The 53,814-nt window shown below is 72.0% G+C and carries 55 protein-coding genes and 4 pseudogenes (1 of these 59 only partly in view); 33 read left to right on the top strand and 26 right to left on the bottom strand.

Annotated elements, in window-relative coordinates; translation table 11 throughout:
• From ACIHIX_RS41335 to ACIHIX_RS41325, 3 genes and pseudogenes are all read left to right on the top strand, one after another.
• Positions 1-52 (top strand): annotated as a pseudogene (locus tag ACIHIX_RS41335) (ABC transporter ATP-binding protein) (its annotated part extends 77 nt beyond the left edge of the window); the annotation flags it as partial.
• A gap of 158 nt (positions 53-210) precedes the next feature.
• Positions 211-1,446 carry a glycosyltransferase gene (locus ACIHIX_RS41330; RefSeq protein ID WP_399965704.1) on the top strand — a complete coding sequence of 412 codons (1,236 nt, stop codon included), beginning with the start codon at positions 211-213 and terminating at the stop codon, positions 1,444-1,446.
• Between the two features lie 55 nt (positions 1,447-1,501).
• Positions 1,502-1,933, top strand: coding sequence for a DUF3224 domain-containing protein (locus ACIHIX_RS41325; RefSeq protein WP_399965703.1), 432 nt, complete (start codon positions 1,502-1,504; stop codon positions 1,931-1,933).
• Between the two features lie 13 nt (positions 1,934-1,946).
• Here the strand turns inward: ACIHIX_RS41325 and ACIHIX_RS41320 are convergent, their stop codons facing one another.
• A complete protein-coding gene (locus ACIHIX_RS41320; protein ID WP_399965702.1) occupies positions 1,947-2,516 on the bottom strand; it encodes a hypothetical protein in 570 nt (189 codons plus the stop codon).
• Here ACIHIX_RS41320 and ACIHIX_RS41315 point away from each other — a divergent pair.
• From ACIHIX_RS41315 to ACIHIX_RS41295, 5 genes are all read left to right on the top strand, one after another.
• Entirely contained in the window at positions 2,515-2,676 is a 162-nt protein-coding gene (locus tag ACIHIX_RS41315) for a hypothetical protein (RefSeq protein WP_399965701.1), read from the top strand. The two genes, ACIHIX_RS41320 and ACIHIX_RS41315, sit on opposite strands and share 2 nt — an antisense overlap.
• A 131-nt stretch (positions 2,677-2,807) precedes the next feature.
• The gene (locus tag ACIHIX_RS41310; protein WP_399965700.1) at positions 2,808-3,593 is read left to right on the top strand and encodes an ABC transporter ATP-binding protein; all 786 of its coding nucleotides are present in this window, start codon (positions 2,808-2,810) and stop codon (positions 3,591-3,593) included.
• A gap of 3 nt (positions 3,594-3,596) precedes the next feature.
• Positions 3,597-4,907: an FtsX-like permease family protein gene (locus ACIHIX_RS41305; protein ID WP_399965699.1), complete on the top strand. Its 1,311-nt coding sequence runs from the start codon at positions 3,597-3,599 to the stop codon at positions 4,905-4,907.
• Between the two features lie 159 nt (positions 4,908-5,066).
• The gene (locus ACIHIX_RS41300; RefSeq protein ID WP_399965801.1) at positions 5,067-5,924 is read left to right on the top strand and encodes an AAA family ATPase; all 858 of its coding nucleotides are present in this window, start codon (positions 5,067-5,069) and stop codon (positions 5,922-5,924) included.
• Positions 5,921-7,270: a VWA domain-containing protein gene (locus tag ACIHIX_RS41295; RefSeq protein ID WP_399965698.1), complete on the top strand. Its 1,350-nt coding sequence runs from the start codon at positions 5,921-5,923 to the stop codon at positions 7,268-7,270. Before ACIHIX_RS41300 ends, ACIHIX_RS41295 begins: the two co-directional genes overlap by 4 nt.
• Before the next feature lie 30 nt (positions 7,271-7,300).
• Here the strand turns inward: ACIHIX_RS41295 and ACIHIX_RS41290 are convergent, their stop codons facing one another.
• From ACIHIX_RS41290 to ACIHIX_RS41280, 3 genes are all read right to left on the bottom strand, one after another.
• Positions 7,301-7,666, bottom strand: coding sequence for a cupin domain-containing protein (locus ACIHIX_RS41290; protein ID WP_399965697.1), 366 nt, complete (start codon positions 7,664-7,666; stop codon positions 7,301-7,303).
• A 100-nt stretch (positions 7,667-7,766) separates the two neighbouring features.
• Positions 7,767-8,753: a threo-3-hydroxy-L-aspartate ammonia-lyase gene (locus ACIHIX_RS41285; RefSeq protein ID WP_399965696.1), complete on the bottom strand. Its 987-nt coding sequence runs from the start codon at positions 8,751-8,753 to the stop codon at positions 7,767-7,769.
• A complete protein-coding gene (locus ACIHIX_RS41280) occupies positions 8,750-9,427 on the bottom strand; it encodes a transcriptional regulator (protein WP_399965695.1) in 678 nt (225 codons plus the stop codon). The genes ACIHIX_RS41285 and ACIHIX_RS41280 overlap by 4 nt, the downstream gene beginning before the upstream one ends.
• A gap of 300 nt (positions 9,428-9,727) precedes the next feature.
• Here ACIHIX_RS41280 and ACIHIX_RS41275 point away from each other — a divergent pair.
• A pseudogene (locus ACIHIX_RS41275) lies at positions 9,728-9,898 on the top strand (cytochrome P450); the annotation flags it as partial.
• 4 nt (positions 9,899-9,902) lie between these two features.
• Here the strand turns inward: ACIHIX_RS41275 and ACIHIX_RS41270 are convergent.
• The 3 genes from ACIHIX_RS41270 to ACIHIX_RS41260 form a co-directional block, all read right to left on the bottom strand.
• The gene (locus ACIHIX_RS41270) at positions 9,903-11,798 is read right to left on the bottom strand and encodes a M6 family metalloprotease domain-containing protein (protein WP_399965694.1); all 1,896 of its coding nucleotides are present in this window, start codon (positions 11,796-11,798) and stop codon (positions 9,903-9,905) included.
• Positions 11,799-11,929: 131 nt separating this feature from the next.
• Positions 11,930-12,553 (bottom strand): LuxR C-terminal-related transcriptional regulator, encoded by a 624-nt coding sequence (locus ACIHIX_RS41265; protein WP_399965693.1) that lies wholly within the window; start codon positions 12,551-12,553, stop codon positions 11,930-11,932.
• A 113-nt stretch (positions 12,554-12,666) separates the two neighbouring features.
• Positions 12,667-13,632: a pirin family protein gene (locus ACIHIX_RS41260; RefSeq protein WP_399965692.1), complete on the bottom strand. Its 966-nt coding sequence runs from the start codon at positions 13,630-13,632 to the stop codon at positions 12,667-12,669.
• Positions 13,633-13,733: 101 nt separating this feature from the next.
• Here ACIHIX_RS41260 and ACIHIX_RS41255 point away from each other — a divergent pair, with 101 nt between their 5' ends.
• From ACIHIX_RS41255 to ACIHIX_RS41245, 3 genes are read left to right on the top strand one after another with little or no spacing between them, the layout of a single operon-like run.
• Entirely contained in the window at positions 13,734-14,225 is a 492-nt protein-coding gene (locus tag ACIHIX_RS41255) for a MarR family winged helix-turn-helix transcriptional regulator (RefSeq protein WP_399965691.1), read from the top strand.
• Positions 14,222-14,671 carry a MarR family transcriptional regulator gene (locus ACIHIX_RS41250; RefSeq protein ID WP_399965690.1) on the top strand — a complete coding sequence of 150 codons (450 nt, stop codon included), beginning with the start codon at positions 14,222-14,224 and terminating at the stop codon, positions 14,669-14,671. The genes ACIHIX_RS41255 and ACIHIX_RS41250 overlap by 4 nt, the downstream gene beginning before the upstream one ends.
• Positions 14,672-14,720: 49 nt before the next feature.
• The gene (locus ACIHIX_RS41245) at positions 14,721-15,068 is read left to right on the top strand and encodes a tetratricopeptide repeat protein (protein ID WP_399965689.1); all 348 of its coding nucleotides are present in this window, start codon (positions 14,721-14,723) and stop codon (positions 15,066-15,068) included.
• A gap of 73 nt (positions 15,069-15,141) precedes the next feature.
• On the opposite strand, the gene ACIHIX_RS41240 is transcribed toward ACIHIX_RS41245, so the two are convergent.
• Complete coding sequence (locus ACIHIX_RS41240; RefSeq protein ID WP_399965688.1) at positions 15,142-16,527, bottom strand: PepSY-associated TM helix domain-containing protein; 1,386 nt, start codon at positions 16,525-16,527, stop codon at positions 15,142-15,144.
• A 134-nt stretch (positions 16,528-16,661) separates the two neighbouring features.
• Between ACIHIX_RS41240 and ACIHIX_RS41235 the strand changes: the two genes are divergently transcribed.
• Positions 16,662-17,309 (top strand): peptide deformylase, encoded by a 648-nt coding sequence (locus tag ACIHIX_RS41235; RefSeq protein ID WP_399965687.1) that lies wholly within the window; start codon positions 16,662-16,664, stop codon positions 17,307-17,309.
• Between the two features lie 26 nt (positions 17,310-17,335).
• Here ACIHIX_RS41235 and ACIHIX_RS41230 read toward each other — a convergent pair whose 3' ends face one another.
• Complete coding sequence (locus ACIHIX_RS41230; protein WP_399965686.1) at positions 17,336-18,760, bottom strand: dihydrolipoyl dehydrogenase family protein; 1,425 nt, start codon at positions 18,758-18,760, stop codon at positions 17,336-17,338.
• 121 nt (positions 18,761-18,881) lie between these two features.
• On the opposite strand from ACIHIX_RS41230, the gene trxA reads away from it, so the two are divergent.
• Positions 18,882-19,268: a thioredoxin gene (trxA, locus tag ACIHIX_RS41225; protein ID WP_399965685.1), complete on the top strand. Its 387-nt coding sequence runs from the start codon at positions 18,882-18,884 to the stop codon at positions 19,266-19,268.
• A 25-nt stretch (positions 19,269-19,293) separates the two neighbouring features.
• Here the strand turns inward: trxA and ACIHIX_RS41220 are convergent, their stop codons facing one another.
• From ACIHIX_RS41220 to ACIHIX_RS41210, 3 genes are read right to left on the bottom strand one after another with little or no spacing between them, the layout of a single operon-like run.
• Positions 19,294-20,472 (bottom strand): 4-hydroxybenzoate 3-monooxygenase, encoded by a 1,179-nt coding sequence (locus ACIHIX_RS41220; protein WP_399965684.1) that lies wholly within the window; start codon positions 20,470-20,472, stop codon positions 19,294-19,296.
• A 32-nt stretch (positions 20,473-20,504) separates the two neighbouring features.
• Positions 20,505-21,551 carry a LacI family DNA-binding transcriptional regulator gene (locus ACIHIX_RS41215; protein WP_399965683.1) on the bottom strand — a complete coding sequence of 349 codons (1,047 nt, stop codon included), beginning with the start codon at positions 21,549-21,551 and terminating at the stop codon, positions 20,505-20,507.
• A 38-nt stretch (positions 21,552-21,589) separates the two neighbouring features.
• Positions 21,590-22,270: a TetR/AcrR family transcriptional regulator gene (locus ACIHIX_RS41210; RefSeq protein ID WP_399965682.1), complete on the bottom strand. Its 681-nt coding sequence runs from the start codon at positions 22,268-22,270 to the stop codon at positions 21,590-21,592.
• 100 nt (positions 22,271-22,370) lie between these two features.
• Between ACIHIX_RS41210 and ACIHIX_RS41205 the strand changes: the two genes are divergently transcribed.
• Entirely contained in the window at positions 22,371-22,934 is a 564-nt protein-coding gene (locus tag ACIHIX_RS41205; protein WP_399965681.1) for an NAD(P)H-dependent oxidoreductase, read from the top strand.
• Positions 22,935-23,000: 66 nt separating this feature from the next.
• Here ACIHIX_RS41205 and ACIHIX_RS41200 read toward each other — a convergent pair whose 3' ends face one another.
• On the bottom strand, positions 23,001-23,906 hold the full coding sequence (locus ACIHIX_RS41200; RefSeq protein WP_399965680.1) for a LysR family transcriptional regulator: 906 nt from the start codon (positions 23,904-23,906) through the stop codon (positions 23,001-23,003).
• Between the two features lie 132 nt (positions 23,907-24,038).
• Here ACIHIX_RS41200 and ACIHIX_RS41195 point away from each other — a divergent pair, with 132 nt between their 5' ends.
• Positions 24,039-24,233, top strand: a complete 195-nt coding sequence (locus ACIHIX_RS41195) for a hypothetical protein (RefSeq protein ID WP_329342296.1) — start codon at positions 24,039-24,041, stop codon at positions 24,231-24,233.
• A 44-nt stretch (positions 24,234-24,277) separates the two neighbouring features.
• Here the strand turns inward: ACIHIX_RS41195 and ACIHIX_RS41190 are convergent, their stop codons facing one another.
• Both ACIHIX_RS41190 and ACIHIX_RS41185 read right to left on the bottom strand, forming a co-directional pair.
• The gene (locus ACIHIX_RS41190; RefSeq protein WP_399965679.1) at positions 24,278-25,159 is read right to left on the bottom strand and encodes an LLM class F420-dependent oxidoreductase; all 882 of its coding nucleotides are present in this window, start codon (positions 25,157-25,159) and stop codon (positions 24,278-24,280) included.
• A 91-nt stretch (positions 25,160-25,250) separates the two neighbouring features.
• Complete coding sequence (locus ACIHIX_RS41185; protein WP_399965678.1) at positions 25,251-26,339, bottom strand: Lrp/AsnC family transcriptional regulator; 1,089 nt, start codon at positions 26,337-26,339, stop codon at positions 25,251-25,253.
• A gap of 112 nt (positions 26,340-26,451) precedes the next feature.
• Here ACIHIX_RS41185 and ACIHIX_RS41180 point away from each other — a divergent pair, with 112 nt between their 5' ends.
• Positions 26,452-27,708, top strand: a complete 1,257-nt coding sequence (locus ACIHIX_RS41180; protein ID WP_399965677.1) for a M20 family metallopeptidase — start codon at positions 26,452-26,454, stop codon at positions 27,706-27,708.
• Positions 27,705-29,129 (top strand): MFS transporter, encoded by a 1,425-nt coding sequence (locus tag ACIHIX_RS41175; protein WP_399965676.1) that lies wholly within the window; start codon positions 27,705-27,707, stop codon positions 29,127-29,129. Before ACIHIX_RS41180 ends, ACIHIX_RS41175 begins: the two co-directional genes overlap by 4 nt.
• Before the next feature lie 15 nt (positions 29,130-29,144).
• Here ACIHIX_RS41175 and ACIHIX_RS41170 read toward each other — a convergent pair whose 3' ends face one another.
• Positions 29,145-30,119 carry a TerC family protein gene (locus ACIHIX_RS41170; RefSeq protein WP_399965675.1) on the bottom strand — a complete coding sequence of 325 codons (975 nt, stop codon included), beginning with the start codon at positions 30,117-30,119 and terminating at the stop codon, positions 29,145-29,147.
• A gap of 241 nt (positions 30,120-30,360) precedes the next feature.
• Between ACIHIX_RS41170 and ACIHIX_RS41165 the strand changes: the two genes are divergently transcribed.
• The 3 genes and pseudogenes from ACIHIX_RS41165 (at position 30,361) to ACIHIX_RS41155 (ending at position 33,194) form a co-directional block, all read left to right on the top strand.
• Entirely contained in the window at positions 30,361-31,335 is a 975-nt protein-coding gene (locus tag ACIHIX_RS41165) for an alpha/beta hydrolase (RefSeq protein WP_399965674.1), read from the top strand.
• Between the two features lie 86 nt (positions 31,336-31,421).
• Positions 31,422-32,048: pseudogene (locus ACIHIX_RS41160) on the top strand (PucR family transcriptional regulator); the annotation flags it as partial.
• Positions 32,049-32,807: 759 nt separating this feature from the next.
• Positions 32,808-33,194, top strand: coding sequence for a helix-turn-helix domain-containing protein (locus tag ACIHIX_RS41155; protein ID WP_399965800.1), 387 nt, complete (start codon positions 32,808-32,810; stop codon positions 33,192-33,194).
• Positions 33,195-33,202: 8 nt separating this feature from the next.
• Here ACIHIX_RS41155 and ACIHIX_RS41150 read toward each other — a convergent pair whose 3' ends face one another.
• Complete coding sequence (locus tag ACIHIX_RS41150) at positions 33,203-33,556, bottom strand: hypothetical protein (RefSeq protein ID WP_399965673.1); 354 nt, start codon at positions 33,554-33,556, stop codon at positions 33,203-33,205.
• Positions 33,557-33,686: 130 nt separating this feature from the next.
• On the opposite strand from ACIHIX_RS41150, the gene ACIHIX_RS41145 reads away from it, so the two are divergent.
• Entirely contained in the window at positions 33,687-34,514 is an 828-nt protein-coding gene (locus ACIHIX_RS41145; RefSeq protein ID WP_399965672.1) for an aldo/keto reductase, read from the top strand.
• A gap of 17 nt (positions 34,515-34,531) precedes the next feature.
• Here ACIHIX_RS41145 and ACIHIX_RS41140 read toward each other — a convergent pair whose 3' ends face one another.
• Genes ACIHIX_RS41140 through ACIHIX_RS41105 form a run of 8 tightly spaced genes read right to left on the bottom strand, consistent with a single transcriptional unit; the run spans position 34,532 to position 41,744 of the window.
• Complete coding sequence (locus ACIHIX_RS41140) at positions 34,532-35,350, bottom strand: NAD(P)-dependent oxidoreductase (RefSeq protein ID WP_399965670.1); 819 nt, start codon at positions 35,348-35,350, stop codon at positions 34,532-34,534.
• A 31-nt stretch (positions 35,351-35,381) separates the two neighbouring features.
• The gene (locus ACIHIX_RS41135) at positions 35,382-35,885 is read right to left on the bottom strand and encodes a DoxX family protein (RefSeq protein WP_399965799.1); all 504 of its coding nucleotides are present in this window, start codon (positions 35,883-35,885) and stop codon (positions 35,382-35,384) included.
• 5 nt (positions 35,886-35,890) lie between these two features.
• Entirely contained in the window at positions 35,891-36,781 is an 891-nt protein-coding gene (locus ACIHIX_RS41130; RefSeq protein WP_399965668.1) for an alpha/beta hydrolase, read from the bottom strand.
• Positions 36,778-38,421, bottom strand: a complete 1,644-nt coding sequence (locus tag ACIHIX_RS41125) for a thiolase C-terminal domain-containing protein (RefSeq protein WP_399965667.1) — start codon at positions 38,419-38,421, stop codon at positions 36,778-36,780. Before ACIHIX_RS41125 ends, ACIHIX_RS41130 begins: the two co-directional genes overlap by 4 nt.
• Positions 38,422-38,437: 16 nt before the next feature.
• Positions 38,438-39,796, bottom strand: a complete 1,359-nt coding sequence (locus tag ACIHIX_RS41120) for a cytochrome P450 (RefSeq protein WP_399965666.1) — start codon at positions 39,794-39,796, stop codon at positions 38,438-38,440.
• Between the two features lie 36 nt (positions 39,797-39,832).
• Complete coding sequence (locus ACIHIX_RS41115) at positions 39,833-40,024, bottom strand: ferredoxin (RefSeq protein ID WP_399965665.1); 192 nt, start codon at positions 40,022-40,024, stop codon at positions 39,833-39,835.
• Positions 40,025-40,049: 25 nt separating this feature from the next.
• Positions 40,050-40,910: a mycofactocin-coupled SDR family oxidoreductase gene (locus ACIHIX_RS41110; protein WP_399965664.1), complete on the bottom strand. Its 861-nt coding sequence runs from the start codon at positions 40,908-40,910 to the stop codon at positions 40,050-40,052.
• 36 nt (positions 40,911-40,946) lie between these two features.
• Positions 40,947-41,744 carry an NAD(P)-dependent oxidoreductase gene (locus tag ACIHIX_RS41105; protein WP_399965663.1) on the bottom strand — a complete coding sequence of 266 codons (798 nt, stop codon included), beginning with the start codon at positions 41,742-41,744 and terminating at the stop codon, positions 40,947-40,949.
• A gap of 219 nt (positions 41,745-41,963) precedes the next feature.
• Here ACIHIX_RS41105 and ACIHIX_RS41100 point away from each other — a divergent pair, with 219 nt between their 5' ends.
• The 4 genes from ACIHIX_RS41100 to ACIHIX_RS41085 are packed head-to-tail and all read left to right on the top strand — an operon-like array spanning position 41,964 to position 46,237.
• Positions 41,964-43,412, top strand: a complete 1,449-nt coding sequence (locus ACIHIX_RS41100) for an aldehyde dehydrogenase family protein (protein ID WP_399965662.1) — start codon at positions 41,964-41,966, stop codon at positions 43,410-43,412.
• Positions 43,409-44,620, top strand: coding sequence for a CaiB/BaiF CoA transferase family protein (locus tag ACIHIX_RS41095; protein ID WP_399965661.1), 1,212 nt, complete (start codon positions 43,409-43,411; stop codon positions 44,618-44,620). The genes ACIHIX_RS41100 and ACIHIX_RS41095 overlap by 4 nt, the downstream gene beginning before the upstream one ends.
• Before the next feature lie 25 nt (positions 44,621-44,645).
• A complete protein-coding gene (locus ACIHIX_RS41090) occupies positions 44,646-45,482 on the top strand; it encodes a TauD/TfdA dioxygenase family protein (RefSeq protein WP_399965660.1) in 837 nt (278 codons plus the stop codon).
• The gene (locus tag ACIHIX_RS41085; protein WP_399965659.1) at positions 45,479-46,237 is read left to right on the top strand and encodes an SDR family NAD(P)-dependent oxidoreductase; all 759 of its coding nucleotides are present in this window, start codon (positions 45,479-45,481) and stop codon (positions 46,235-46,237) included. Before ACIHIX_RS41090 ends, ACIHIX_RS41085 begins: the two co-directional genes overlap by 4 nt.
• Positions 46,238-46,272: 35 nt before the next feature.
• Here the strand turns inward: ACIHIX_RS41085 and ACIHIX_RS41080 are convergent, their stop codons facing one another.
• Positions 46,273-46,992 (bottom strand): enoyl-CoA hydratase/isomerase family protein, encoded by a 720-nt coding sequence (locus ACIHIX_RS41080; RefSeq protein WP_399965658.1) that lies wholly within the window; start codon positions 46,990-46,992, stop codon positions 46,273-46,275.
• A 98-nt stretch (positions 46,993-47,090) separates the two neighbouring features.
• Between ACIHIX_RS41080 and ACIHIX_RS41075 the strand changes: the two genes are divergently transcribed.
• The 7 genes and pseudogenes from ACIHIX_RS41075 to ACIHIX_RS41045 form a co-directional block, all read left to right on the top strand.
• Complete coding sequence (locus ACIHIX_RS41075; RefSeq protein WP_399965657.1) at positions 47,091-48,623, top strand: AMP-binding protein; 1,533 nt, start codon at positions 47,091-47,093, stop codon at positions 48,621-48,623.
• A gap of 38 nt (positions 48,624-48,661) precedes the next feature.
• Positions 48,662-49,840, top strand: coding sequence for an amidohydrolase family protein (locus ACIHIX_RS41070; protein WP_399965656.1), 1,179 nt, complete (start codon positions 48,662-48,664; stop codon positions 49,838-49,840).
• Positions 49,837-51,270, top strand: a complete 1,434-nt coding sequence (locus tag ACIHIX_RS41065) for a FadD3 family acyl-CoA ligase (RefSeq protein ID WP_399965655.1) — start codon at positions 49,837-49,839, stop codon at positions 51,268-51,270. Before ACIHIX_RS41070 ends, ACIHIX_RS41065 begins: the two co-directional genes overlap by 4 nt.
• Positions 51,271-51,328: 58 nt before the next feature.
• On the top strand, positions 51,329-51,595 hold the full coding sequence (locus ACIHIX_RS41060) for a hypothetical protein (protein WP_399965654.1): 267 nt from the start codon (positions 51,329-51,331) through the stop codon (positions 51,593-51,595).
• 132 nt (positions 51,596-51,727) lie between these two features.
• A complete protein-coding gene (locus tag ACIHIX_RS41055; RefSeq protein WP_399965653.1) occupies positions 51,728-52,918 on the top strand; it encodes a CaiB/BaiF CoA transferase family protein in 1,191 nt (396 codons plus the stop codon).
• A 16-nt stretch (positions 52,919-52,934) separates the two neighbouring features.
• Positions 52,935-53,681 carry a GntR family transcriptional regulator gene (locus ACIHIX_RS41050; protein WP_399965652.1) on the top strand — a complete coding sequence of 249 codons (747 nt, stop codon included), beginning with the start codon at positions 52,935-52,937 and terminating at the stop codon, positions 53,679-53,681.
• A gap of 17 nt (positions 53,682-53,698) precedes the next feature.
• Positions 53,699-53,814: pseudogene (locus ACIHIX_RS41045) on the top strand (electron transfer flavoprotein subunit beta); the annotation flags it as partial.

Here is a 53,814-nt window from a genome sequence, read left to right as displayed (position 1 = left end):
CCTGGGGGTGGTGCGGGATCAGGTGCGGTTCGATTCGGTGGCCGACGCGTAGGCGGCCTGCCGGGAGAGTCGGCATACGAAGGGCGAAGAGTTCTTCAACTCCCCGCCACTATCAACCTATAGCGCACCGGGGGGCTTGTGGCAAGGCCCCCCTCATGCCGCAGAATCTCCGACCTGACCGCCTGGACCAGCGGAAACGGGAGTCTTGAAGTGCGTGTGTTGCTGATGTCGTACGGATCGCGCGGGGACGTGGAACCGCTTGCGGGGCTGGCCGCGGCTCTGCGGGAGCTCGGGGTGGAGGTGCGGGCGTGTGTGCCGCCGGACGAGGAGCTCGCGGCGCTGCTGACCCGCGTCGGGGCGGAGGTGGTGTCGTTCGGCTCGTCGGTGCGGGCGCTGGTGACGGGGGCGCGGGGGCCGTCCCCCGACCTCGCGTTCAAGGTCGCGGCCGAGCTGGTCGCCGGGCACTTCGGTGAGGTCGCGGCGGCGGCCGAGGGGTGCGACGCGCTGCTGGCGACCGGTCTGATGCCGGCCGGGGCACGGTCGGTGGCCGAGCATCTGGGCATCCCCTACGTGCTCGCCTGCTTCCACCCGTGCGGGCTGCCGTCGTCGCACTACCCGCCGCTGACCCGGCCGGGCAAGCCCAACCCGCCCGGCGTGACCGACCTCAAGGAGCTGTGGCGCCTTGACGCCGAGCGCGTGGACGCGCTGTACGGCGACCCCCTCAACACCCATCGCGCCGCCCTCGGCATGCCGCCGGTCGACAACGTCCGCGACCACGTCCTCACCGAGCGGCCGTGGCTGGCCGCGGACCCTGCGCTGGGCCCGTGGCAGGAGATGACGGACCTCGAACTCGTACCGACCGGCGCGTGGATCCGGCCGGACGACCGGCCGCTCCCGGCCGAGCTGGAGGCGTTCCTGGCGGCCGGCGCGCCACCGGTGTACGTCGGGTTCGGCAGCATGGCCATGCATGCCGCGAGCGATGTCGGGCCGGTGGCGATCGAGGCGGTGCGTGCGCACGGCCGCCGGGTGCTGCTGGGGCGCGGCTGGGCCGACCTGGCGCTGGTCGACGGCCAGGACGACTGTTTCGCCGTCGGCGACGTCAACCATCAGGCGCTGTTCCCCCGGGTCGCCGCGGTCGTCCATCACGGCGGCGCGGGTACGACGACGACGGCCGCGCGGGCGGGCGCGCCCCAGGTGGTCGTCCCGCAGGTCGCGGACCAGCCGCTCTGGGCGGCCCGGGTGGCGGACCTGGGCATCGGCGTGGCGCACGACGGTCCGGCGCCGACCCTCGCGTCCCTGACGGCCGCGCTGGAGGCGGCCCTGTCCCCCGTGACGCGCGAACGGGCCGAGGCCGTGGCGGGCACGATGCGCACCGACGGGGCGACGGTCGCCGCGAAACTGCTGATCGACGAGATCGGCCGGGAGAGGCCGCCCGTACCGGCGTGACCCGAGGCGACGAGGTGCCGGTGTCAGTGTCAGTGGCGCGTCCTACGCTCGGGGCATGAGAGCTTCGGGAACGTTCAAGGTCGCGGACTTCACACCGGCCCCGGTGCCGGCCCCGGGCATCGAGACGGCCGTGCCGGTCGGTGTCGCCACGATGGAGAAGAGTTACGAGGGTGAGGTCGCCGGGCGTTCGGCGACCCTGTTCACGGCCGCGTACGACCAGGGGACCGAGGTCGGTACGTATGTCGCGATGGAGTCCTTCGAGGGCTCGCTGCGGGGCCGCGCGGGCGCGTTCAACTTCGCGCACTCGGCGACCACCCTGGGCGAGTTCAGAGGCAGCGAGTTCTTCGTGATCGTCCCGGGCAGCGGCACGGCTGAGCTGGCCGGGATCACCGGTACGGGCGGCATCGAGATCGACGCGGACGGCACGCACCGGGTGTGGTTCGAGTACGAGGTGGACGCTCCTCCCGGCCCCCGCGCGACGGCGTGAGGGCACCGTCGCGTCAGCTGAAAAGTATGGGGCACCCGCGGCGCAGGGAGTGCTGGGCCGCGTGCACGTAGAGGGCCACGTAGAAGGCGGCGTCCAGGTCGTCCGCCCAGGGGCCGGGTCGAGCGGCGGCGGTCTGCTCGGCCCGGCCGTCGAGGAACCAGCGGGTCAGGTCGAGGTTCGTGTGCGAGACGGGCAGCATCGGCGGCAGCCCGATCGCCGCTGCCAACCGCTGTGCGAGGGCGAGCACTTGGGGCGCTCCGGCGACCACGGTCGTATCGGTGTAGGCGGACCCCACGGGCAGTTCGACCGGCTCGTCGAGCGGAATCGGCACCAGCACCGACCAGCCGCAGAGCGTCTCTTCCTCATCGGGGGTCAGCCGCGCGCGGCAGAGCTCGACGAAACCGTCCATGGAGGGGCTGAGCTTCTCCTCGAACTCCAGCCCGCGGCACTGCGCCGGAACCTCGTAGCGCGGCAGGCCTCGCCCGGTCAGCTCCGCGTCGAGGGCGGAGGCGATCTCGCCGTACCCGCCCTCGTCCTCGGCGCGCCAGTCCGCTGCGCCGACATCCACCAGATAGACACCCATGGCGGCAATCTACGAGTCCCCACTGACAATTCACTTCGGCAGCCCCTTCTCCTCCGGATACGCCCGCGCCACCGGACCGAAGTCGTTCAGCGTGACCGCTCTGCACGGCCCGCTCGGCCTGCGTGGTGCCGACGCCCTTCGGGTCGGCGCGTTGTGGTGATCCGTCCCGGGTGCGCACGGTGGTGCTGAGTACACCCTCGGATACGGGTTCTGCGCCCCATGTGGTCGGCCCGTCGGCTCCGTAGCTTCTTTGGCAGGGCACAGGGGGTGCCCGACCGAGAGGTGATGACGATGTTTCGTACAGGCTCGCGACGCCGGCACGACACGGGACCCGCCGCCGAGGCGCTGCGGCTGGTCAAGGTCACCAAGACCTACGGCAGTGACGACAGCGCCGTGACCGCCCTGGACGGGGTCACGCTCGGACTGGGCCGGGGCACCTTCACCGCCGTCATGGGGCCGTCGGGGTCGGGGAAGTCCACGCTGCTCCAGTGCGCGGCCGGCCTGGACCGGCCCGATCACGGCATCGTGGTGGTGGACGGCACCGAGCTGACGGGCGGCACGGAGGCGGAGCTGACGAGGTTCCGGCGTGGGCGGGTGGGGTTCGTGTTCCAGCAGTACAACCTGCTGGACACGCTGACCGTCGCGCAGAACACGGTGCTGCCGCTGAAACTGGCCGGGCGACGGGTGGACCGCGGACGGGCCACGGAAGTCCTGACCCAGGTCGGGCTCGGCGACCGGCTGGGGCACCGCCCCGACCAGTTGTCCGGCGGTCAGCGGCAGCGGGTCGCGATCGCGAGGGCGCTGGTCTGCGAACCCCGGGTGATCTTCGCCGACGAGCCGACGGGGGCCCTGGACACCCGCAGCGCGCGCACGGTGCTGCGGCTGCTCCAGGAGGCGGTGCGGGTGCACGGGCGGACCGTGGTGATGGTGACGCACGATCCGGTCGCCGCCTCGTACGCCGACTCGGTGCTGTTCCTCGCGGACGGCAGGCTGGCCGGCCAGTTGCAGGCACCCACGGCGGACGCGGTCGCCGAACGCCTCGCGCACCTGGGCGACGACGTGACGGCGGGGGTGTGAGCGATGTTCGTACTGGCCCTGCGGTCGATCCGGCGACGTCCCGGACGGTTCCTCGCGACGCTGCTGTCCGCCTTCCTGGGCGCGGCGATCATCATGACGTTCCACTCGATGCACGACACGGCGGCCGGGAGCGGCGTCGACTCGGTCAGCTCGAACACGCTGACGACGGCGGCGAGCGTGGTGGGCGGTTACGGCAGCCTCCTGGTGTTCTTCGCGGTCGCCTCCACCCTGACGGTGAACGTCCGCCAGCGGGCCACCGAGCTGGAGCTGCTGCGCTGCTCGGGGGCGACTCCGGCGCAGCTCAGGCGGATGGTCGTCGGTGAGGCGCTGGCCGTCGCCCTGGTGGGTGCGGCGCTGGCGATCGGTCCCGCGATGCTCGGTGGGCGGGCGCTGCTGGGGGTGTTCCAGGACAGCGGTCAGGTGGCGGACTCGGTGGACTACACGTTCGGTCCGATCGCGCTGTTCACGGGCGTCGGCATCACGCTGGTGGCCGCGGTCGGCGCCGCGTTCCTCGCCGTGCGGCGGGCGACGCGGGGACGGCGACAGCGGGGCGGGGCACGGAGGTTCTTCGCGTACGCCGCGCTCGCCACCGGTGCCCTGGCGGTCTGCTGCACCTTCTTCCTGAAGGCGACGGACGAGGCGCTGATGGCGCCGCCCGCGTACGGGGCGATCCTGCTGTCGGTCGGCTTCGCGCTGCTGGCGCCGCGGCTGCTGAAGGGGCTGCTGGACCGGCTCGCGCTCTCCGGGGCGAGCGGCTGGCTCGCGGTGCGCAATCTGCGGCAGCGGGTCGGGGATCTCGCCGGGATCCTGATGTCGCTGATCCTGTTCACGGCGGTGGCGACGACCACGCTGACCGTGCAGGCGGTGGAGAGCGACGCGGTCGAGGCCACGGGGCTGGTGAAGTCCGTGGACGCGAAGAACCTGGAGACGCTGAACTTCACGGTCGTCGGGATCATCGTGGTCTTCGTCTGCGTGATGCTGGTCAACTCGCTGTACGCGGCGACCACCTACCGCGGCCGGGAGTTCGGCCAGCAGCGGCTGGCCGGTGCGACGCCGGGTCAGGTGCTCGGCATGGTGGGCGCCGAGGCCGCGGTGCTCACGGTCACCGGTGTCCTCTTCGGCACGGTCGCGGCGCTGGCGGGGATCGTCCCGTTCACGGTGGTCCGCGGCGACGCGGTGCTGCCGGGGCAGACGTTCGGTGTCTGGCTCGCGGTCGTGTCCGTGGCGACGGCGGTGACGGTGGGGACGAGCCTGGCGACGGCCCGGAAGGTGCTGCGGACCCCGGCGACGGAGGCGGTGGCACTGGCGGCGTGACCGCCGGCGTGGGAGGAGGGGCGGCTGCCGGAGCGGCCGCCCCTCCTCCCACGCCGTGCCCATGGATCGGGGTAGCGGAGTGACAGCGCCCCTGAACAAGCGCTTAGATAGGTGGACCATCCGCTCGGCCTGTACACCGCCACCGCCCAGGAGGCCCCGTTGTTCACTTCCGTCGACGACGTCTCCGCACGCCTCGCCGAGACCGGCTACCTTGCCTCGCCCTCCGTCGCCACCACCGTCTTCCTGGCCGACCGCCTCGGCAAGCCGCTCCTGGTCGAGGGCCCCGCCGGGGTGGGAAAGACCGAGCTCGCCAAGGCCGTCGCCGAGATCGCGGGGGCCGAACTGGTGAGACTCCAGTGCTACGAGGGCGTCGACGAGTCCCGCGCGCTGTACGAGTGGAACCACGCCAAGCAGCTGCTGCGCATCAGCGCGGGCCGCGACGAGAGCTGGGACGAGGCCCGTACCGACATCTTCAGCGAGGAGTTCCTGCTCACCCGCCCGCTGCTGACGGCGATCCGCGGCGACGAGCCCAAGGTCCTGCTGATCGACGAGACCGACAAGGCGGACGTCGAGGTCGAGGGCCTGCTCCTGGAGGTCCTCAGCGACTTCCAGGTGACGGTGCCCGAACTGGGCACGATCACCGCCACCCGCCGCCCCTTCGTCGTCCTCACCTCCAACGCGAGCCGTGAGCTGTCCGAGGCGCTGCGCCGCCGCTGTCTGTTCCTGCACATCGGCTTCCCCGAGGAGGAGCTGGAGCGCCGGATCGTCCGGCTGAAGGTGCCCGGCCTCGACGCGGCGCTGACGGAGTCGGTGGTCCGGGTGGTGGGCGCGCTGCGGGCGATGGACCTGCGGAAGGTGCCGTCGGTCGCGGAGACCGTCGACTGGGCCCGCACCCTGCTCGCGCTCGGCGCGAACACGCTCGACGAGACCGTCGTACGGGACACCCTGGGCGTACTCCTCAAGCACCAGGACGACGTCCTGAAGGCGGCGGCGAAGCTCGATCTGGACGCGCTGTGACCACGCCCGTCGCCGAGCGCCTCACCTCGCTCGTCGCCGCGCTGCGGGCCCACGGCATCCGGGTCGGCACGGGCGAGACCGTGGACGCGGCCCAGGCGATGGAAGCGCTCGGGTTCGAGGACCGGGAACTGCTGCGCGAGGGGCTGGCCGCGACGCTTTTGCACGGCACCGCCCAACGGCCCGTGTTCGACCCGGTCTTCGACCTCTACTTCCCGCGCCGGGTCGGCGCGCCCGAGGCAGGGACGGCGGACCGGGAGGACCTCCGCGACCGACTGGCGGCGGCCCTCGCCGCGAACGACGAGACCTTGCTGGCGCGGCTCGCGGCCGAGGCCGTAGACGGCTTCGGCGGCTACGGCTCTCCGGGGTCGGACGGCTGGTCGTCGTACCAGACGCTCGACCGGATCCGCCCGCAGACGCTGCTCGCGCGGGTGCGCGCCGACGTCCGCGGGCGCAGCGGCGGTTCGGGGTTCGCGGACCGGCTGCTCGACGACGAGATCCGGCGCCGGATCGAGGCCTTCCGAAGGCTGGTGGCGACGGAAGCGCGACGGCGGGTCGCCGAGCAACGGGACCGGGACCAGATCGCCCGCCGCGCGGTGGCGCCGACGGCGGACCGGGTCGACTTCCTGTTCGCCGGGAAGGCCCAGCTGGCCGAGCTGCGCAGGACGGTGCAGCCGCTCGCCCGGAAACTGGCGACCCGCCTCGCGGCACGCCGACGCCGGGCCGCGCGGGGCAGTATCGATCTGCGGCGCACCCTGCGCGGGTCGCTGTCCACGGGTGGGGTGCCGATGCGGCCGGTGCTGCGCCGACGCCGTCCGGCCCGGCCCGAGCTGGTGCTGCTGTGCGATGTGTCGGGTTCGGTGTCGGGGTTCTCCGACTTCACGATGCTGCTGGTGCAGGCGCTGCACGACCAGTTCAGCAAGGTGCGGGTGTTCGCCTTCGTCAACCGGATCGACGAGGTGACCGGGCTCCTGGAGCACGGCGCGGCCGACGCTGCGGGCCTCGGCGCGCGCATCCAGGCGGAGGCGACCCTCACCGGCTGGCACGGCAGCAGCGACTACGGCGTCGCCCTCGGGGAGTTCGCCGAGCGGCACGGCGAGGCGATCGGGCCCCGTACGACGGTGTTCGTCCTCGGTGACGCCCGTACGAACATGAGCGACCCGAACCTCGCCGCCGTACGGCAGATCACCGAACGGGCGCGCCGCGTCCACTGGTTGAACCCCGAGCAGCGCGCCCAGTGGGGCACGGGCGATTCGGCGGCACCCGAGTACGCGGAGCTCGTGGAGATGCACGAGTGCCGCAACGTACGGCAGTTGGGCGCCCTGGTCGGCCGGCTGCTGCCGATCTAGCGGCCGGCCGCGGGCGGCGCTGCCGCGCTGTCAGCCGTCGGCGGGCTTGGCGTACTCGTTGGCCATGGTCCCCGCGAAGTCGTAGACCACGCACTGATCGTCGCCGACCACCCAGGCGTCGTGGCCGGGCGAGATCACGAAGACGTCGCCGGGTCCCACCTCGGTCTCGCCGCCGCCGTCCATGGTGATGTGCATGCGGCCCTGGACGACATAGCCGTTGTGGTGCACTTCGCAGCTCTTGGTCCCGACGATGGGCCCCACGGACTCGGACCAACGCCATCCGGGTTCGAAGGTCCCCACGGCGAAGTCGAGGCCGCTGAGGTGGACCGCTTCCAGGTGCCCTCGGGGGAAGTCCCGCCGCTCGTCCGGCTTGTCGAGGGTCTTCGTCTCCAGCATGTCGGCTCTCCCTTCACCACACGCCCCACTCCATCGTCCGCCCGTCCACTCGGCGCCGCCATTCGGGTGAGGCGTCGGTCCCCCGCGTCAGTCCCCCGCATCACTCCTTCGCGGCGCCGCAGAGCTCGGCGAAGCGCGCCGCGTCGACGTTCCCGCCGGAGACGATCACGCCGACGCGGCGCGGCAGCGCCTCCACCCGGCCGGCCAGCAGCGCGGCCAGCGGCGTCGCCCCGCTCGGCTCGACCACGATCTTCAGACGCTCGAAGGCGAAGCGCATCGCGTCACGGATCTCGTCGTCGGTGACCAGTGAGATCCCGTCGACGAGCCGCTGGTTGACGGCGAACGTCAGCTCCCCGGGGATGTCCAGGGCCTGTCCGTCGGCGATGGTGCGGGGCACCGGGATCGCGACCCGCCGACCGGCCTCCAGCGACCTCTTGGTGTCGTCCCCGGCTTCCGGCTCGACGCCGACGATCCGGACAGCGGGGTGGAGCCCCTTCGCCGCGGTGGCACTGCCCGCGATGAGTCCGCCCCCGCCGACGGGGACCAGCAGGGCGTCCAACTCCCCCGTCTCCTCCAGCAGTTCCAGGGCCGCCGTGCCCTGTCCGGCCATGACGTGGGGGTGGTCGTAGGGCGGGATCAGGGCGAGTCCCCGCTCGGCGGCGAGGGCTTCGGCGATCGCCGCCCGGTCGCCGGTGTAGCGGTCGTACGACACGATCTCGGCGCCGTAGCCGGCGGTGGCGGCCCGTTTGGCGGGCGGGGCGTCCTCGGGCATGACGATCACCGCGGTGCTGCCGAGTTCACGGGCGGCGAGGGCGACCGCCTGGGCGTGGTTCCCGGAGGAGTAGGCGGCGATCCCGCGGGCCAGCTGCTCGGGCGTCAGCCGGGAGGCCGCGTTGTAGGCGCCGCGGAACTTGAAGGCGCCCACCCGCTGGAGGTTCTCGCACTTGAGGAAGACCTCGGCGCCCACGCGCGCGTCCAGCGTGCGCGAGCGCAGCACCGGGGTGCGGTGGGCGACGCCCTTGAGGCGGTCGGCGGCGGAGCGGATGTCGTCGAGGGTGAGGGTGACGGGCGGGGGTGTGCTGGTCACGCGGGTCCTCCAGGGGTGGTGGAAGTCGTGGCGCGGGCCTGGGACAGATAGCTGTAGGCGGAGGCGCGGGAGATGCCGAGCCGGGCGGCGACCTGCTCGATCGCGCGGCGCACGGCGAAGACGCCGCGCTCGTCGAGGCTGCGGAACAGCGCCAGGCGCCCGGCGCGGTCGAGTGCGCCCCAGGGCTCGTGCCGGTGGGTGTCGAGGATGACGTCGACCACGGAGTCGATGTCGTCGCCGAAGGTGGTCACGGGCAGTTCGGCGGGGGCCGCGCCGAGTCCGGCGAGGGCGCCCAGCAGGGTGTGGGCCTCGCTGACGGCGGTCACGTCGAGGTTGACGCACAGGGCGCCGAACACCGTGCCCGTGGAGTCGCGCAGCACCATCGTGGACGACTTGACGGTTCTGCCCGTTCCCGTGCGCGTGAGGTAGTTCAGCTCGTCCCGCGCCTCGTCGCCGCGGGCCACGATCCGCAGGCCGATCTCACTCATCGCCCCACCGACCGCGCGTCCGGTCACCGATCCGGCGAGGGCGACGACGGACGTCTCCGGGTCCCGGTAGTCGTGCAGCACGACTTCACACATGGGCCCGAACGTCGCCACCAGCCCGTCGACGACCGGCGTCAACGCGGCGACGATCGCGTCCCGCTCGGCTTCCAGCGCCCGCTCGGACGTCATGACGTACTCCGGATTCTTACGTGCGAGTGCTATCAGGACTTCTAGACTACACATCCAATGCTTGGACGTACAGTCCAATACCTTGCGTCGCCGGCGGAATCACCACGCCTGTGCCGCAGGATTCGGCCACGTCCGCCCGCCGTCCGTTCACCCCCGAAGCTGACGCAAGCGCGGCCTTCCAGGAGGCCTACTCACACGGGACGCGTCGGTCGAGGAGTCCAGGACCGCCTCGACCGAACTGCCCCAGTACCTCGACGCACAGCTCCAGGCGAACTCGCCCGCCACGACGCCGCGATGCTCGGCCTGCTGCTGCTCGGCACGCTGGCCCTGCTCGAACATCAGGCCGACCGCTTCCCCGACCCCGGCCGTCTCGACGCCCGCCGACACATGGCCTTCGGCTTCGGCATCCACCAGTGTCTGGGCCGGCCGCTGGCCCGCCTGGAACTCCAGGTCGTCTACGGCACCCTCTTCGGCGTCAGGTGCCGGTGTGGAGGGTGATCTCCCAGCTGAGCAGAGTCCCGGCGACGGGCTGGGCCGCGTCTGTGATCTTGAGCTTCCAGTCGCCGGCGACCGCGTCGCCGACCAGGGGTGCGAGCAGGGACGGCGGGTCGGAGGTGAGCGTCACCCGAAGGTTCTTGGTGGCGCCGCCCGTGCGGTTGTGGATCACGGCGCGGCGACCCGACGGTGCCAGCAGGACCACGCGCAGATCGCCGATGTGACCGTGCTCGATGTCGATCGACAGCGTCAGGTCCCGGACCGTGCCGGCGCCTTCGAGGGAGATCGCGTCGGTGAGCCCGCCGACGCCCTCGGGGATGGCCTCGTTCGGCGCCGACCGGCCGGTGATCTTCGTGCCCGCCACGCCCTGCTCACCGGTGCGGAAGGTGATGACCTCGCCCGGGGCACCGATGTGCGAGAGGGTGAGCCCCGACTCGCTGCCGTCCCACCACAGGGACGCGGGGCGGCTGCTGTGCGAGACCGCGGTGCCCGGGATGGGTCCGTAGAGGTCCCCGCCGTCGCCGTCGTTCTGATTGTGCTCCAGGTCCATATGGCCGTCCGCCTGCAACAGGGCGCACTGGTAGTGACGTACCAGGGTGCCCTGCTGGAACTCGTTCGACCCCTTGATGTCGCAGTGGTAGACGGCCAGGCCGCTGGAGGTCAGCGCGGCGTCGAAGCCGAGCTTGCTGCGGTTCTCGACGAGGTAGTACTCGACGTCCGGGCGGTCCGGGTTCTGGTAGATGAGCGCCTTGTCGTACTCACCCTGTCTGGCCTCGTACGCACCCGGCACCGAGATGTCCACGTCCTGCGTCCAGCCCACCAGCCGGCGCAGATACACGGAGACGGCGGACGGCAGGAAGCCGTCGCCCAGGTTGTTCCCGCTCGACATGGCGCAGTAGGTGCCCAGGCCCGCGCTCGTGAAGTCGTCGCCCTCGCGTTCGAGGGTGCCGTAGTCGTACAGGTCGGGCCAGCGGCACAGCAGGTGCCCGCTCTCATGGCAGAAGGTGCCGATGCTGAGGTCGCTCGCCCGCTCGCCCATGCTGGTGACGGTGTAGAAGTCCGTGCGTACGCCGCCGATCTGGGCGGGGAAGCGGGAGTTGTGCGGCCACAGGTCGCCTTTGAACACGGTGTTGCCCGCGTACATGATGCAGACGGAGTCGACGACGCCGCGGCCGAGGGAGTCGAAGCGGCTGAAGTCCACCCCGGCGTCCGCGGCGGCCTGGAGCGCCTCGGGGACGAGTTCGCCCTCGTGTTCGTCGAGCGAGTAGGCGAGCCGCGGCCGGCTCATCCGGAACGGGCCGACGACGGTGTTGGAGAAGACGAGCCGGCCCGTCGACATCGTGCGGAAGTACTCCTTGACGGAGCAGTGGTTGCCGTTCGCCGTGAAGTGCGCGCTGTTGAGCAGGGCGGAGACGTCGTCCTCGGTCACCTGGGTCTGCTTGGACGGGAAGTCGACCAGGATCGTCAGGCCCTGGACCTCACCCTCCGTCAGGGCCGTGCCGGGGAGCAGCCCCTTCACCGGGCCGCGGGTGAACAGCGCGTCAGGGTCGATCTCGGCCCGGTCCTCGTCCGGGACCCCTTTCATCATCCGGTCCTGGAAGACCTCTCTGCGATAGAGCTGCCCTTCCCGCAGGTGCCTGCGCAGGCCCTCCGGCGGCGGCGCGGAGAGGGGCGTGCCGGTGGAGACGAACCGGCGGGTGGCGCCGACACCGTCGGTCTGCGCGTAGCAGTAGGTGCCGCGCTCGGGGTCGTACACGACGGAGTAGCCGTCGAGGGTCTCGTACCGGGCGTATTTGTCGTCGCCGAAGACGACGAGGCGGACATCCTCGCCCTCTTCCTGGCTGAACGTGAGGGTGCTACCGAAGATGCCGCTCATCGAGAAACGCCTCCCGCTGCTCGCACACTGAGGGCTTTCGTCCCTCAGTGTGCGAGCAGCGGGAGAAGCGTCACAGGGTAGAAAAGCCCACGCCCGGCAGGGGCAGTGTTACCCCTGTGTCTGCCCCGGTGTCACCCCTGCCAGAAGGCCGCGGGGACGATGTCGTGCGTGATCGCGAAGCGTGTCAGGTCGGCCCTGCGCCGGGAGCCGGTCTTGTCGCGGAGCCGGTCCAGATGGGAATGCACGGTGTGCTCGCTGATGCCGAGCCGGACGGCGATGTCGTGGTCGGTCTCGCCGTGCACGACCAGCTCCAGGATCTGGCGCTCGCGGTCGGTGACATGGCAGGACGGCTCGGTGTCGGGACGCACGGCGAGATCCGCGGAGACGTAGGAGCAGCCGTCGGCGACCAGCCGGATCGCGGCCAGCAGCTCCCGCTCGTCGGCCCGCCGGCTGAGGCAGCCACGGGCGCCGGCACGCAGGGCGGGTACGGCGTGGTGGTCGAGACCGGAGGAGAAGACCAGCACCGCGGCGTCCTGGGCGACCAGCCGTGCCACCACGTCCGCCAGGCACACCGGCCGCACCTGGAGATCCACCAGCGCGACGTCACCCGGCCGGAGCGCGCGCAGTGCCTCGTCGGCCGACCGGGTGGCCAGGGCGAACACCAGGCCCTCGGCGGCCTCGACGGCGTGGGCGACACCGCCGCACAGCAGCGGGCAGTCACCGACGACGGCGACTCGTCGTGCCTCCGTACGCATGGGCGCCTCACTCCGGCCGGGCCGGCGCCCGCGCGCGGGCCTGTCTCACAGCTCCAGTCTTGGTCCTTCGCGGCGGTCCGGCATGCCGAGGCGCCGGGGGCGGGGCCGGCCGGTCAGCGGGTCCTCCCCCGTGGCTTCAGGGGAAGCGGCGGCAGCTCCGGGGCCGGCAGGGGCGCCCCGTCGTAGCCCTTGACCTCGCCGAACCGGGACCCGGTCATCCAGTCCTCGCGCGCCTGCACGATCTCCTCCTGGGACCGCCCGATCCAGTTCCAGAACATGATCAGCTCCTCCTCGAAGGGCTCGCCGCCGAGGAGCATCAGGCTCGCGTCCGACGTGGCGCGCAGCGGCAGTTCGGTGCGGCCGCAGCCGAGGTAGAGCATGGAGCCCGGCAGGACCGGGACGCCGTCCACGTGGGCCTCGCCGGACATGGACAGCACGGCGTACTCGAAGTCCGGCTCCAGCGGGAGGCGCAGGTCCGCGCCGGCGGTGAGGGTGAGGTCGGCGCCGACGATCGGGGTGTACGTCGTCCCGGGCGAGGTGGCGCCGTCGAGGTCGCCGAGGATGAGTGTGGCGGTCAGGCCCGGCGCGGTGACCCGTGGCAGTTCGGCGTGGTGCTCGAAGTGCGGTTCGGTGTGCCGGTGGCCGTCCGGGAGGGCGACCCAGAGCTGGGCGCCGTGCAGGAAGCGGGCGTGGGACTTCGGGCTCTCCTCGGAGTGGCTGATGGCCCGCCCGGAGGTCATGAGGCCCAGCTCGCGCGGGCGGATCGTCTGGAGGCTGCCGGTGGAGTCGCGGTGCAGCACCTCGCCCTGGTGCAGCCAGCTGACGGTCTGCAGGCCCATGTGCGGATGCGGGGGGACCTGCATGCCGGGCTCGTCGGCGATGTCGTCGGGGCCGTAGTGGTCGACGAAGCACCATGCGCCGACCATGCGCCGGCCCAGGTTGGGCAGCAGACGGCGGACCTCGGTGGCCTCCCCGAGTTTGACGGTGCGCGGGCTGAGGAGTTCGCGAACGGGCTCCGCCACCACGAAGCCGCGGCCGCCGCACAGGGCGGGGGCCGCATCGCGATCAAGATTGCTCATGGCGCCCAACCTAGCCCCGGGGACGGGGTCGCGTCAGTCCGTCGCCGGGGAGTCCCGAAAAACAGTAGCCATGTACATAGTAGCCATGTACTGTATTTGTCATGAGCAAGGGCTACGAGAAGGCGACGCCGGGCTTCCTGGTGTGGCGGCTGTCGATGAAGTGGCGGACCGCGGTGGATCGCGCGATGACCCCGCTGGGTCTCACCCACGCGCAGTACTCGCTGGTGGCGTCCCTGTACGGCATGCAGCGCGACGGCGAGCGGCCGAGCCAGCGACGGCTCGCCGACCACACCGGCCTCGAACCGCTCTATGTGTCCAAGCTGGCGCGCGCCCTGGAGTCGGCGGGTCTGATCGAGCGCACCCGCGACCCGCGCGACCCGCGCGCCGTCCAGCTGGCCCTCACCGAGCAGGGCAGGGACACCACCCGGCAGGCCATCCAGGTCGTCCAGGGGCTGCTGGAGCAGTTCCTCGCACCGCTCGGCGGGCTCGACAGCCCACGCACCCGGGGGTTCAGCGCCGAACTCGCGACCCTGCTCGACGCCCCTCTCGATCCACTCGCCCCCGACCGTGAGTCCGACAAGGAGTCGTCATGACCACCACCACACCTCCCCTGCTCAACCCGCGCGTCACAGCCCTGGCGCACTACGCGGCCCGCGCGGTCCTGGAGCGGGTCCTGGCCCGCCACGGCGTGACGTTCCAGCAGTCCGTCACCCTCCGCCTGGCCGCCGTCGCCGACGGGCCGGTGGAGCGGGAGCACATCGTCGACGGTGTCATCGGTTCACTGAAGATCGACACCGTGGAGGCCTCCGCCGTCGTCGACGAGCTGGTCGCCGCACAGCTGTTGACCCTTGAGGAGCCGTCACTGGTGCGGATCACGGAGGCCGGACGAGAGCTGTACGACACGACGTCCGCCGCGACAGCCCCCCTCACCGCCCGGGTCTACGCCGACATCCCCGAGGAGGATCTCGCCGTCGCCGGACGGGTGCTGACGCTGATCACCGAGCGGGCGAACGCCGAGCTCGCCGCCCTGAACGGTTAGTGGAATATTGAATCAATGGCCTCTGTTGACGGCGTCGAAGGAGGTCAGAGTGGACATGACGTACTACGACCACGGAACGCCGGCGGAGCGCTGGGAGCGCGCGCAGATGTTCTTCGAGGCCAAGGACTACGCCGCCGCGGCGCGCGTCCTGGGCAAGCTGGTCGAGGAGGTGCCGGAGCAGACCGGGCCGCGGCTGCTGCTGGCCCGCTCCTACTACCACTCGGCCCAACTGAGCCGCGCCGAGACGGAGTTGCGCATCATCGTGGAGCGCGACCCGGTGGAGCACTACGCCCGTCTGATGCTGGGCCGCACGCTGGAGCGGCAGAGGCGGCACGAGGAGGCCGAGCCGCATCTGCGCCTCGCGTCCGCGCTGGCCGGCGACTTCGACGAGCTGTAGGCGAGGCCGTACGACACGACCGGGGCCCGGTTCCTTCGCGGAACCGGGCCCCGGTCGTGTCGTACGGCGAGCGTCAGACGCGGCTCGTCCGCCGGTGCGCGATCTCGCCGAGCACCACGTCGGCCACGACGAACGCGGCCAGCGGGATGCCGAGCAGCGGGACGAAGTAGCCGAGGGCGGCGATCACCGCCACGCCCGGCAGCAGGATCTGCGGGGGCACCTTCTGCCAGGCCCCGCGCGGGATCGGACGCCCGAACGCGTTGCCGCGGCCGCGCATCCACCACATGCGGTAACCCCACACGATCAGCAGGATCAGGGAGAGCGCCACCAGCATCAGGACGATCTGGTTGACGAGCCCGAAGAGGGTGCCGGTGTGCAGATCGATGCCCCAGCGGGTCAGCTTCGCGAGCACCGGGAAGTCGTCGAACCGCAGCGCGTCGGTGACCTCGCCGGTGGTCGGGTCGATCGCGACCGCGTCCTGCTTCTCCGGCCAGCTGCGCTGGATCTGCTTGACCACGTATGCCGAGGACGCGTCGGCCGGCGGCACGATCTCGACGGGGTCGCCGAGACCTTCGGCGCGGGCGGCGGCCAGGACCTTGTCGAGGCCGACGCCGTGTTCGGCGTCCCCGGCCGAGGCTGAGGCGCCGTGCCCGGAGTGGTCGCCGCCCGCGGTCGCCGACACCGAGGGCGTGGTCTGGTTCAGCGAGGTGCGCAGGTCGTCGATGCTCGCGCCGGCGTAGGTGGACCAGGTCAGGCCGGTCACCGACAGGAAGAAGAAGCCGAGCGCGGCCCAGACGCCCACGGTGCCGTGCAGCCCGAGGGTGCGCCGTCGCCCTTCGGTGCCGCGCACCTTGCGCCGGGCCCGGCGCCGGGTGAACCACAGCACCAGGCCGGCCCCGGCGATCACCCACAGCCAGCTCGCGGCGAACTCGCTGTAGAGACGGCCGGTCTCGCCGAGGTGCAGATTGCGGTGCAGCTCGGAGATCCAGGTGCGCAGCGGCAACGCCCCCGTGGAACCGTACTGTTCGAGGGAGCCCTCGACCTTGCCGGTGTACGGGTCGACGAAGACCGCGAGGGTGTGGTCCGGGTTGACCCCCTTGACGCCGGAGAGCAGGACCCGGGTGGTCGCGTCGTCCGCCGGGGAGGGACGTACGGCGGCGACGGCACCCTCGGGGTGGGCCTCGCGGGCGGCGGTGACCTGCTCGGAGATCGGCAGCTTGGCGTCGCCGACGGCGGAGACCGTCATCTCGTCGGCGTACAGGAGCTTCTCCGCCTGGAACGAGGCGGCGTACAGGAACCCGGTGACGGCCGCCACCAGCAGGAAGGGCGCGACGAACACTCCGGCGTAGAAGTGCAGACGCAGCACCAGCGGGCGCAGCGGCGCCCAACTGCCGGTTCTGGGAGGCGGGTCGGCGGCCTTCGGGGCCTCGTCTGTGGTCGTCGGGGGAGCGGAGGTCATCGGCGGCTTACTCCGGAGGGTGGGGACGTGCGCGGCTGGTCGGTCGGTCCAGTAGTCGGGAGAAACGCGCCCTGAGTTCCCGGGGGTTGAAGTGTCCTGCGTCACACGAGCGGAGGGCATGGCATCCTGGCGCGATGGCAACTCCCCGTGATCACGCGCCCCTTGCCGAGCTGGTCGAGGAACTCCTCGCCGTCGACGGCCCGCTGCCGATCGTGGCGGCCGGCGATCCGGTGCTGCGCCGCGGCGCCGAGCGTTTCGAGGGGCAGCTGGACCCCGCGCTGCTGGCCCGGTTCGTCGAGGCGCTGCGCGTCACCATGCACGCGGCTCCCGGCGTGGGCCTCGCAGCGCCGCAGGTGGGCGTGCCGCTGCGGATCGCGGTGATCGAGGACCCGGCGCCGGTGCCGGACGAGGTGCGCCTCGCGCGGGGACGGGTGCCGCAGCCGTTCCGGGTCCTGGTCAATCCGTCGTACGTCGGGGTCGGCCCCGCGCGGGCCGCGTTCTTCGAGGGCTGTCTGAGCGTCCCGGGCTGGCAGGCGGTCGTGGACCGGCACGACCGGGTGCGGCTGACGGGCGAGGACGAGCACGGGCGCACCGTGGACGAGGTGTTCTCCGGGTGGCCCGCGCGGATCGTGCAGCACGAGACGGACCACCTGGACGGCACGTTGTACCTCGACCGGGCGGAGCTGCGCTCGCTCTCCTCGAACCAGGCGATGGTGGAGCGCTGGGCCCAGCCGACACCCAGGGAGGCGGCCGCCTCCCTGGGGTTCAGGCTGCCGGGCTGACGGTCACCCGGGGGCCGTATCGGCCGTCAGCTGTCGCGGAACGTCTCCAGCAGGCGCAGCCACACCTCGCTGATCGTCGGGTAGGACGGCACCGCGTGCCAGAGGCGGCTGAGGGGCACCTCGCCCACGACCGCGACGGTCGCCGAGTGGATGAGCTCGCCGACTCCCGGGCCCACGAAGGTGACACCGAGCAGGACCTCTCGCTCCAGGTCGACCACCATGCGGGCGCGGCCCCGGTAGCCCTCGCCGTACAGGCTCGCCCCGGAGACGTTCCCGAGGTCGTAGTCGACCGCGCGGACCCGGTGGCCCGCCTGTTCGGCCTCGGCGAGGGAGAGGCCGACGGCGGCGGCCTCCGGGTCGGTGAAGACGACCTGCGGTACCGCGGCGTGGTCGGCGGTGGCGGCGTGCGCGCCCCAAGGGTCGGACTGGACGTCGGTCCCGGACGCCCGCGCCGCGATGGCGGCGCCGGCGATGCGGGCCTGGTACTTGCCCTGGTGGGTGAGGAGGGCGCGGTGATTGACGTCGCCGACGGCGTAGAGCCAGTCGGTGCCGTTGACGCGGAGGCTGTCGTCGACGTCCAGCCAGGAGCCGCCTTCCAGGCCGACGGTGTCCAGGCCGATGTCGTCGGTGCGCGGGGCGCGGCCGGTGGCGAAGAGGATCTCGTCGGCCTCGATCCGGTCGCCGCTGTCGGTGACGGCGACGACGGTGCCGTCCTCGCGGGTCACCGACGCGAGGGAGGTCCCGGTGCGGACGTCGACGCCGGCCTCGGTGAGCGCCTCGGCGACCAGTTCGCCGGCGAAGGGTTCCATACGGTTCAGCAGGCCCTTGCCGCGCACCAGGAGGGTGACCCGCGAGCCGAGCGCCTGCCAGGCGGTGGCCATCTCGGTGGCGACGACTCCCCCGCCGACGACGATGAGCCGTCCCGGCGCGGCCTGGGCACTGGTCGCCTCGCGGCTGGTCCAGGGCTTGACCGCGTCGAGTCCGGGCAGATTCGGCAGGACGGCGCGGGTACCGGTGCAGACGGCGACGGCGTGCCGGGCCGTGAGGACCTGGTCGCCCACCGTCACGGTGCGGGGGCCGGTGAGGCGGCCGTGGCCCCGGTAGAGGTCGGCGCCGACGCTCTCCAGCCAGCTCACCTGGCCGTCGTCGTGCCAGTGGGAGGTGTACTCGTCGCGGCGGGCGAGGACCGCGGCGGCGTCGAGGGGGCCTTGTACGGCCGGGGCGAGTCCGGGCAGCCGGCGGGCGTCGGCCTGGGCGATGACCGGGCGCAGCAGGGCCTTGCTGGGCATACAGGCCCAGTACGAGCACTCGCCGCCGACCAGTTCGCTCTCCACGACCGCGGTGGAGAGGCCGGCCGCACGGGTGCGGTCGGCGACGTTCTCCCCCACGGGCCCGGCCCCGAGCACCACTACGTCATAGGTGCTGTTCACAGTGGATTCCGTTTCCGTCATGGGGTCAGTCTGCTGGGTGGTGTGCGCTCGGGCCACATGGGTACGCGCGCGGAATACCTACTCGGCAGGCCGTGTTTGTGCGCATGGCTAGGCCCCGACACCAGGAAGAGGGATGCACGCCATGAGCAAGACCGTGGAGCTCACCAAGGAGAACTTCGACCAGACGGTCACGGACAACGACTTCGTCCTGATCGATTTCTGGGCGTCCTGGTGCGGGCCGTGCCGTCAGTTCGCGCCGGTCTACGACAAGGCGGCAGAGGAGAACCCGGACCTGGTCTTCGGCAAGGTCGACACCGAGGCGCAGCCGGAGCTGGCCGCCGCCTTCGGTATCCAGTCGATTCCGACCCTGATGATCGTCCGTGACCGGGTGGCCGTGTTCGCGCAGCCGGGCGCCCTCCCGGAGGCCGCGCTGACGGATGTGATCGGGCAGGCCCGCAAGCTGGACATGGAAGAGGTCCGCAAGGCGGTCGAGGAGCAGCAGGCGAGCGCGGAGCAGAACGGCCAGTAGTGCCGGGGGACTTGCCCTGGGGTGCTCACCACTCCAGGGGAAGTCCCGTGTAGTGCGCGGCCAGTTCGGCGGCCGCGTGGCGGGAGGACGTGATCCGTCGCAGCCGGGCGAGTTGGAGCCGGTGGTCGAAGGGGTCGGCGTCGGGGCGGGTGTGCAGCATCGTCGTCATGTCGTAGGAGAACCGGGTGGCCTGCCAGACCCGGGCGAGGCATGACGCGGAGTAGCGGTCGAGGAGTTGCTCGGACCCGGTGCGGTGGAGCTCGGCGAAGGCGCGGGCGAGCAGTCGGACGTCGGAGACCGCGAGATTGAGGCCCTTGGCGCCGGTCGGCGGGACGATGTGCGCGGCGTCACCGGCGAGCAGGAGGCGTCCGTGGCGCATCGGCTCGTGGACGTGACTGCGCATCGGCGTCACGGACTTGGCGGTGATCGGGCCGCGGTTCAACGTCCAGTCGGCGTCGATGGCGAAGCGGGCGGCCAGCTCGTCCCAGACGCGGTCGTCCGACCAGTCGCCGGGGTCGGTGCCGTTGGGCACCTGGAGGTAGAGCCGGGACACCTGCGGTGAGCGCATGCTGTGCAGGGCGAAGCCGCCCTCGCCGCGCGCGTAGATCAACTCGTCGCAGGACGGGGCGACATCGGCGAGGATCCCGAGCCAGGAGTACGGGTGGTCGTGGGCGTACGTCCGTCCGGTCCCGGCCGGGAAGGTGTCGCGGGCGATGCCGTGGAAGCCGTCGCAGCCGACGACCCAGTCGCAGTCCAGGGTCTGCTCGCTCCCCTCGTACAGGAACCGTACGACGGGCGCCTCGGTCTCCGGCTTCTCGATGACGAGCGCCTCCGCCTCGAACAACAGCGGTGGCCCGTCGTCCAGTTGAAGGGCGACGAGGTCTTTGACGATCTCGGTCTGGGCGTAGATGGTGACCGTGCGGCCACCGGTGAGGACCGGGAAGTCGAGGTGGTGGCGTTCCCGGTCGAAGCGCAGCTCGATGCCCTGGTGGACCAGGCCCTGCGCGGTCAGCCGCTCGGCCGCGCCGCACTCGCGCAGGGAGTCGACCGTGCCCTGCTCCAGCATTCCGGCGCGCTGGCGCTGCTCGACGTACCCCTGGGTGCGCGCCTCCAGGACGACGCAGTCGACGCCCGCGCGGTGCAGCAGGCGGGCCAGGAGCAGTCCGGCGGGGCCGCCGCCGATGATGCCGACCGTCGTGCGCATGGGCCCACCTCCCGTGGCTGCGACCCAGGTTGTCAGCTCGACTCGCGGTGCACCACCGTGGCTTCCAGCACTTTGTGGGTCTCGGGTGCGGCGGCGGGGTCGCGCACCGCGCGGTCGACGAGTTCGGCGAGGTCGCGGCCGGAGGGCAGTTCCAGGCGGACCGTGCTGAGGCGGGGCCGCAGGAGCCGGCCGAGCATGAGGTCGTCGGCGCCGATCACGGCCGTCTCGCCGGGGATGTCGATGCCCTCGTCGAGCAGGGCGCGCGTCAGCAGCATCGCGTACTCGTCGTTGTACGCGAACACCGCGTCGAGGCCGAGTTCCCGCCAGCGGGCGGCGAGCCGGGCCCCGGCCTCCTCGGTGTAGGCGAGGGGCAGGTCGGTGACGGTGGCGTCGGTGTCGCGCAGGGCGGCGCGCACCCCGCTGAGGCGGGGCAGGGAGAAGGCCTCCAGGCCCGCCTCCTCGGGGACGACGACGCCGATGCGCCGCCTGCCGCGCTCGTACAGATGGCGTCCGGCGCGGTGGCCGACCGCCTCGTGGTCCATGAGGAGGGCGTGAGCGCCCTCGACGGTCTCGGGGCCGAGGGTCACGACGGCCCGGGCGCCGGAGCGCTTGAGCACGGCGACGCCCTTCGGGCCGAGTCCGGCGCCGGGCACCAGGACGGCGACGGGCCGCAGCTCGGCCCAGGCACGGGCGGCCTCGTCGCCGTGGAGTCCGACGCTGCCGTGCTGGACGACGGTGTAGTCGAGGCGGCTGAGGGCCCACTGGAGCTCGTTGATGAACTGGCCGTACAGCTGACCGACCGGGATGGTCGGGGCGGGCATCAGGACCAGGCGGCTGTGTCCGGCGCGCAGGCTGCGGGCGGCCGCGTGCGGTACGTACCCCAGCTCTTTGGCGGCCTCGTGGACCCGGCGGCGGGTGGGCTCGCTGATCCGGACGGCGCTGGTGTTGTTCAGGACGTAGGAGACGGTCGCGCGCGAGACGCCGGCCAGGCGGGCCACATCGGCGCTCGTGGGCACGGAGCGCGGTGCGGGGGCCCCGGGGGCGGGCGTTTTCGGTATCTGCACCATGACGTACGGCATCTTTGCAGAACCTGTGCAGACGGCTCCCGGCGGGGCGCTCAGGCGGCCGGCGCGGTCCCGGTGACCCGGGCGACCAGGTCGGTCCAGCCGGCCTCCAGACGCTCCATCGGCATCCCGCACTCCCTGGTCAGATGGTGGATCTGCGCCGCGTCGAGGTACGCGAGGAGCGTGCGGGCCAGCAGCTCGCAGTCGGCGTCCGGGACGATCTGCCGCAGCAGGATCGTGACGTGCATGGCCAGGGCCCGGTACGACGGGTGGGAGAACCGGCGGGTGGGCTCCGGCTCGGCGGCGAGCTGCAGGTCCAGCTGCTCCACCGAGCGGTACAGCAGCGCCACGCCGAAGGCGCGCAACCGCTCCAGGGGCGGTGCGCCGGGGCCCAGCGGGGGCGGGCCGCTCATGAAGTCCGCCTGGAGCTGCTGCGCCGAGTGGTCGAGCAGCGCCATCAGCAGCCCGGTCCGGTCGCCGAAGCGGCGGAAGACGGTGCCCTTGCCCACCTGGGCGGCGGCCGCCACGGCCTCCATGGTGACCCCGGCCGCGCCGTGCTCGGCGATCAGCCGGGCGGCGGCCTCCAGCAGCCGGGCGCGGTTGCGCGCGGCGTCGGCGCGCAGGCACGGCTCCTCCTCGCGAGGGCCGAGCTGGAACAACTCGGTCTCACCCAGGGGACCTTGAGGCCGCGGGAAGGGCGGCAGGGCGGCGGACATGAACCCAGCGTAAAGCATCGGGAATGAAACTGGACCGCGGTCCGGTTAGAGTGATAGAACCTTAAACGGACCCCGGTCCGGATTGTGACGGCAGTGTTTCAGCACCCCTGGAGTTAGCATGTCTGTTCGTATCCTTGCGCTCGTCGGCAGCCTTCGCGCCGGTTCGCACAACCGCCAGCTCGCGGAGGCGGCCGTCAAGTTCGCTCCCGAGGGTGCGTCGGTCGAGCTGTACGAGGGCCTGGCCGAGATCCCCTTCTACAACGAGGACATCGACGTCGAGGGCAGCGTCCCGGCCGCCGCCGCGAAGCTGCGTGAGACCGCCCAGGGCGCCGACGGCTTCCTGCTCTTCGTCCCCGAGTACAACGGCACCATCCCGGCCGTCCTGAAGAACGCCATCGACTGGCTGTCGCGTCCCTACGGCGCCGGCGCCTTCGGCGGCAAGCCGGCCGCCGTGGTCGGTACCGCGTTCGGCCAGTTCGGTGGCGTGTGGGCGCAGGACGAGACCCGCAAGGCCCTGGGCATCGCCGGCGCCAAGGTGCTGGAGGACGTCAAGCTCTCCATCCCCGGTTCCGTGGTCCGTTTCGCCGAGACCCACCCGGCCGACGACGCCGAGGTCGCCACGCAGCTGACCGAGGTCATCGCCCGTCTGCACGGGCACGTGGGCGACACCGTCGCCGCCTGATCGTCTCGTGAGGGGCCGGAGCTCTTGGAGCTCCGGCCCCTCACGCATGCCTCGGCGCTCCGCAGATCAGGCCACCGCGGTCGGGGCCAGCTCCCGCAGCTCCGCCAACGCGGCCGCCACCGCGGGTCGTTCATGGCCGCCGCGCCGGGTGCAGGTGAGCAGTTTGCGGTGCGGATCGCCGGCGCAGGGTACCCGGGTGACGGGCAGATCCGCGGTGAGCTGGGCCAGCCGCGGGATGAGCGCGACGCCCAGCCGGTGGGCGACGAGCTGGGCGGTGACGTTCCAGTCCACGGCCTGGTGGACCACCGCGGGGCTGAACCCGGCCTCGCCGCAGGCCGAGATGACATGGGTGTGGCAGGGGCTCTGCGGCATGGGCGCGATCCAGTCCTCGTGCGCCGCTTCCGCGAGATCGACGCGCTCCCGGTCGGCCAGTGGGTGACCGGCGGGCACGACGAGGTCGAACGGGTCGTCCAGGAGGGGGCGTTGATCGAAGCGGACGTCGCTCAGCGGCGGGTTGTGCGGAGTCGCCTCGACGATCGCCAGATCGGTGGCGCCCTCGAAGAGCAGGTCGAAGCTCTCCGGTACGGCCGCCTCCTGGATGCGTACGGCCAGCCGCGGATACCGCTCCTGGAGCCGCACCGCCATCGGCGCCAGCAGCACCGAGATCGCCACCGGATACCCGCTCACCCGCAACGGCCCCGCCGGGGCGTCCCGTTGGGCGCGCAGGTCGAGCTCCGCCAGTTCCCAGCGGGCCTGGATGGCGTCGGCGTGCGCGAGCAGGCTCTCGGCGGCCGGGGTGAGACGGATCCCCCGGCCCTGCGGTTCCAGGAGGTCGACGCCCAGGTCACGGGCGAGCTGACGGATCTGCTGCGAGGCCGCGGACGGGGTGAAGTGCAGGGCTCGGGCGGCGGCGGTGACCGTGCCGTAGTGGGCGACCGCTCGCAGGACGTGAAGCCGGCGCAGGTCAATCATGAAGCCCACGCTTCAAGGTGTCGTCCGGAAAGTCAACCTGGACGTGTACGAAAGCGATGCCGCACCCTGGATCGTGTCGCGACGGTCCACCAGCCGCACCGGCCAACCGGCCACGACGTACGAGGAGTTCTCATGACCAGCACGACCCGCACCGGCTGCCCGCACTGCGGATGGCCGGACGACGCCGAGCCGTTCCAGGTGGTGTCCCGGCACGCGACCGCCGCGGGCCACACCCTGTGGACCCGGTGCGGCTGCGGCTCCCTGCAGGTCCGCACGGTCGACGACCGCGGCACGCGCATCGTCTCCCGCAGCGGGCCGGCCCAGTAGCACTCCGTAGTAGTCCTCAGTGGTCCTCGGTAAGTCCGTCAGGTTCAGTCGAGCCCGGCCAGGCGCTGGACGGCCGGGGCCGCGAAGCGTTCGATGAACTCCGCCGGCTCGCCGGTGCGCGGGGAGAGGATCACCGTCTCGATGCCGAGCTTGGTGTAGCCCGCGATGTCCCGGGTGAAGGCGTCGAGGTCGCCGGTGGCGAGCGGCTCGCCGGAGTAGGCGACGGTCTTGCGGATCGTGTCGTAGTCGCGGCCCTCGGCCTCGCAGTGACCCCGCAGGACGTCCAGCTTGTGGGCGACCTCCTCCGGGGTGGTGGTGAACAGGTTGCAGGCGTCGCCGTGGCGGGCGACCAGCCGGAGGGTCTTCTTCTCGCCGCCCCCGCCGATCATGATCTCGGGGCGCGGGCTGCTGACCGGGGCCGGTACGCACAGCGTCTCGGCGAGCCGGTAGTGCTTGCCCTCGAAGGGCCCGTTGGCCTCCGGGTCCCACATCCGGAGGCAGATCCGCAGGGTCTCCTCCAGCCGCTCGAAACGCTCGGCGAGGGGCGGGAACGGCACGCCGAGGCCCGCGTGCTCCCGGTCGTACCAGGCCGCGCCGATCCCGAGCGTGGCCCGGCCGCCGGACAGTACGTCCAGGGTGGTGGCGATCTTGGCGAGCAGTCCGGGGTGGCGGTAGGTCACCCCTGTCACCAGGGCGCCGAGCTGCACGGTGGAGGTACGGGCGGCGAGGTAGCCGAGGGTCGTGTAGGCCTCCAGCATCGGGTCCTCGGCGCCGTCGTTGAACTCCATCTGGAAGTAGTGGTCCATGACCGACAGCCAGCTCAGGCCCGCGGCCTCAGCGGCGTCGCCCGCCGCGGCGAGTTCGGCGGCGAGCGCCGGGCCGCCTCCCGGATGGTCGAACCGGTTGATGTGCACGCCGACCCGCATGTGCGTCTCCGTTCCGCTGGACTCCCGCCGACCTTCGTCGGCCTTCGACGTCCCGACCCCGCCGACGCTAGAACTTGGAGCGTTCTCGAAGTCAAGGGTTCCCGTCGGCCGGTGGTCGCCCAGGTGGCCTGCGCAGGCGGTCCAGGAGGGCCGCTTCGGCCGCTTCGGAGTGCGGGTCGCGCCAGGGACCGAGGGTGACGGCGCGCAGATGGCGGCCCTGGGGGTCGAGGAGGTGGCCGCCCAGTTTCATCGGCCAGAGCGTCAACGCCCGGTCAGCCACGTCGAGTTCCGGGAAGCGCTCGGTGAGCCGTGACTCGAAGGGGGCGATGTCGTCGACCGAGCGCAGCCAGGCGGCGAGCAGCAGGTTGTGCGGCCCGGACAGGGAGGCGCAGAGCCGGATCTCGCGCAGACCGCTGATCCGCTCGGCGAGCTGCGGGGCCCGGCTCTGCGGTACCGCGGCCCACAGCGACACCGAGACCGGCCAGCCGGACAGCGTACGGGCGACCTCGCAGCGGTGGACGAGGGCGTGCTCGGCGTCCAGCCGGTCCAGACGGCGACGGACGGTGGTGGCGCTCAGGCCGGTGCGCTCGGCGAGCCGAGCGGCGGACTGCCGGGGATCGTCGCTCAGCGCCTGTACGAGTTCCAGGTCGCGCCCCTGGAGCAGGGCGCCGCCCCGCGCCCGGGCCCCCGCGGTCGCCGTCGGCGCGAGCCTGCGGCGCTGTTCCTCGGTGAGCCGGTCCAGGCGCCAGCGGCTGCCCTCGGTGTGCAGGGTGGTGGCGACCTGCGTGCGAGAGGCGGCCACCCCGTCGAGGGCGCCGAGTCGGAAGCCGACGTAGCGGGCGAGTTCGGCCTGGTCGGAGAAGACGGCCGTGACGAGCAGGTCCCGGCCGCCGCTGACGTGTTCGAGGTTGAACACGTGCGGCTCCTCGGCGATCTCCGCAGCCACCTCGTGGAGCCGGCCGGCCACGCAGTCGACCTCGATGAACGCGACGACGGAGGGTGCGTGCGCATGGGCCGCGGGATGCACGCTGATCCAGGCGTGCCCGGCCCGGGTCAGCCGCGCCCACCGGCGTGCGACGGTCGAGGCGTCGAGACCGAGGGCGTCGCCGATCGTCTGCCAGTCGGCGCGGGGCGCGATCTGGAGCGCGGTGACGAGAAGGTAGTCGAGTTCGTCGAGCACGGGTCGCTCCTCAGCCTGACCGGATCGGCTGTTTCCTGCAAACGATCTGGGGCGCACGGCGGATTCCTGCACACGGGCGGCGGCGATCGAGGGTATCGACACCATACCTGCCATGTTCCAGCACAGCGACGCCCTCCCTCTCGAAGACTCCCTCGTCCGGCTGCGCCACGCGCTGCACCGCGAGCCCGAACTCGGGCTCGACCTGCCGCTCACCCAGCGCAAGGTCCTCGACGCTCTCGCCGGTCTCCCTCTGGAGATCACGCCGGGGAAAGGGCTCAGTTCGGTGACGGCTGTACTGCGCGGCGGCCGGCCGGGCCCCGCGGTGCTGCTGCGCGGGGACATGGACGCCCTGCCCGTGCAGGAGGACAGCGGTCTGCCGTACGCCTCGCGGTTCCCCGGCCGGATGCATGCCTGCGGGCACGATCTGCACACGGCGGGCCTGGTCGGCGCGGCACAGCTGCTCGCCGCCCGGCGGGAGGAGCTCGCGGGCGATGTCGTCCTCATGTTCCAGCCGGGCGAGGAGGGCATGCGGGGTGCCCCTCTGATGATCGAGGAGGGGGTCCTCGACGCGGCCGGCAGCCGGGTGGTGGCGGCGTACGCGCTGCATGTGACCTCGACCCTGCTGCCCACCGGGTTCGCGGCCGTCCGGCCGGGTCCGATGCTCGCGGCCTCCGACGCGGTGACGGTCCGGGTCGGCGGCGCGGGAGGCCACGGCTCGACCCCGCACTCCGCGCAGGATCCGGTGCCGGCCGTGTGCGCGATGGTCACGGCCCTGCAGACGATGGTGACCCGCACTGTCGACGTCTTCGACCCGGCCGTGGTGACGGTCGGCTCGCTGCACGCCGGCTCCGCGGGCAACGTCATCCCCGAACACGCCGAGTTCGAGGCGACCGTACGGACCTTCTCCCCCGAGACCCGGGCCAGGGTCAGGGCCGGGATCGAGCGGACGGTCCGCGGGGTCGCCGCCGCGCACGGTGTGGACGTCGACGTCGACTACCGGGAGAACTACCCGGTCACCGTCAACGACCCGCGCGAGGCCGCGTTCGCGCTGCGGACCGCCCAGGACCTCCTCGGCCAGGACCACGCCTTCGAGGCGCCGCGCCCGCTGACCGGTTCGGAGGACTTCTCCTTCGTGCTGCGCGAAGTGCCGGGCGCGTACGTCGGCGTCGGCGCCTGTCCGCCGGACACCGACCCGGCGACCGCCCCCATGAACCACTCGCCCCGGGCCGTCTTCGACGACCGCGCCGTCCTCGACGCGGCCTTGCTGCTCGCCGAACTCGCCGCCCGTCGCCTCCAGTTCGCCGACGAATCCGTCGGCGAGTCCGTCACCGAGTCCGTCGGCGGGTTCGTCGGCGAGGAGGGCGCGTGAAACCGGCCGAGGTCACGGCTCCCGCCGCCGCGGCCGAGCGGTCCGCGTCCGTGCGCGCCGTCGTCGGTCTGCTGGTCCTCTTCGAGCTGACCAGCGGCTTCCTCCAGGGCGGCATCGCACCCCTGCTCCCCGAGATCGGGCGCGAACTCGGCATCCCCGACGCCCAGTTGTCCTGGGTGCTCTCCGCCCAGCTGCTCGCCGCCGCCGTGTCCGTGCCGGTCCTCGGCCGGCTCGGCGACCTCCACGGCCACCGGCGGGTGCTGCGCGGCGCCCTCGGCTGTGTCGCCGCCGGGACGCTGCTCGTGGCGTTCGCCCCGTCCTGGCCGGTACTGCTGGCGGGCCGGGTGCTGATGGGGCCGCTGGCCGCCCTGCTGCCCCTGGAGATCGCCCTGGTCCGCGACCGGCTGCCGGTGGACGCGGCCCGGTCGGCGATCGCCCGGCTGGTCGGGTCGCTGGCCCTCGGCACCCTGCTCGGCGGGGTCGTCATGGGGGCGGTCCAGGAGGCCACGGGGGACGTACGCACCACGCTCCTGGTCCCCGCCGTCCTCGCCGTGGCCTGCGTACCCGTGTCCTTCCTCACCGTCCCCGAGTCGGCGCGCGCCACCGGCGGCCGGCTCGACTGGCCGGGCGCGGCGCTGCTGAGCCTGACCATGGTGCTGCTCCTGTCCGGGATCTCCGCGGCGCAGGACGCCGGCCGGCTCTCCGGCGGGGTGCTCGGCCTGCTGCTCCTCGCGGTGCTGCTCGGCGGGGTGTGGACGGCAGTCGAACTGCGGACGCCGGAGCCGCTGGTGGACGTGCGGGCGCTGACCGACCGCAGGGTGGCGCCGTTCTTCCTGGGCGCGTTCGCCTTCGGCGTCGTGTACTTCGGCAGCCAGTCGCCCGAGGCCACGTTCCTCGCCGCCGACCCGGAGCGCACGGGGTACGGCTTCGGGCTGTCCGCGCTGTCGATCTCGCTGGTGGCCCTCCCGGCGGCGGTGACAGCGGTGATCGCCTCCTCGCTCACCGCGCGCATCGCGGGCCGTCTCGGCTACGCCGCGGCGGTGGCCCTCGCCTTCGTCCTGATCGGCGTGAGTTTCCTGGTGACGGCCCTCCTGCACGAGGCGCTGTGGCAGGTGGCGGCGGCGAAGGTGCTCGCGGGGCTCGGCACGGGGGTGGCGCTCGGCGCGATCCCTACGGTGATCGCGGAGGGGAGCGACCGCTCCCGCACCGGGGTGACGACCGCCCTGTACAACAACGTCAAGACGCTCGGCGGCGCGGTCGCGGGCGGCGTGATGGCCTCCCTGCTGGCCGCGTCGGTGAGCGGGGGCCGGGGCGACGGGACGCCGACGGAGTCGGGTTATGTGGCGGTCTGGCTGCTGTGCGCGGGGCTGGCGTTCGGCGCGGCGGCGGTGACGGCGACGGCGACGGCGCGCAAGCGGTGACAGGGGTGGCAGCGGTCAGGAGATGGTCTCCTCCGGCTGCTTCTGCTCCTCCTGCTTCTTCGAGGCGCGCAGGCTGGTGAACGTGGTCACCGCGAGGACGAGGACGATGAAGCCGAGCGAGAAGGGGATGCTGATCTCGGGGACGTGCACACCGGACTCGTGGAGGGCGTGCAGCAGCAGCTTGACGCCGATGAAACCGAGGATGATCGACAGACCGTAGCTGAGGTGGACGAGCCGCTTGAGGAGGCCGCCGATGAGGAAGTACAGCTGGCGCAGGCCCATCAGGGCGAAGGCGTTCGCCGTGAAGACGATGTACGGCTCCTCGGTGAGCCCGTAGATCGCGGGGATGGAGTCGAGGGCGAAGAGGAGGTCCGTGGAGCCGATGGCCAGCATCACGACCAGCATCGGGGTCATGACCCGCTTGCCGTTCTCCTCGATCCACAGCTTGGAGCCGTGGTAGCGGTCGGCGACGCCGAAGCGCTCCTCGACCATCCTGAGCATCTTGTTCTCTTCGTACTCCTCCTCGTGGCCCCCCTTGCGGGCGTCCTGGACGAGCTTCCAGGCGGTCCAGATCAGGAAGGCGCCGAACAGGTAGAACACCCAGGAGAACGTGGAGATGATGGCCGCGCCGGCCGCGATGAAGGCGGTGCGCAGCACCAGGGCGAGCAGGACGCCGACCATGAGCACACGCTGCTGGTACTGCGAGGGCACCGCGAACTTGGACATGATCAGGACGAAGACGAAGAGGTTGTCGACGCTCAGCGACTTCTCGGTGATGAAGCCCGCGAAGAACTCCCCGCCCGGCCCTCCCCCGCTGAAGACGAGCAGCCCGATCCCGAAGAGACAGGCGAGCAGCACCCATACGACGGTCCAGACACCGGCTTCCTTGAGGGACACGTCGTGCGGTTTGCGACCGATGAAGAAGTCGACCGCGATGAGCCCGCACAGGGCGGCCACGGTCACCAGCCAGGTGGTGAGGGAGACGTTCACGTACTTACTCCTGGTGCGGGTGGGGCCGCCGGTGGGGCGTTGACAGCGTTGTCTCAGGTTCTGATGTCTTCCACCACCGGAGGGTGAACAACGGGTCACGACCTGGCAAGGTCGGCGTTTCACGCCGGTGCCACCCGCCGTTCGGCGGGCAGGTTCCGCCGGACGGCGGCGTCCGGGGTGAGGGGCACGGGCGAATGATGGGCACTCGAGCCGCCGTGTTCCCTCGTGAGGAGAAGATGCCATGAGCCTGGTCCCGCCGCCGTTCGACCCCGAGCTGGCCGCCGCCCTGGAGCTGATCAAGGACGTGATCTCCCCAGGGCTCACGCTCGACCAGATCGACGAGATACGCCAGGGACCGGGGATCGCGCTGCTGGCCGAGCTGGACCTCACCCTCGACGGCTTCTTCGAGGTCGAGGACCGCACGGTGCCGGGGCCCGAGGACGCCCCCGAGATCTCACTCCTGATCTGCCGCCCCGCCGCTCCGCCGGCCGCGGGTCCGCGGCCCGTCGTCTATCACGTCCACGGCGGCGGCATGGTCATCGGCAACAACAGGGTGGGCGTGGACGTCCCGCTGGCCTGGGCGAAGGAGATGGACGCGGTCGTGGTGTCGGTCGAGTACCGGCTGGCTCCCGAGCATCCGCATCCCGCGCCCGTGGAGGACGTGTACGCCGGGCTGGTCTGGACGGCCGAGCACGCGGCGGAGCTGGGCGCCGATCCGGAGCGGATCGTGATCGCGGGCGCCAGCGCGGGCGGCGGCCTGTGCGCGGCGCTGGCCCTGCTCGCCCGGGACCGCAAGGGTCCGCAGGTGATCGGGCAGGTCCTGATGTGCCCCATGCTCGACGACCGCAACGACACTCCGTCCGCCCACCAGATGGCGGGCGTCGGGGTCTGGGACCGTACGGCCAACGAGACCGGCTGGACCGCCCTGCTCGGCGAGCTGCGCGGCGGGCCCGACGTCCCCGCGTACGCCGCGCCGGCCCGCGCCGAGGACCTGTCCGGCCTGCCGCCCGCCTTCCTGGACGTGGGCTCCGCGGAGACCTTCCGGGACGAGGTCGTCGCCTACGCCTCCCGTATCTGGCAGGCGGGCGGGGTGGCGGAGCTGCACGTCTGGCCGGGCGGCTTCCACGGCTTCGACGGCTTCGCCCCGCAGTCGGCCCTGTCCCAGGGGGCGCGGGCGGCTCAGCTGCGGTGGCTGCGACGGTTGCTGGCGAACTGAGAGATGGAGGGTGAGGGACGACGGAGCGATGCGGCCTCCCCTCCGCCTCCTCCCCGTTCCTCTCTCGTATCCCGCACCATGGACCCATGAAAGAGCTGGCCGGGCGGCTGACCGCGCTGGACCCCGATGCCGGGGCCGCGGTCCAGGTGATCGCCTACTTCGATCGGCTGGCCGAGTCGCGGGCCGGGCTGGAGGCGCTGGTGCGGGGCGCCGCCGTGCTGGCCGGGGTGCCGGCGCGGCTCGTCGACGAGGAGCGGCGGGTGCGGGTGCGCGTCGAGGCGGACGGGACCCGGCGGGACTCCGAGGTGGCGCCGGATCCGGCATGGCCGTCCGCCGCGCTGTCGCCGGGCGGCGTTCCCGCGCTGTGGCTGGAGCGGGCGGGGGCGGAGCCGAGCGTGGTGGACGCGGTGATTCTGGAGCGTGCCGCCGGTGCGGTACGACGCGTGCTCGACCGCACCCGAGGGCGGGCCCCGGCGGATGATCCCGCCCTGGTGGAGACGCTTCTCGACGCCACGGCCCCCGAGCCGGCACGGCTGCACGCGGCCCGCCGACTGGGCCTGGACCCGACGGCCCTCGCCCGAGTACTGGCCCCGGGAGACGGCCCACCCCGCATCGTCGCCGCCGAACCGACGAACGAACCGCCCACAGGAAGGGCCGGCCCCACTCCGACCACACCCCCCACGGGGAGAACGGGCACGTCTCCGGCAGTACCGGCGGCGGGGAGAGCCGACACGACTCCTGGCGCTTCCCCAGCGGGGAGAGCCGACACGACTCCTGGCGCTTCCCCAGCGGGAAGAACAGACGCGGCTCCTGGCGCTTCCCCAGCGGGGAGAACAGACGCGGCTCCGGGCGCTTCGCCGGCGGGGACGGCGGGCGTGGCACCGGCGGCATCGCCCACGGGGAGGGCGGGCACGGCTCCGTCAGCGCCGCCCGCAGGCACAGCCGGCGCGGCTCTGGTCGTATCACCCGCAGCGGCAGCCGACGCAGGCTCGGCAATCCCGCCCGCGGAACGGCTCGGCGCCGGCCCGGACCTCCGGCGCACGGAGGGAGTCGAAGTGGGTCCTACCGTGCTTGCCGCGGGCGGAGGCGGCGCCGGGTCATCGGTCCCGACCGCGGACGGATCGGGTGCCGGCCACGCCGTCCCGACCGCACAAGGAGCGGGACCCGGTCACACCGTCCCGACCGCAGAGCCAGCGGCCGGCGCCGGTCCAGCCGTCCCCCGGTCAGGCGGACCTGGGGCCGGGGCTGCCGTACCAGTCACAGGGAGGACGAGTGCCGGGGTAGCCGCACCACTCGCACCTGGAGCCGGCGCCGGACCCACTGTCCCACCCTCGGGGAGAACCGGCGCCGCGCCTGCCGTACCAGCCGCGGGGAGGGCCAGTGCCGGGGTCGCCGTACCGCTCTCGGCGAGAACCGGCGCCGGACCCGCCGCCCCCGTCCCGGGAAGGGTGGGTGTCGGGCCCGCTGTCCCCGTGTTGCGGCTGCATGAGTCGTGGGCCGCTGCCCGTACCGCGTTGCGGTTCACCGCGGAGGAACCCGGGCGGCGGGTCGTGCGTGCCGATGAGTTGGGGAGTCTGGCGCTGCTCGCCGACCTGGTCGGGCCAGGGACGGAACCCCCGGCCGACGTCATCGCCCTGGACGTGGCCGCCGCGACGGCGCCGTGGTTGCTCGCGACGCTGGACGCCGTCGCCTCGACGACGAGCCTGAGGGCGGCCGCCGCCGAGATCAACGTCCATCACTCCACGCTCCAGGACCGGCTGGCCCACGCGGAGCATCTGCTGGGCTGGCCGGTGCGCACCCCGCAGGGCCGGTTCCGGCTGCAACTGGCGCTGACGATGCGCCACTTGGCCCGCCCCTAGGGAGACGGTCAGCGGAACTCGTGGACGACCTCGATCTCGCCGACGATGTGGGCGTTGAACTCGTCGAGCTCCTCCGCCGGTACCCACAGCTCCAGGATCGTCCGCCCGCCCGCCTGCTGGACGGGGTAGCGGCGCACGAAGTCGGAGTCGACCTCGAAACGGGTCACGTACCCGACGCCGCTGTGCCCGACGTTCCAGTTCCGGGCGATCTTCACCGCGTAGTCCTCGTTCAGGACGGGGTAGAAGATCGGCTGCTCAGGCAGCCGGGGCGGCCAGGCGCGCCAGTTCAGCTCGCGCACCAGGTCCAGCTCCTCGGGGCCGGTGGGGCGCCAGAGGGTCGTCGTGAGGCGAGGACTGGTCATGGGATCGATGGCTTTCGGTCGGATCGGGTGTCGAGACCATATCCAGCGGCCTGGAGCCCCGGCCACAGCATTTCCCCAACCTCATACCCGCGTTTGCTATTAACCCGCGTCTGCAACTACAGTCGTCTGCATGAGTACGCCCATCCCCACCGTCACCCTCAACAACGGCATCGAGATCCCGCAGCTCGGCTTCGGCGTCTTCCAGGTCCCCGACCCCGAGACAGCCGCGGCCGTCACCTCGGCCCTGGAGGCCGGCTACCGCAGCATCGACACGGCGGCGATCTACGGCAACGAGAAGGGCGTCGGCCAGGCCCTGGCCGCCTCCGGCATCGCCCGCGACGAACTGTTCGTCACCACCAAGCTGTGGAACGCCGACCAGGGCTACGACGCCACCCTCAAGGCCTTCGACGCCAGCCTCGCCAAGCTCGGCCTCGACTTCGTCGATCTCTATCTGATCCACTGGCCGACCCCGGCCCGTGATCTGTACCGCGAGTCGTGGCGGGCCATCGAGAAGCTGACCGGCGAGGGACGTGTCCGCGCGGCCGGCGTCTCCAACTTCCAGCCCGCCCATCTGCGCCGGCTGCTGGACGACAGCTCGCTCGTACCGGCCGTCAACCAGGTCGAACTGCACCCCGGTCTCCAGCAGCGCGAACTGCGTGATCTGCATGCCGAGTTGGGCATCGCCACCGAGGCGTGGAGCCCGCTCGCGCAGGGTGCGGTGCTGAGCGAGCCGGTGCTGACCTCGATCGCCGGGCGCTACGGCAAGTCGCCCGCGCAGGTCGTGCTGCGCTGGCACCTCCAGCTCGGGAACGTCGTGATCCCCAAGTCCGTCACCCCGGCCCGCATCCGGGAGAACGCGGACGTCTTCGACTTCGCCCTCACCGACGAGGAGCTGACGGCGATCGCCGGCCTGGACCGGGGCCTGCGGACGGGCCCGGATCCCGACACCCTCGACTGAGCGCACCCCCAAGGGCCTCAGCGCGCGCTGTTCATCCGCTCCAGCGCCTCCTCCGCGGTCGCGGTGACGACCCCGGGGGCGGCGCCCGCGGCCGTGGCCACGTCCCGCACCAGCCGGACGTCCTTGCGCAGCAGAGGCCCGGCGTGCGCGGCGATGCGGTCGAGCGTGCCGCCCGCGGCGGTGACCCGGTCCAGGGCGAAGCTCCGACCGCTGCCGTGGGAGACGACCTGGGCCAGGGCTGCCGGGTCGACGGCCAGTTCACGGCCGAGGGCGAGGGTGCTCGCGGCGGTGGCCAGGTTGGCCGTGAACAGCAGGTTGTTCAGGAGCTTGGCGACCTGCCCGGTGCCCAGCGGGCCCATGTGCACGATCGGGTCGGCGTACGCCGCGAACACCGGACGGCAGTAGGCGACCGTCCCCGGCTCTCCCCCGGCCATCACCACCAGGCGGCCTTCGGCAGCGGCCGGGCCGCCCCCGCTGACGGGCGCGTCGATCAGGGTGACGCCGTGGCCGCGGGCGCGGTCGGCGAGGCGGCGGCAGGTGTCAGGGTGGACGGTGCTGTGCACGGCGACGACCCCGCCCTTGCGCAGCCCGGCCAGGACGCCGGACGTGCCGGTGAGGATCTCCTCCACGTCGGCGTCGTCGACCACGCACACACAGACCAGGTCGCTCACGGACGCCAGTTCCGCGGGCGACCCGGCGCGTCGCGCGGCGGTGCCCTCGAAGGGCAGCAGGGTCGCAGGGCGGCGGGCCCACAGGGTGGTCGGGTAGCCCGCGTCGACGATCCGGCGGGCCATGGGGGCGCCCTGGCTGCCCAGGCCGATGAAACCGACGCGCATCAGCCTGCCTCCTGCTCGGTACCGACGTGCATCAGCTCTCCTCCTGCTCGGTGGGCCGGGGGCGCCAGAACACCGCGAGCAGTCCGGCCGTCGCCGCCACCGCGGCCCCGAGGGCGAGGGCGCCGCCCGCCCGTCCGGTGACGTCGATGCCGCTCGCCTCGTCCACCGAGATCCCGCCCGGTCCGAGTACGGCCAGGGCGAGGGCGACGACGGCGAGCGTGAGCACGTACTCGTAGCCGTCCTTGAAGACGAAGAACCCGTTGCGGCGGTGGGCGAGCAGGCCCGCGACGAGCATCACCGAGATGACGGCCGCGCAGGCGAGCGGGGTGAACAGGCCGAGCAGGAGCAGGACTCCGGCGCCGATCTCGGTCAGGACGCTCAGCCAGGCCTGAAGGGGGCCGTTGCGCAGACCCAGGCCGGTGAACCAGCGGGCGGTGCCCTCGATACGGCCGCCGCCGCGCCAGTGGTTGTGGCCGTGCGCGATCATCACCAGGCCCAGGGTCAGGCGTACGAGCAGCAGCGCGAGGTCGTCCATGGGGCTCAACCCGCCTTTCCTCGCGAGGAGTCGGCGTGCGCGTTCTCCCGGGCCACCGCGCACTCCTCGGCGAACGAGAGAACTCTGAGATGGTAGGCGCGGGCCGCGTTGCCGAGGCTCAAGTTGTGGCCGCTGTCGGGCTGTTCGTACGTCAGGACGCGGGGCGCGGCGGTGAACATCGACCCGATGACGGCGAGGGCCTCGGGGCCCGAGTTCCAGACCGCTTCGTGATCACCCAGCGTGTAGCCGACCGGAACCCTCACCCGGGCGGCGAGTTCGGGGAACTCCTCCACCCATGCGCGTGCCTCGAACTCGTAGTCCGGCGAGGGGGCGCCGATGGCGGTGCCGCCGAAGACGTCGGCCGGGTAGAGCCGGCTCGGCCCCCACAACAGGTCGCGCATCCGGCGGCGGGCGGGGCGGCGGACGCCCGGCTCGCCGTGTTCCGCCCAGCGCGCCGAGAAGCGGGGGTGGTGCTCGCGTCCGGTGCCCGCGATCTCCAGGCCCAGCAGGGCACGGCCACGCTCCTCGGCCGCCATGCGGATCGCCAGTTCACTGCCCGCCGAGTGCGCCATGAGGAAGACGCCCGCGCCGTGGGGCCGGGTGGCGAGCAGTCCGTCGAGGGCCGCGTACATCAGGGCGACCCGGTGGTCGGGGTCGGTCAGCTTCTCCTGGTGGGCGTGTGAGGCGCCGTACCCGGGCCGGTCGAGGGCCAGTACCGAGAAGCCGAGGGCCGACCCCGTACGCAGGAGGGAGAGGCGGGGGCGGCCCGGGCAGTCGAAGTACGCGGAGTCGGTGCCGCCGCCGTGCAGGGCGAGGACGACGGCGCGGGGGTGCGGCGCCCAACTCGCCCGGTACGACAGGGGGATGCCGTCGATGTCGAGGGAGCCGTGGATCACGTGTCCGTCCTGAGGAGTAGGACTCCGCTGGGGGTGAGCCCGCCGGAGCTGACGACGGCGACCCGGGCGCCGGGCACCTGACGGGCCCCGGCCTCGCCGCGGAGTTGGACGATCGCCTCCTGGACCAGGCCCATGCCGTGGGTGCGGCCGTGCGAGAGCTGGCCGCCGTGGGTGTTCAGGGGCAGTACGCCGTCCCGGGCGATGTTCTTCCCGCCGTCCAGGAAGTCCTTGGCCTCGCCGATGCCGCAGAAGCCCAACGCCTCTATCCAGGACAGGCAGTTGAAGGTGAAGCCGTCGTAGAGCTCGGCCACGTCCACGTCGGCGGGGCGCAGGCTCGTCCGGGTCCACAGGTGGGCGGACTGGCCGAGGACCTGGGGTTCGTGGGTGAGGGTGCTCTGGTCCCAGGCGAGGTGCTCGGTGATCTGGGTGCCGACCGCCTCGACGAGGACGGGCGGCTTGGCGAGGTCGCGGGCGGCGTCGACGGCCGAGACGATGACGGCCACGGCTCCGTCGCAGGGCACGTCGCAGTCGTAGAGCCCGAACGGGGTGGTGATGGGCCGGGCCTGGAGATAGTCGTCCATGGTCATCGGGTCGCGGTAGATCGCGGTCTCGTTCAGGGCGGCGTTGGCACGCTGGTTGAGGGCGATCCAGCCGAGGGTCTCGCGGGTGGTGCCGTAGCGGTGGAAGTGGCGCTGCGCGTTCTGGGCCAGGGTGTGGGCGGCGGAGGTGGCGCCGAAGGGCCTGAGCCAGCCGGCGTCGGGGCTGCTCGGTGGCGGTAGCTGCCCGCGCCTGATCAGATCGGCGTACGACGCCTCCCACAACGTACGGAAGCAGAGCACATGTCGGGCGAGGCCGCCGGCCACGGCCAGCATCGCGGCGATGAGGGAGCCGCCGGGACCGAAGGTCTCGCCGCCGCCGTTGTGCCAGGTGGGGCGGAGGCCGAGGGCGGTCTCCAGGGCCGTGACGCCGCCCTCGGCGAAGCCTCCGTACGAGCCGGCGCCGGGGTAGGTGGCCAGGCCGTCGATGTCGTCGAGGGTGAGGCCCGCGTCGGCCACCGCGCGTTCGCAGGCCTGGACGGTGAGGGAGAGCGGGTCGACCAGCAGCCGGCGGCCGAGTGAAGAGGCCCCGACACCGGTGAGGGCGACCTTGTCCTCGAACTTCTCCCGGGTGGCCATGGGACGGACGCGGGGTGTGATCTCGTCCTCGGGGAGGGGTCCCGGTTCGCCCTGTTCGGCGGCCGGGCGGAACAGCGGCAGCCACACCTCGCCGGCCTGCTCGAAGACGACCTCCATGCGCAGGCCGAGGGCGAGGTCGTCGGGGTCGCACTCGACGGCGTTGGTGGTGAGCCGGACCCGGGGGTCCTCGTCGAGGGCGACCTGGGCGACGACGTACGGGGCCGGGAGACCGGGCAGGCCGAAGCGGTGGTTGACGGAGAAGCCGATGAGCGTCGCGCGACCGGAGACGGTCCGTACGCCCAGGGTCCGTGCGCGGCAGTGGCGGCACACCGGTTGGGGCGGGTGGATCAGGGCGGAGCAGGCCGTGCACTCCTGGATCCGCAGCCGTCCGTCCTCCCCCGACGTCCAGAAGAAGGCGTTCTGGTCGGTGAGTCGGGGAAGCGGACGTCCCGGGGTTACGGCCACGTGGGCCTCCTGCCTCTCAGCGGGTGATGTGCGCGCGGCCGGCCCGTACCGTGACGGGCTCGGCGAGGCGTTGTTCGTCGCAGGCCTTCTGGAGGATCTCCAGCGTCTCGTCGAGTGAGGGGCCGAGGCGCTTGCCGGGGGTGAAGGTCGCCGGGAGCTGGCGCATGCCCTGGATGATCCCGATGGTCTCGTAGTGGACCGTGCCGTCGGGGTCGCAGCGGTAGTCCGGCATACGGTCCAGGACGGCCGTCACCATGCGCTTGAAGACCGTACGGGCGACGTTGGAGCCGATGCAGCGGTGGATGCCCAGGCCGAAGCTGCTGTGCCGGTTGCCCTTGCGCTCCAGGTCGACCCGGTCGGGGTCGGGGAAGACGGCCGGGTCCCGATTGGCCATGGCCCAGGACAGCCACAGGCGTTCGCCCTCCTCGAAGCGCTGGCCCGCGATCTCGCAGTCGGCGGAGATCGTGCGGCCGTCGCCGGGGGCGGGGGCGAAGTAGCGCAGGAACTCCTCGGTCGCCGAGTCCAGCAGGGACGCCCGCTCGCGGCTGAGCCGGTCCCGCTCACCGGGATGCTGCGACAGCCACTCCAGGGCGTGTGCGGTGAGGGCCGTCGTGGTGTCGAAGCCGCCGCCGATGAGCAGCGCCAGAACGCCTGTCAACTCCTCGTCGGGCGGGGTCCTTCCGTCGATCTCGGCGTGCACGAGGGCGTCGACGAGTCCGGGCCGCGGCTTCTGGCGGACCTCCTGGATGGACAGGTACAGCGCCACGCCCATGTTCCGGCTCATCTCCGCGACCCGGGGCATGTCCGGGGAGTTGGGCGGGGTGTAGACGGAGGCGTGGGCGGGTTCGTTGTAGACGGTCCAGTCCTTGAGGGGAATGCCCATCATCGCCAGGGTGAGGACGGCCGGGACGATGTTGGCGAGGTCATCGACGAAGTCGATGTGCCCTTCCTCGATCCGCTCGTCGAGGCAGGCGCGCACCACCTCGTCGACGAAGGGGATCCAGCGGGCGACGGCCGCCGGGGAGAGGTAGGGGTTGAGGGTCTGGCGGTAGTGGCGCTGTCCGGGCGGGTCCATCTCCAGGAAGCCGCCCTGCACTTCCCGCGCGCGGGGCGGCGACGGGATGGTGATGCCCTTGTAGCCGCGCCGCTCGCCCTTCACGTCGTGGTCGTTGGACAAGTACTCGGCGGACCGGGCGAGTTCGAAGACCTCGCGGTTGCCGCTGGCGACCCAGTGGCCGTCGTGGGCGTCGGTCCAGGCGATGGGGCACCTGGAGTGGAGTTCGTGGGTGATCTCCTCGAAGCGGTGCCGGTACTCGGGGGTGTGGCGGTCGAAGTCCACCCGGTGTTTCTTGCGGTCGTCGTCGGCTTCCGTCACTGGGGCTCTCCTCTCAGAAGAACCGGGCCTGTCCCGTCAGTAGATCTGGATGGCCCGTTCCGGGCACGAGTGCGCGGCTTCCCGCACGTCGTCCTCCTGGTCGGCCGGCACGTCCTCGCCGACGGCCGAGGAGTGGCCGTCGACCTCGTCCAGCTGGAACGCCTTGGGAGCGGTCATCCAGCAGAGCGTGTGGCCCTGGCAGCGCTCCGGATCGACACGGACCTTCACTGCTTGTCTCCCTCGGTCATGGGTTTCAGCGGCGCCAGTCGTACCACTTGAGGTAACCGCCGGCGTCGACACGGAGTTGGGTGCCGGTGATGTAGCGGGCCTCGTCGGAGGCGAGGAAGACGACGGCGTTGCTGATGTCGATCGGTTCGACGTACGGGATCGGCATGGCCTGCTGCACGGCGAACACGGGCTCGGCGTCCTGCCGGGTGGGGTGGTCGAGGTCGGGGCGGAACGACTTGTACATGGGGTCGCTCTGGAGCATCCGGGTGTCCACGTTCGTGGGGTGGATGACGTTGGCGCGCTGCCCCGACGGGGCCAGGTTGCGGGCGAGTTCGTGGACGTACTCGGACAGCGCGCGCTTGGCGTAGGCGTATCCGGCACCACCTGGGTTGGCGCCCGGGGTCTCGACGATGCCGTGTTCCATGAGGGCGGCGGTCGAGCCGGTGGCGATCACGGAGGCGCCCTCACGCAGATGCGGCAGGGCGACCTGGATGGCGTTGATGCTGCCGATCAGGTCGACGTCGATCGCGTCGCACCAGGCCTGGAGCTTGGGTTCACCGTGCAGGGGGGCGATCCCGGCCTGGGCCACGACGATGTCCAGCCCGCCCAGTTCACCGAGACCGGTCTCCAACGCGCCCCGCAGCTGGGCGACATCACGCACGTCCGCCTGGAGGGCGACGATGCGCCGACCCTGTTCCTCGACGAGCCGGACCGTCTCCTTCAGGTCCTCCGGCGTGGCCATCGGGTAGCCGACGGTCTCGTAGTCGCGGCACAGGTCGACCGCGATGATGTCGGCGCCCTCCTCGGCCAGGCGTACGGCATGGCTGCGGCCCTGGCCACGGGCGGCGCCGGTGATGAACGCGACCTTGTCCTCGACTCGTCCCATGGGCGGTGTCCCTTCGTCTCGGGTCGTACGGGTGGTTCAAGGGGTGCCGGCGGGCATCGCCCCATCGATGGCCCGGGCCAGAATGCCCAGGTCGGCGCCCAGGTCGGCGGCGACCGCGCGGACGACGTCGAGGTCCTTGCCGAGGAACTCGGCCGTCGCCCGGGCGAACTCCGCCACCGAGCCGCGGCGTCGGGCCCCGGCGAGCGCGCGGCTCGACGCGCTGCCGTGGGCGAGGGCGTCCAGCAGGAGCGACTCGTCGACCCCCAACCGCGCGCCCAGCCGGGCCGCTTGGGCGAGCAGCCCGATCTGGGCCGCGAAGACCGTGTTGTTGACCAGCTTCACCCGCTGGCCCGCCCCCAACGGGCCCACGTGCAGCACCGGGTCGCCGTAGCTGTCCAGTACGGGCCGGATCCGGTCGACGGTGTCGTGGGCGCCGCCCACGAAGAGGGTGAGGTGCCCTTCGGCGACGTCGGGCGGGCCGCCGCTGACCGGCGCGTCCACCACGTCGACGCCGCGGTCGGCGATCGCCTCGACGGTGTGCGGGCTGCCGGTGGTGTGGACGACGAGGACGGCATGGGCCGGCATGGCGGCCAACAGAGCGCTGTCGAGGCAGACTTGGCGCACCTGTTCGTCGGTGTGGACACAGACGAGCACGACGTCGGCGCCCTCGCCGGCCTCGGCGACCCGGCCGACCACCCGCGCCGGCTCCGGGGATAGCGCGGCACGGGAGGCGGCCGACCGGCCCAGCACCCGCACCTCGTGTCCCGCTTCCGCGAGCCTGCGCACCATGGGCCGACCCATGCGACCGGCCCCGATGAGCCCGACGCGCGTCATGATCCGCCCCCACCCTCAGGCACAAGAATCTCCCTTCCGAATGCGAGAACCCTACTTTCAAGTCCACTCACCCGGAAGTACCGTGTGGCGAATTTATGTCAGCGCGTGACACGAGCGACTGATCCAGACCGGGGTCGTGACGCGGAAGTTGGGTCACGCTAGTGTTCTCTCAATCCGAGAACGTCATTTTCATCGGAAGGGGACGGGATGCTGGACGGGATGCCACCCCCGAACAGGCGGCTGCTCATCGACGGACGGCTCGTGCGGGCCGACCGGACGTTCGCCTCGGTCAACCCGGCCACCGGCGAGGTCGTCGGCGAGGCCCCCGACGCCACGGCCGAGCAGACCGACGCCGCCGTGGCGGCCGCCCGCCGCGCCTTCGACACCACGGCCTGGTCCACCGACACGAAGTTCCGCGTCCACTGCCTCGACCAGCTCCATCACGCGCTCACCCACCATCTGGAGGAGCTGCGGGAGTTGACCATCGCCGAGGTCGGCGCGCCCCGCATGCTGACCCATGGCCAGCAGCTCGACGAGCCGGTGGGCCTGGTCCGCTACTACGCCGACCTGCTGGGGACCCACCCGCTCACCGAGGATCTCGGTGTCGTCGAGTACCTGGGGCAGCTGCACCATCGCTGGGTGGAGAAGGAGGCGGGCGGCGTGCTCGCCGCGATCGTGCCGTACAACTACCCCGTCCAACTCGCCCTCGCCAAGCTGGCCCCGGCGCTCGCCGCGGGCTGCACGGTCGTCCTCAAGGGCGCCCCGGACACCCCGCTGATCACCCTGGCCCTCGGCGAACTCGTGGCCGCGCACACGGACATCCCGCCGGGCGTGGTCAACGTCCTGACGTCGTCGGACGCGGTGACCGGTGAACTCCTCACCACGCACCCCGACATCGACATGGTGAGCTTCACCGGCTCCACCGCGACCGGCCGTCGCATCATGGCCGCCGCGAGCGGCACGGTGAAACGGGTCTTCCTCGAACTCGGCGGCAAGTCCGCCCTGATCGTGCTGGACGACGCGGACTTCGCGGCGGCGGCCCGCTACGCGGCGTACATGATCTGTCTGCACGCGGGCCAGAGTTGTGCGATCACCTCCCGGATGCTCGTACCGCGCGCGCACCACGACGCGATCGCCCATCAGGTGGCGGCGGCGCTCGACCGGGTCCGGTACGGCGACCCCACGCACCCGAAGACCTACATGGGCCCGCTGATCAGCGAGCGGCAGCGCGAGAAGGTCGACGGCATGGTCCGGCGGGCCGTCGCGGCCGGGGCGACCCTGGTCACCGGCGGCAGGCGGATCGACCCGGGCTTCTACTACACCCCCACCCTGGTCACCGGCGTGGACCCGGCGAGCGAGCTGGCGCAGGAGGAGGTGTTCGGTCCCGTCCTCGCGCTCATCCCCTACGACGACGAGGACGACGCGGTCCGCATCGCCAACGACTCGGCGTACGGGCTGTCCGGCGCGATCCACGGCGCCGACCAGGAACGGGCGATCGCCCTGGCCCGGCGGATCCGCACGGGCACGTTCAGCGTCAACGGCGGCAACTACTTCTTCCCCGACACCCCGTTCGGCGGCTACAAGCAGTCCGGGATCGGCCGGGAGAAGGGGGTCGACGGTCTGGAGGAGTTCATGGAGCGCAAGACCTTCGGGGCGGTGGTCGTATGAGCACCGGTCCCCTGAGCGGCATCCGGGTGCTGGAAGTGGCGATGTACGGCTTCGTGCCGTCGGCCGGTGCCGTGCTCGCCGACTGGGGCGCGGACGTCGTCAAGGTGGAACACGCGGTCAACGGCGATCCGCAGCGCGGACTGCGGCAGACCGGCACCTTCAAGGTGGAGGGCGACCCGAACCCGAACGTCGAGCACGCCAACCGCGGCAAGCGCAGCATCGGCCTCGACATGGCGACGCCGGAGGGCCGGGAGCTGCTGTACGAACTGGCCCGCCGGGCGGACGTCTTCCTCACCAGCTTCCTGCCCGCCACCCGGCGGAGGTTCGCCATCGACGTGCCCGACATCCGCGAGGTGAACCCGCGGATCGTCTACGCCCGCGGCAGCGCGCTCGGCCCGCGCGGCCAGGAGGCGGAGCGTGGCGGCTACGACATGACCGCCTTCTGGGCCCGGGCCGGCACCGCGGCCAGCCTCACCCCGCCCGGTGTCGAGGGAATGATCCCGCCCCCGGGGCCCGCCTACGGGGACACCATCTCCGGCACCAACCTGGCGGGCGGGATCGCGGCGGCGCTGCTCCAGCGGGAGCGGACCGGGGAGGCCTCGGTCGTGGACGTGTCCCTGCTCGGGAGCGGGGTGTGGGCCCTGGGTCACGGCATCGCGCTCTCCGTCCATCTCGACAGGCCCATGATCGCGCCGCCGGCGGGAGCCCACGGCTCCCCCACCAACCCGCTGTCCGGCCTGTACCGCACCGCCGACGACCGCTATCTGGCGTTCGTGATGATGCAGCCCGGCAAGTTCTGGGCGGACGTGTGCCGGCACATCGACCGGCCCGAACTCGCCGACGACCCGCGGTTCTCCTCGGCCGAGGCGCTCGCCGAGCACACTGCGGACGCCGTGAAGATCCTGCGCGAGGTGCTGGCCGGGCGGACGCTCGCGGAGTGGACCGAGCGGTTCGCCACGCTGGCCGGCCCGTGGGCCCCTGTCCAGGACTCCCTCCAGGTGAGCGCGGACGCCCAGGTCCGGGCGAACGAGTACCTGGTCCGAGCCGGGGAGCTGGAACTGGCCGCGAGCCCGGTCCAGTTCGACGTCGGCGCCCCGACGCTCGGCCCGGCCCCCGAATTCGCCGCGCAGACCGAGGAGATCCTCCTGGAGCTGGGCCTCGACTGGGAGCGGATCGCACAGCTCAAGACCGCCGGAGCGGTGACCTAGTACCCCCGTCGCGAAAGGAACGTCCATGGCAGTCACCGTCACCGAACTCACCCCGACGACGGGCGTCGAGATCACCGGCCTGTCCGGGAGCCGGCTGGTCGACAAGGCCGTCGCCGAGGAGTGCCGGGCCGCGCTGGACCGGCGCGGCGTCGTGGTCTACCGCGAGGCGCACCTCGACGACGCCGATCTGGTCGCCTTCAGCAGGCTGCTCGGCCGGGTCGTGCCGCTCCCGATGGGAGGCCATCCCACCCACCCCGAGATCCAGCGCATCACCCGCGACCCGTCGAAGAGCCCGCTGGCCGCCTACCGGGAGGGCACCTTCCACTGGCACATCGACGGCACGACCGACGAAGTCCCCAACATGACGACGCTGTTGACGGCACGCCAGATCTCGGCGGACGGTGACGGCGACACCGAGTTCGCCAACACCTTCGCAGCCTACGAGGCGCTTCCCGCAGAGGAGCAACGGGAGTTGGACGGTCTGCGGGTCGTCCACAGCTTCGCCGCCTCCCAGTTGCTGGTGACCCCCGACCCCTCCCCCGGGGAACGCGCGGCCTGGGACCGCAACCCGGCCCGCGAGCAGCCGCTCGTGTGGACCCGCCCCGGCGGCCGCAGGTCGCTGCTGATCGGCGCCACGGCCGGCGAGGTGGCCGGCCGTCCGACGGACGAGGGCCGGGCCCTGCTGAACCGTCTCCTGGAGTGGGCGACCCAGCCGAGGTTCACGCTCCGTCACCGGTGGCGCCAGGGCGATCTCGTCCTGTGGGACAACACGGGCATGCTCCACCGGGCCCTCCCGTACGGCAAGGCCTCCGCCCGGCTGATGCACCGCACCTCGCTCGCGGGCGTGGAGGCGGTCGCATGACCGGGCAGCGGCGTACGGCGCTGGTCACGGGCGGCGGTTCGGGCATCGGCCGCGCCATCGCCCTGCGGCTCGCGGAGGACGGCTTCGCCACGGCCGTCCTCGACCTCGACACCGAGGCGGCCGAGCGGGTCGCCGCCGAGGCGCGGCAGAAGGGGCACGCGTCGCTCGCCGTCGGCGGGGTGGACGTGTCGGACCGTGCGCGGGTCGACGAGGCGGTACGGCAGGTGCGCGACGCCCTGGGCCCGGTGCTCGTCCTGGTGAACAACGCCGGGGTGTCCGCGACCGAGGGCTTCCTCAGGATCACCGACACGTCGTGGAACCGGATCATGGCCGTGAACCTCAACGGCCCGTTCTACTTCTGCCAGGCCGTGGTGCCCGGCATGAAGAAGGCGGGCTGGGGCCGGATCGTCAACATCTCCTCGTCGAGCGCCCAGTCCGGCCAGCCCTACATGACGCACTACGTCGCCTCGAAAGCCGGTCTGATCGGCCTGACCAAGTCCCTGGCCCTGGAACTCGGCCCGGCCGGCATCACGGTGAACACCATCCCGCCGGGCTTCGTCGACACACCCATGCTGCGAGCCTCGGAGGAGCGCGGCTTCCTCGGCGGCTCGGTGGACCATCACGCCGAGCTGACTCCGGTACGACGGGCGGGGCGTCCCGAGGACATCGCGGCCGCCTGCGCCTTCCTGGTGTCCGAGGAGGCCGGCTATGTCACCGGGCAGGTGATCGGCGTCAACGGGGGGCGGAACACCTGAGCGGCGGCCATGCCGGAGCCAGACGCCTTCCCCCGTCACGTGCCTCGGGTCAGCACCCGGTCCGCCGCCGCCCAGTGCGCGTCGCTCACCCAGAGCCGGGCGAAGGCCGCCACCGCCTCGTCCGGCGACGCGGTGCCCGACACCACCTGCTTGATCGCACCGGCCGGGGCGGTGGCGAGCGAGCGGGCCAGGGTCCGCCAGCTCTCCTCGAAGGAGGCCCGGGGCACCACCTGGTCGACGAGTCCGAGGCGCTGTGCCTGCGTCGCGTCGAGGACGGTTCCCGTGCCCGCCAGCATGAGGGCCCGTCCCCGGCCGACGAGGGCGGCGAGCCGCTCCGCCCCGCCCCACGCGGGCATGATGGCGAGGCACACCTGGTTGAAGCCGATCCTGATGTCGTCCGCGGCCACCCGGATGTCGGCGGCGACGGCGACCTCGGCACCGCCGCCCAGGGCATGGCCGTTGAGCGCGGCGACGACGGGGCCGGGGAAGGCGGCGATCCGGTCGCAGATGCCCCGCATCCGCCGGGCCATCGCCGCCGCCTCGTCCTCGGTGCGCAGAGCGGCGAGTTCCTTGAGGTCGCCGCCGGAGACGAACGCCCGCTCCCCCGCCCCCCGCACGACCAGCGCCCGAGCCCCCTCCGCGGCGTCGAGCGCCTTGTCCAACTCGCCCATGGTGTCGAGGGAGATGGCGTTGCGGGCGTGGGGGCGGTCGATCGTGAGGACGGCGAGGCCCTCGTCCAGTTCGAGGTCGACCATGCGATTTCCCCCTGACGATATTGGTGTTCTCGCAGAGCGAGAATAGCGTATGCACCGCCGATCCGAGCCCGGCCCGGAGCACTGGAGGGAGCACGGAGATGCGAAGGATTCCCGTCGAACTGGTCAAGCGCTACGAGGCCGAGGGGTGGTGGACCCAGGACACGCTCGGCGACCTGCTGGCGCGCGGCCTGGCGGCGGCGCCCGACACCGTCTTCCGTGTGCATTCGGACGTCCGCCCCTGGTCGGGGACGTTCCGGGAGGTCGAGGAGGTCGCGCGCCGGCTCGCGGGCGGGCTGCGCGAGCGGGGCGTGGGGCCCGGCGACACGGTGGCCTTCCAGTTGCCCAACTGGATGGAGGCCGCCGCCGTGTTCTGGGCCTCGGCGCTCCTCGGGGCGGCCGTCGTGCCGATCGTCCACTTCTACGGGCGCAAGGAGGTCGGTTACATCCTGGACGCGGTCCGGCCGAGCGTGTTCGTGGCCGCCGAACGGTTCGGCCGGCTGGAGTTCCAGCCCGATCTGTGCGCGGACGTGCCCGTGGTCGGGGTGGTCGGCCGCGACTTCGACGAGCTGCTGAGCGACACCCCGCTCCCCGGCGCCCTGCGCACCGATCCGGCGGGCCCGGCCCTCATCGCCTTCACCTCCGGTACCACCCGGGACCCGAAGGGCGTGATCCACAGCCATCAGACCCTCGTTCACGAGACCCACCAGCTCACCGCGAGCTACCCGCCCGACCGCGGCCACCAGCTCACCGCGGCCCCGGTCGGTCACTTCATCGGCATGGTGAACGCGTTCCTGATCCCGGTCCTGGAGGGCTCGCCGGTCCATCTCACGGACGTCTGGAACCCGGGCCGGGCGCTGGAGTTGATGACCCGTCACGATCTGCACATCGGCGGCGGCGCCCCGTACTACGTGACGAGCCTCCTCGACCACCCCGACTTCGGGCCGGACCATCTGCGGCACATGCGGTACGCGGGGCTGGGCGGCTCATCGGTCCCGGTGGCGGTCACGACCCGGCTGGCCGGTCTCGGGATCCAGGTGTTCCGGGCGTACGGCAGCACCGAGCACCCCTCGATCACGTCCTCGCGCTTCGACGCGCCCGAGGCCAAACGCCTCTTCACGGACGGCAACGCACGGCCGGGCATCGAGCTGCGGCTGGCCGAGGACGGCGAGATCCTCAGCCGTGGACCCGACCTGTGCCTCGGCTACACCGATCCGGACCTGACCGCCCGGGCCTTCGACGACGAGGGCTGGTACCGCACCGGCGACGTCGGCGTCCTCGACGAGGACGGCTACCTCACGATCACCGACCGCAAGTCCGACATCATCATCCGCGGCGGCGAGAACATCAGCGCCCTGGAGGTCGAGGAGATGCTCCTCGCCCTGCCGGGCGTCGCGGAGGCCGCGGTGGTCGCCGCCCCCGACGCCCGGCTCGGCGAACACGCCGCCGCGTTCCTGCGCATGCTGCCGGGACACACCACCACCCTCGACGCGATGCGCGCCCACCTCGACAACTCCGGTCTGGCCAGACAGAAGTGGCCCGAGGAGCTGCACCTCGTCGAGGACTTCCCGAGGACGGCGAGCGGCAAGGTCCAGAAGTTCCGGCTGCGGCACGACATTGCCGTACGCACATGAAGAGAATACGATTCTCTCAATTCGCCAAGGAGGGTCTCATGACGTCGCGTGCGCTGCCGTATCCGCTCTTCGACGCGGACAACCACCTCTACGAGACCGAGGAGGCGCTGACCAGGCACCTCCCCAAGCAGTACGAAGGCGCGATCGAGTACGTCCAGGTCCGGGGCCGCACGAAGATCGCGATCCTGGGCCAGATCAGCGAGTACATCCCGAACCCGACCTTCGAGGTCGTCGCCCGGCCAGGGGCGATGGAGGAGTACTTCCGGGTCGGCAACCCCGACGGCAAGACCCGCCGGGAGATCTTCGGCGAGCCGATGCGCTCGATCCCCGCGTTCCGTGAACCGGGCCCGCGCCTGGAGCTGCTGGACGAACTCGGCGTACAGCGCACGCTGATGTTCCCGACGCTGGCCAGCCTCATCGAGGAACGGATGCGCCATCACCCGGAGTTGATCCACGCGGTGATCCACTCCCTGAACGAGTGGCTGTACGAGACCTGGTCGTTCAACTACAAGGACCGCATCCTCACCACCCCCGTGATCACCCTGCCGATCGTCGACAAGGCGATCGCGGAGCTCAACTGGGCGGTGGAGCACGGCGCGAAGGCCATCCTCGTCCGGCCCGCCCCGGTGCCCGGGTACGGCGGCTCGCGGTCCTTCGCGCTGGAGGAGTTCGATCCGTTCTGGAAGCGGGTCGTGGAGACCGGTGTCCTGGTCGCGATGCACTCCTCCGACAGCGGCTACGCCAAGTACACCAGCGACTGGGAGGGCGGCGGGGGCGAGATGCTGCCTTTCAAGCCCAACGCGTTCCGCGCGGTGTCCGAGTGGCGGCCCATCCAGGACGCGGTCGCCGCGTGGGTGTGCCACGGCGCGCTGTTCCGCTTCCCCGAGCTGAAGATCGCCCTGATCGAGAACGGCTCGTCATGGGTGGCGCCGCTGCTCGACCAACTCGCCGACGTCCACAAGAAGATGCCGCACGAGTTCCTGGGCGACCCGGTCGAGGCGGTCCGCAACAGCATCCACGTCAGCCCGTTCTACGAGGAGGACCTGGGCGGTCTGGTCGACCTGATCGGCGTCGACCGCATCCTCTTCGGCTCGGACTACCCGCATCCGGAGGGTCTGGCCCAGCCGACCTCGTACGTCGACGCCATCCAGGGGCTGTCCGTGGCCGACCAGGCCAAGATCATGGGCGGCAATCTGGCCCGGCTGATCCCGGCATGACCTGGGACTCCGTCCCGCGGATGGTGCTGAGCGCCGCCGACCGCTTCGGTGCTGCCGAGGCGGTCGTCGACGGCCCGCTGCGGCTCACGTTCGTCGAACTCGCCGAGCGGGTACGGAAAGCGGCGGGCGCGTTCGCCTCGCTGGGCGTCGAGAAGGGCGACCGGGTCGCCGTCTGGGCGCCCAACTCCGCGCAGTGGATCGTCGCCGCCTTCGGGCTGCTGACCGCGGGCGGGGTGCTGGTGCCGGTCAACACCCGCTTCAGGACGGCCGAGGCGCACGACATCATCACGCGCTCCGGCGCGAAGGCGGTCCTGGTCCAACAGGGATTCCTCGGCACGGAGTTCACCGGACCGCGGGGAGTGCCGGTGATCGACCTCGGGTCGGACTTCCTCGACAGCGGAACGCCCTTCGAGCGTGCGGTGAGCGGGTCGGACGTCTGCGACATCATCTTCACCTCGGGCACGACCGGTCGCCCCAAGGGCGTGCTGATGAGCCACGCGCAGAACCTGCGGCTCTTCGCCGAGTGGTGCGAGCTGGCCGATCTGCGGGAGGGCGACCGCTATCTGATCGTCAACCCGTTCTTCCACATGTTCGGCTGGAAGGCGGGGCTGATCGCCTCCCTCATCCGCGGTGCGACGATCCTGCCGGTCCCGGTCTTCGACGTGGACCACGTCCTCGACCTGGTCGAGCGGGAGCGGGTGACGATGCTGCCCGGGCCGCCCACGCTCTACCACTCGCTGCTGGCGGCGCGGGCGAAGGGCGGCCGGGACCTGTCCTCGCTGCGGGCCGCCGTGACCGGAGCGGCGGACATCCCGGTGGAGCTGATCCGCCGGATCAGCGAGGAACTGCCGTTCCGCACGATCATGACGGGCTACGGGCTCACCGAGGCGGGCACGGTCACCGCGTCCCGCCCGGGTGACTCCTTCGACGACATCGCCACCACCGTCGGCACCCCCTGCGCCGGTCTTCAGGTCCGCGTCGCGGACGACGGCGAGGTCCTGGTCCGCGGCTACAGCGTCATGCTCGGCTACCTCGACGACCCCGCCGCCACCGCCGAGGCGATCACCCCGGACGGCTGGCTGCACACCGGTGACCTGGGCACACTCGACGCCGAAGGCCGGCTGCGGATCGTCGGCCGCAAGAAGGACATGTTCGTCGTCGGCGGCTTCAACGCCTACCCGGCCGAGATCGAGGGCTTTCTGCTCCAGCACCCCGCCGTCGCCCAGGCCGCGGTGGTAGGCGTCCCGGACGCCCGGCTCGGACAGGTGGGCAAGGCGTTCGTCGTACGGCACTCCCCGGTGTCGGCGGCGGAGCTCATCGACTGGAGCCGGGAGCGGATGGCCGGCTTCAAGGTGCCCCGAACCGTGGAGTTCCGGGAGGAGTTGCCGCTGAACGCCACGGGCAAGGTGTTGAAGGACCGATTGCGATGAGGCTCGTCGCGCCACCGACGAGGTCTGTCGCGCCACAGCGGGAGAACGGAGAACCATCGTGACGACCCACCACACCGCCGACCTGACGGCGGACCTGTCACCGGCACACATAGAGCGGCTGGACGAGGAGATCATCGCCCTGCTGGCCCGCCGCCGCGCCATGGCCCAGGAACTCCCTCCTCCCGCGCGTGCCCGTGCCGTGGACCCCGAGTTCGTCGAGACCGTCAAGGAGATCACGGACCGCTACCGCCAGGAACTGGGCGGCGCCGGGGAACTCGTCGCCCGCGCGGTGATGGTCCTGTGCCATCCCGCTCGCCCGTCCTGAGCACGTGAGGGAGGAGGGGGCGCGTGCGGGACCGCGCACCCTCCCACCGGGTCCGCCCCGGCCGGTGTGTGGCGCGTGCCTCAGCGGGGACGGGTTGTCAGGGGCGGAAATCTGGCCGTACAAATGGGCCTCATGAGCGTACCGAAGCTTCCCCTCGCCGGGGTCACGGTCGTCAGCCTGGAACAGGCCGTGGCCGCCCCCTACGCCACGCGGCAGCTGGCCGACCTCGGGGCCAGGGTCATCAAGGTGGAGCGCCCGGGCGACGGCGACTTCGCACGCCGGTACGACACCACGGTGCACGGCCACTCCAGTTATTTCGTCTGGCTGAACCGCTCCAAGGAATCCCTCACGCTCGACCTCAAGGACCCCCGGGGACTGGAGATCCTGCGCGGACTCCTCGACGGCGCCGACGTCTTCGTACAGAATCTCGCCCCCGGAGCGGCCGACCGGCTCGGCCTCGGCACGGACGCGCTCACCGAGCGGTATCCACGGTTGATCCCGTGCACGATCTCCGGGTACGGCACCGACGGCCCGTGGACGGACCGCAAGTCGTACGACCTGCTGGTGCAGTGCCAGACCGGGCTGGTGTCGCTGACCGGAACGCCCGAGGAGTCGGCGCGGGTCGGTATCTCCGTCGCCGACATCGCGGCCGGGATGTACGCCTACACGGGCGTCCTCACCGCCCTCTACACCCGCGCCACCACCGGAACGGCGCACGCGGTGGAGGTCTCGCTCTTCGAGGCGCTGGCCGAGTGGATGGGCCAGCCGGCCAACTACACCCGCTACGGCGGTGCCCAGCCCCCGCGCCTTGGCACCCAGCACGCCACGATCGCCCCGTACGGCGCCTTCACGGCCGCCGACGGCGGGGACGTGCTGTTCTCCATCCAGAACGAGCGCGAATGGGCCGTCCTGTGCGCGGAGTTCCTCGGGAACCCCGGCCTGACCGGCGACCCGCGCTTCGCCACCGGTTCCGACCGGGTCGCCCACCGCGACGAGATCAACGCGATCGTCGCCGAGCGCTGCGCGCGCTCCGACGCCGAGGAGATCCTCAAGGACCTGGAGGACATCGGGATCGCGTGCGCAGGGGTCAACGACGTGGCCGCGTTCCTCGACCACCCGGTGCTCGCCGCCCGCGGCCGCTGGCGCGAGGTGGGTGTGCCGGGCGCGACCGTCCAGGCCCTGCTCCCGCCGGCCGACCTCGCGGGACTGCCCGCGCGCATGGACCCCGTACCGGCCGTCGGTGAGCACACGGACGCGATCCTCCGGCAACTGGGCCGTACCGACGACGACATCGAGGCGCTGCGCGCCGACGGTGTGGTCTGAGGGAGGGCCGACACCGATGGCGGAGCAACCGCAGCGGGAGAGCACCTATGCGCGGCTCGCCCGCGAGCTGCGGAGTGCGATCCTGCGGCACGACTACCCGGACGGGGTGCGGCTGCCGACGGAGGCCGAGCTGGCGGAGCGGTACGGGATCAGTCGGCAGACCGTGCGCCGGGCTTTCCAGGACCTGGTCGCCGAGGGGCTGGTGCACCGCGTGCCGGGCCGCGGCACCTTCGCCACGCCCCGCGACGAGCAGTACCTGCGGCAGTTCGGGTCGGTGGACGACCTGATGGGGTTGTCCGTCGACACCCGTATGCGGGTCGTCACCCCCCTGCACCGGCGGGTCGACGTGGACGCGGCGGGCCGGCTGGGTCTGCACACGGACCGGGTGCACAAGCTGGCGTTGCTGCGGCTGCACGAGGACACCGTGTTCTGCCACACCGCTGTCTATCTGCCACCCGCCGTCGGCCGGCTGCTGGAGTCCGTTCCGGAGCTGATGCTGCCGGAGGCGCCCAGCACGCTCACCGTCCTCGGCCTGCTCGACGGCCGGCTGCCCGAGCCGATCGCCGAGGCCGAGCAGAGCATCACGGTCGCGGAGGCCACTCCCGATCTGGCCGAGCACCTCGGCTGCGAGCCCGGCCGCCCGCTGCTGCGCATCGACCGCGTCTACCTGTCGGCCGACGGACACCTCGTCGAGCTGGCGATCAGTCATTTTCTGCCCGAGCACTACTCGTACCGCGTGCGGCTGCGGCGCAGCGGCACGTAGCCAGAGGAGCGATTGCTGTGAGTCTGAAGATCGTCGTGACCGTGAAGTACGTGCCCGACGCCACTGGCGACCGGCACTTCGCCGATGACCTGACCGTCGACCGTGAGGACGTGGACGGGCTGCTCTCCGAGCT

The organism is Streptomyces sp. NPDC051913 (assembly GCF_044593635.1).
Lineage (GTDB): Bacteria > Actinomycetota > Actinomycetes > Streptomycetales > Streptomycetaceae > Streptomyces.
The sequence above is the reverse complement of the archived record's forward strand: the minus strand, read 5'-3'. Positions and strand labels throughout refer to the sequence as shown.

What these genes read in the sequence shown, in the direction of transcription:
- ACIHIX_RS41325 (WP_399965703.1), top strand. Translation starts at nt 1,502, where the DNA reads ATGAGAGCTTCGGGAACGTTCAAGGTCGCGGACTTCACACCGGCCCCG.
- ACIHIX_RS41315 (WP_399965701.1), top strand. Translation starts at nt 2,515, where the DNA reads ATGGCGGCAATCTACGAGTCCCCACTGACAATTCACTTCGGCAGCCCC.
- ACIHIX_RS41320 (WP_399965702.1), bottom strand. Translation starts at nt 2,516, where the DNA reads ATGGGTGTCTATCTGGTGGATGTCGGCGCAGCGGACTGGCGCGCCGAG.
- ACIHIX_RS41310 (WP_399965700.1), top strand. Translation starts at nt 2,808, where the DNA reads ATGTTTCGTACAGGCTCGCGACGCCGGCACGACACGGGACCCGCCGCC.
- ACIHIX_RS41305 (WP_399965699.1), top strand. Translation starts at nt 3,597, where the DNA reads ATGTTCGTACTGGCCCTGCGGTCGATCCGGCGACGTCCCGGACGGTTC.
- ACIHIX_RS41290 (WP_399965697.1), bottom strand. Translation starts at nt 7,666, where the DNA reads ATGCTGGAGACGAAGACCCTCGACAAGCCGGACGAGCGGCGGGACTTC.
- ACIHIX_RS41280 (WP_399965695.1), bottom strand. Translation starts at nt 9,427, where the DNA reads ATGACGTCCGAGCGGGCGCTGGAAGCCGAGCGGGACGCGATCGTCGCC.
- ACIHIX_RS41270 (WP_399965694.1), bottom strand. Translation starts at nt 11,798, where the DNA reads ATGAGCGGCATCTTCGGTAGCACCCTCACGTTCAGCCAGGAAGAGGGC.
- ACIHIX_RS41265 (WP_399965693.1), bottom strand. Translation starts at nt 12,553, where the DNA reads ATGCGTACGGAGGCACGACGAGTCGCCGTCGTCGGTGACTGCCCGCTG.
- ACIHIX_RS41260 (WP_399965692.1), bottom strand. Translation starts at nt 13,632, where the DNA reads ATGAGCAATCTTGATCGCGATGCGGCCCCCGCCCTGTGCGGCGGCCGC.
- ACIHIX_RS41255 (WP_399965691.1), top strand. Translation starts at nt 13,734, where the DNA reads ATGAGCAAGGGCTACGAGAAGGCGACGCCGGGCTTCCTGGTGTGGCGG.
- ACIHIX_RS41250 (WP_399965690.1), top strand. Translation starts at nt 14,222, where the DNA reads ATGACCACCACCACACCTCCCCTGCTCAACCCGCGCGTCACAGCCCTG.
- ACIHIX_RS41240 (WP_399965688.1), bottom strand. Translation starts at nt 16,527, where the DNA reads ATGACCTCCGCTCCCCCGACGACCACAGACGAGGCCCCGAAGGCCGCC.
- ACIHIX_RS41235 (WP_399965687.1), top strand. Translation starts at nt 16,662, where the DNA reads ATGGCAACTCCCCGTGATCACGCGCCCCTTGCCGAGCTGGTCGAGGAA.
- ACIHIX_RS41230 (WP_399965686.1), bottom strand. Translation starts at nt 18,760, where the DNA reads ATGACGGAAACGGAATCCACTGTGAACAGCACCTATGACGTAGTGGTG.
- trxA (WP_399965685.1), top strand. Translation starts at nt 18,882, where the DNA reads ATGAGCAAGACCGTGGAGCTCACCAAGGAGAACTTCGACCAGACGGTC.
- ACIHIX_RS41220 (WP_399965684.1), bottom strand. Translation starts at nt 20,472, where the DNA reads ATGCGCACGACGGTCGGCATCATCGGCGGCGGCCCCGCCGGACTGCTC.
- ACIHIX_RS41215 (WP_399965683.1), bottom strand. Translation starts at nt 21,551, where the DNA reads ATGCCGTACGTCATGGTGCAGATACCGAAAACGCCCGCCCCCGGGGCC.
- ACIHIX_RS41210 (WP_399965682.1), bottom strand. Translation starts at nt 22,270, where the DNA reads ATGCTTTACGCTGGGTTCATGTCCGCCGCCCTGCCGCCCTTCCCGCGG.
- ACIHIX_RS41205 (WP_399965681.1), top strand. Translation starts at nt 22,371, where the DNA reads ATGTCTGTTCGTATCCTTGCGCTCGTCGGCAGCCTTCGCGCCGGTTCG.
- ACIHIX_RS41200 (WP_399965680.1), bottom strand. Translation starts at nt 23,906, where the DNA reads ATGATTGACCTGCGCCGGCTTCACGTCCTGCGAGCGGTCGCCCACTAC.
- ACIHIX_RS41195 (WP_329342296.1), top strand. Translation starts at nt 24,039, where the DNA reads ATGACCAGCACGACCCGCACCGGCTGCCCGCACTGCGGATGGCCGGAC.
- ACIHIX_RS41190 (WP_399965679.1), bottom strand. Translation starts at nt 25,159, where the DNA reads ATGCGGGTCGGCGTGCACATCAACCGGTTCGACCATCCGGGAGGCGGC.
- ACIHIX_RS41180 (WP_399965677.1), top strand. Translation starts at nt 26,452, where the DNA reads ATGTTCCAGCACAGCGACGCCCTCCCTCTCGAAGACTCCCTCGTCCGG.
- ACIHIX_RS41165 (WP_399965674.1), top strand. Translation starts at nt 30,361, where the DNA reads ATGAGCCTGGTCCCGCCGCCGTTCGACCCCGAGCTGGCCGCCGCCCTG.
- ACIHIX_RS41150 (WP_399965673.1), bottom strand. Translation starts at nt 33,556, where the DNA reads ATGACCAGTCCTCGCCTCACGACGACCCTCTGGCGCCCCACCGGCCCC.
- ACIHIX_RS41145 (WP_399965672.1), top strand. Translation starts at nt 33,687, where the DNA reads ATGAGTACGCCCATCCCCACCGTCACCCTCAACAACGGCATCGAGATC.
- ACIHIX_RS41140 (WP_399965670.1), bottom strand. Translation starts at nt 35,350, where the DNA reads ATGCGCGTCGGTTTCATCGGCCTGGGCAGCCAGGGCGCCCCCATGGCC.
- ACIHIX_RS41135 (WP_399965799.1), bottom strand. Translation starts at nt 35,885, where the DNA reads ATGGACGACCTCGCGCTGCTGCTCGTACGCCTGACCCTGGGCCTGGTG.
- ACIHIX_RS41110 (WP_399965664.1), bottom strand. Translation starts at nt 40,910, where the DNA reads ATGGGACGAGTCGAGGACAAGGTCGCGTTCATCACCGGCGCCGCCCGT.
- ACIHIX_RS41105 (WP_399965663.1), bottom strand. Translation starts at nt 41,744, where the DNA reads ATGACGCGCGTCGGGCTCATCGGGGCCGGTCGCATGGGTCGGCCCATG.
- ACIHIX_RS41100 (WP_399965662.1), top strand. Translation starts at nt 41,964, where the DNA reads ATGCCACCCCCGAACAGGCGGCTGCTCATCGACGGACGGCTCGTGCGG.
- ACIHIX_RS41095 (WP_399965661.1), top strand. Translation starts at nt 43,409, where the DNA reads ATGAGCACCGGTCCCCTGAGCGGCATCCGGGTGCTGGAAGTGGCGATG.
- ACIHIX_RS41090 (WP_399965660.1), top strand. Translation starts at nt 44,646, where the DNA reads ATGGCAGTCACCGTCACCGAACTCACCCCGACGACGGGCGTCGAGATC.
- ACIHIX_RS41085 (WP_399965659.1), top strand. Translation starts at nt 45,479, where the DNA reads ATGACCGGGCAGCGGCGTACGGCGCTGGTCACGGGCGGCGGTTCGGGC.
- ACIHIX_RS41080 (WP_399965658.1), bottom strand. Translation starts at nt 46,992, where the DNA reads ATGGTCGACCTCGAACTGGACGAGGGCCTCGCCGTCCTCACGATCGAC.
- ACIHIX_RS41075 (WP_399965657.1), top strand. Translation starts at nt 47,091, where the DNA reads ATGCGAAGGATTCCCGTCGAACTGGTCAAGCGCTACGAGGCCGAGGGG.
- ACIHIX_RS41070 (WP_399965656.1), top strand. Translation starts at nt 48,662, where the DNA reads ATGACGTCGCGTGCGCTGCCGTATCCGCTCTTCGACGCGGACAACCAC.
- ACIHIX_RS41065 (WP_399965655.1), top strand. Translation starts at nt 49,837, where the DNA reads ATGACCTGGGACTCCGTCCCGCGGATGGTGCTGAGCGCCGCCGACCGC.
- ACIHIX_RS41055 (WP_399965653.1), top strand. Translation starts at nt 51,728, where the DNA reads ATGAGCGTACCGAAGCTTCCCCTCGCCGGGGTCACGGTCGTCAGCCTG.
- ACIHIX_RS41050 (WP_399965652.1), top strand. Translation starts at nt 52,935, where the DNA reads ATGGCGGAGCAACCGCAGCGGGAGAGCACCTATGCGCGGCTCGCCCGC.